Source organism: Lentzea alba (assembly GCF_011067745.1).
Classification (GTDB): Bacteria; Actinomycetota; Actinomycetes; order Mycobacteriales; family Pseudonocardiaceae; genus Lentzea; species Lentzea alba.
Window position 1 is genome coordinate 207624 of sequence record NZ_JAAMPJ010000015.1, and the last position, 57671, is coordinate 265294.

Genomic DNA, 57671 nt, shown 5'->3' on the forward strand with positions numbered 1-57671 from the left:
TGGGGGTCCACGGCGCGGTCAACCGGAAGGAGCTGGCGGCCCGGAACTCCGCGGTGTCCTGGGTCGGGTCGAGCCAGAGCTCGAGGTTGCGGTGCCGCAGCCGCCGGTTCGGGAAGTTGAACGACACCAGCGACGTCGAGCCGGTCACCGAACCCGCTGTGGGGCAGAACGTCGCGTCGCCGCGGAACTCCGCCGCACCCGTGTTGGCCTCCAGGCGCACGCGGTAGTCCCGGTGCCGCAGGAACAGCCCGTTGGTGGCCTGGAAGGAATAACACGACGGTGACGCGAGACCGGACACCACGGTGAAGGTGGCGTCCGACTTGGCCTGCGCCGAACTCCCGGAGGTGACCGCGCCGAGGCGGCCCAGCCGGTCGCTGTGCTGGACGAACCGGCCGGGGAGGTTCACCGACTCCAGCGACTGTGCCCCGGTGGGGATCGTTGCGGTGGGCAGGACGTCCGCGGGCGCCGGAGCGCCGGGAAGGATGACGGCCGAGACGACGAGAGCCGTCACCACAAGAGCACGTGCCGGTCGGTTCATGTCGCCCTCTCTAGATCACGTCGATGACCGCGGTGACCTTGCCCAGCGCCGTGGTTCCGCTGACGACGACCTCACCGGGCCGGTCAGTCGCTCCGCCCGGCAGTGGTTGCCAGCGAACGGGAATGGCGGTGAGGGCGTTGCTCGCGGTGGTGAGCCTGCGGACGGTGGACGGGAGTGCCGGGGTCCTGCCCACGCGTGTGGCGACGTGAACGGTGTCCTCGAGGACGTACTTGGCCCGGCTCGCGTTGAACACGTTGATCGACGCGTGCGGCTCGTAGGTGTCCGGCATGCCAGGCACGGCGCGGAACATCGTCTGCCAGCCGACCGGCTCCCAGACCAGTACGCCGGCGCCCCTGTTGCCGACCACGTCGTTGGCGGCCTGGAAGACCCGCTGGATGGCGTCCGCCTGTCCCTGGATCGTGCGCGGGAATGGCGAGTTGGGCATCGGCGCGCCACCGCCGCCGGACGCCGGGTAGGAGGTCTCGGCGATGTCGATCTCGTAGCCGGGGTACGTCGTCGCGATCTCGTGGAGGTTGGTTTCCAGCGCCTCCGGCGTACCGTGCCACTCCGGGTAGTAGGAGATCGCGAGCACGTCGGGGTTCTGCCCCTTGGCCTTCACCCTGGTCAGGAACTGGTGCCAGAACTCCATGGTCTTCTCGAGCCGCCCGGTGCCGACGATCACGTGGATCTCGACCTTGCTCTTCGGCGACGTGTCGCGGACGGCCTTGATCCCGGACGCGGCCAGCGTGGTGAACCGATCCCACGCCTCTTCGTAGAGCCGTTGCTCGGCCGGGTCGGCCGACTTCCAGTACCGCCACAGCAGGCCACCGCCCGGCTTCGACTGGTAGACGTCGGCCTGGTCGACGAAATACGGCGGGGCCGTCGTGCCGATGAGTGCCGCCTCGTTGCCGTACATGAAGCCGTTGATGATCTCGTTGCCGACGGCGACCTTGTCCGGCCTGGTGCCCTGGCGAATCAGCTGACGCAGGTAGTCCTGGGTGTAGCCGTAGACCGCCTTGGTCAGATCGGCGAACTCCAGCTGTGCCCAGGCGCGCGGTTTCGGCTGCTTGCTCGGGTCCGCCCAGGAGTCCGCGTAGTGGAAGTCGATGCCGAGACCCAGGTTCCGGTTCTTGACCAGTCGCGCGGACTCGAGCGAACGTTGCGGACCCTGGTACGGGATCGCGTTCGGCTGGCCGGTGCTCTCGCTCCTGGGCTCGTTGAAGATCCGCAACCGGGAGAACTGCATGCCGCGGTCCTTGACCACGTCGAGCACGTGTGGTCCGGCACCCTTGTCGGCGGACAGCGGGTTGACCCAGTACTGGTGGTTCCTCCGATCGTCCATCCAGGACAGATCGGCGCCGAGGGTGAGGTCGTCGCGCAGGTAGTTGAAGACCTGCAGCTCACTCACCCCGACCTTCGCGGTGCCGGTGATCGTGAGCCGGACGAAGCGCGTTCCGGGCCGGGTGAACAGGTGTACCGCTCCCCGTGCCGCGGTGCGGTTGTGGGACATGTCGGCGATCTCGTTCCACCGGCTGCCGTCGGGCGAGGCCTCGATGGTGTACCGGTAGGCCACGCCGCGGTCGGCGAAGAGCACCTTGACCTTGCGCAGGTTGTCGTAGGCGCCGCCGAGGTCGACGGTGAGCCGCTGCCTGGCGCTGGGACCGTCCGAGTACCAGGATGTCGCCGGGTTCCCGTCGATCGCTGATCCGGCGGTCGACGAGCCGCTGCTCGCGGTGGCGGAGGCCCAGAACTTGGCGGCGATGTTGCTCTCGATCGGTTTAATGTCGGCGGTGCCGTAGATGGCGTGCGCTGGCGGGGGAACTATCAGCACCCCGGCCGCCATGGTCACGAAGGCGGCGAATGCCGCGGTGACACGCGACCGAAACCGAGCGATCATGTCTCTCTCTCCGAACATGTGCGGGTTGTGAGTTGGCAAGGTGGTCGCGGTTCCCTTCGGGCAGAAGGGAAGGGGACACGAGATCAGCCGTCGTCCGGCGCCAGGTAGTTACCATGGCTCGTTTCAATCCACGGCGCAAGGCTTGACTCTGTTGCAAGACAGGAAGGAAAGCGGTTTCCCAATCGAATGGCGAGCAGTCGGCCGCGTCGAATCGACGTGACGTTCGACGGGCTCATGTCGAACGTCGCGAACCGAAGCGAGACGCTGCACCTGCGCCCCTTGTGTCAGACGAAGGAAAGCGCTTTCCTGGTCGTAGGTCCGTCCGCTGGCCGACAGGAGACCTGACTGTGCATCACCGATCCGTCCGACCTCCGCTGGACCGCGGCCCAGCCGCACCGGCCCGCGCCCGCGCCCGCGCCCGCAAGATTCTGTGCGTGCTGTCGCTGTCCGCGCTGTTCCTGGCATCCGTGCTGTTCGGGACACTCGCCAACACGCCGGCAGTCCTGGCCGAAGACGCGTCGGTACCTGTCACGGTGAGCAACCGCGCCACCGGCAAGTTCATCGATGGTGCCGGACGTACGAGCGAGGGTGCCAACGCGAGCCAGTACGCGGGATCGGGCAGCGACAACCAGCTGTGGCTGATCGAACCGGCGGGAAGCTACGTCCGGATCAAGAACCGGGCCACGGGGCTGTACCTCGACGGCATGGGCCGCACCGCCGGCGGGTCTGTCTGCGGTCAGCGGAGCGACTCCGCTGACAACAGCCAGCAGTGGACGCGGGAAGCTGCCGGAGGCTTTGCCAAGTTCAGGAACCGGGCGACCGGGCTGTACCTCGACGGTGCCGGGCGCACCGACGACGGCGCGGACCTCAAGCAGTACGGCGCCAGCAGCAGCTCCAACCAGCAGTGGTCGGTGTCCGAGACGGGTCACCGGATCGTGCTGAACGGGAACGACATCAAGGCCGGCAACGTCAACGGCCTCACCTTCAAGGGGTTCGGCCTGCTCAGCGCGAACAGCACGAGCGAGCTGCTGATGGACTACAAGTCGCAGCACCCGGACAAGTACGCGGAGATGCTCCAGATCCTGTTCGGTGGACCGAGTCCGGTCCTGACGAACGTGAAGATCGAGATGGGCAACGACCGGAACAACTCCACCGGGCCGGATCCGGCCACCATGCGGTTGGAGAATGAGGCGCCGAACGTCAAGCGGCATCAGGGGTTCCAGCTCGCGGCCGACGCCAGGAAGGTGAACCCCGGCCTCAAGGTGAGCATCCTGCGCTGGAACGCCCCCGCGTGGGCGAACAGCAATGACAAGATCTACACCTGGTACAAGAAGTCGATCATCGAGGCGTACCGCACCTACGGATTCATGGTCGACTACGTCAACCCCGGGCTCAACGAGCGTGCGCCGGACCTGGCCTGGAGCAAGCGGTACGCGAGCCTGGTCAGGGCGGACGCCTCCGGTTTCGCCAACGCCACCGAGCGCGCGCTGTACAACCGCATCCAGGTGGTGATCTCGGACGAGGCCGGGCTGGGCAGCTTCGGCGGGGCGATGGTGAGCGATGCCGGCCTGCGTGACGCCGTCGCGGTTGCCGGATACCACTACAACCCCGACGACGACAGCGTCGGAAACTTCAAGCGCCTGGCTCAGGTGTTCGACAAGGAGGTCTGGAACAGCGAGGCGCAGGCCACCTTCGGCAACTCGGCTTTCCGGCCCAACAACAACATGAAGGAGCCGACTGTCGCGGGGACCGGCATCGGCGGCAGGAACAGCGCGCTGGAGATGGGTAACACGATCATCAAGGGGTTCACCAACTCCAACCGGACGAACTTCATCTACCAGCCGGCCGTAGGCGCCTTCTACGAAGGCGGGCAGTACAGCTTCAAGGAACTGGTCAGCGCGCGCGACCCGTGGTCGGGCTGGATCCACTACGACGCGGGCCTCCACATCCTGCGGCACTTCAGCTGGTTCGCGAAGACCGGCTGGGAGAACCAGGGCAACACCGCAGGGGTCTGGAGAGCCGTGCCCCAGTCGAGCCACACCGGCGCCACGGGCACCAACCCCGTCATCGGGCGCAACGGCACCCCCAGCTACCTGACGCTGGCCGCGCCGGACAAGCGGGACTTCTCGACCGTCCTCATGAACGACAGCGAGTACCCGCAGACCTACCGCGTCAGCACCGTCAACATGGCGTACACCGGTGCGCCCGCACTGGAGATGTGGGAGACGCGCGCGGCCGACCGGGGTCAGGCCTTCAACGCCAACTACATGAAGCATCTTGGCAACGTCACCGCCGGCTCCGACGGTGTGTACACCGTCAAGGTCAAGGCCAACTCGGTTGTCACCGTGACGACACTGGCGCGGCACACGAACCCGGCGTACCAGGCGCCGCTGCCGGTGGAGGGTGCGCGAACCGTGCTGGACACGGACGCCTCCGGTTCGGGCAACCACACCCAGGACGACACCTTGTACGCGGACGACTTCGACTACACCGACAAGCGCGTGCCGGTGATCGGGGCCGGCGGCGCGATCGTGGGAAGCGAGGACTTCGTCGCCTCCCGCGGCGGATCCAAGAGCGCGATTCCGCTGTACGCAAGCGATCGCAACGGCGCTTTCGAGGCTCATCTTCCGGACGGGTCGACCAACTATGTTCTCCGGCAGCAGCTCGACAGGACGATCCACGGGCTTGGCGGCGCGTGGAGCAGCGGCGATCCGGTCACCCGGATCGGAGACAGCCGGTGGTTGAACTACGAGGCCAGCGTCGACGTCTCGTTCGAGAACAACGGTCTGCAGGACGGCGCCAACCACGCCGTCCTCGGGGTCCGGCAGCAGCACGGCGATGTCGGCGCACCATACAAGCTGAAGTTCACCTTCGACGGCGGCTGGCAGCTGATCGTCAACGGCAACGTGGCGGCCAGTGGCAATGTGGTGAGCGGCGTCGGCGGTGTGAGAATTCCGGGTTTCAACACCGCCCACAACGCATGGCACAAGCTCGCCCTCAAGGCCGCCGGCAGTGAGGTCACCGCTTCACTCGACGGCGTCACGCTCACCCGGCACACCGATCCGGCACCCAAGCTCTCCGGCCGCGTCGAGCTCGGCAGCGGCTACTACAACACCAGGTTCGACAACCTCCGAGTGCGCACCCTCGACGGCTTCACGCCGTATTACGCCGAGCTGCTGGACAACCTGGAGACGAACGATCTGGGCGGCGCGCCCGCCACCAAGCTCGTCTACAGTGGACAGTGGGCTCATGAGAGCGGCAAGAGCATGTTCAACTACCAGCGGACGTTGTCCGCGAGCCAGGGATCCGGCGCGACGCTGAGCTACACCTTCACGGGAACCGGGCTCGACATCACCGGACCCAACAACGGTTCGGCGGTGCTCGAGGTGACCGTCGACGGACGCGTCGTCGCCAGCGAGGCCCGCACGGTGGCATCGGCCGAGTTCTACCAGGCCTTCGCCCTGCGCGGGCTCGCGTCCGGGCGGCACGACGTTCAGATCAAGGTGCGCAGCGGAACCCTGGTCGTCGACGCGGTCGCGGTTGTCGGCTAGCACGACCCCAGGTCCGAACCAGTGAAGAGGACGCCGCTCATGGCCGCATACAGGACGATTTTGGCATCAGCAGTGGTCGCGGCGTCGCTGGCCGTCCCTGGGACCGCGCAGGCGGAACCTGCGGCGCGCCTGGTCGCGGACACGGTGCTCGACGCCTCGGCGCTGTACTTCGTCTCCTACGACGGGGTGGTGAACAACAACTCGTTCCAGCAGGACGCGATCCTGACCTACAAGGGTCGTCAGTACGCCACGTGGTACACCGCGAGCCGCAATGCCGTGATCGCGCGGCGGGCGGTGGGCAGCACGCGGTGGGAGGTCGTGACACTGCAGCACCGGCTCAGTGTCAACGACTCGCACAACGTGATCTCGCTGGGAATCTCGCCGCAGGACGACACGATCCACGTCGCGATGGACACGCACAACACGCGCCTGTACTACATGCGTTCCACACCTGGACTTGCGAACGGGACGCAGCCGTGGAACGCGGCCGCGTTCGGCCAGGTGCAGCGCACGCTCGGCGGCGTCGAGCTCGGTGCGATGACCTACCCGCAGTTCGTGGTCACGCCTGAGGGCAGACTTCAGTTCAGCTACCGCACCGGTGGTTCGGGCAACGGAGTCAACGAGCTCGCCGAGTACTCCGGCGGCACGTGGCGCAAGCTGGGCGTCTGGTCGTCCGCGACGGGTTCCTACACCGGTCCCAACGGGGTCGTGTCGAACACCCGGAACATGTACCTGCACGGCTTGACCTATGACCGAAGTGGACGGTTGCACGCGGCGTTCACCTGGCGAGAAGGCAACACCGGCGTGTTGTGCAATCGCGGAGGCCTGACCAACCACGACACCGGCTACGTCTACAGCGACGACCGCGGGCGGACGTGGCGCAATGGCGCCGGCGCGGTGGTGGGCACGACGGGTGGCACTTGGGTGGGCGTGAACTCGCCGGGCCTGATCGCCGATCCGCTCGATCCCAACCACGGCCTGATGAACCAGGAGAGCCAGGCCGTCGACTCGGCGGGCACGCCGCACGCGGTGATCAGCTATGTACCCGGACGCTTCACCCAGTGCGTCACGGCCTACGCCAGGCAGCGCGCACAGTACGGTCGCACATTCCACCTCGTCCGGGGTGCGGATGGTAGGTGGGCCAAGAGAGAAGTGCCGGTTCCGCCGGCGCACACCCAGCGCTCCAAGATCGTCTTTGATCGAGCGGACAACGCCTACCTGGTCATGCCGCGCGGCAAGATCGTTTCAGCGACCAAGGCCAGTGGCTGGGCGGACTGGAAGCTCGTGTTCGACGCGGCGTCGTTGAAGGCGTTCGGAGAGGTGAACGTCGACACTTCCCGCGTTGTGTCCGAAGGGATTCTGTCTGTGCAGTACCAGCAGGTCTCGAGCGGAACGACGCCGTCGGCGATACGCGTGGCGGACTTCCTGCTGGGATGAGCGGCTGAAAGCCAGCCGGTCACGCCACCGCGTCGGCGATCAGGACGGCGCTTTGTCGAGCCCTTCTCGGCCGCGTCCAGCAGCTGGTGCTCCGCCCGCCGGCGCGGTCGAGGGCCGCCTCGGCGAGATCGGCGCCGGCGGTGTCACCGGCGAGAGGACCGCGATGACGGTCGCGGTGGCACGTCGTCCAGTTGTTCGAGGATGCGGTTGGAGAGCCGCGCGAAGGTGGCGAGTTCGTCCGGCTTGAGGGCATCGATGACCAGGCGGCGGACCGTGGCCACATGGTGCGGTGCGGCGGCCTCGATCCTTTCACGGCCTGCCGGTGTGATGGCGACGAAGGCGCGGCGTCCGTCCTCGGCGCATTCCTCCCGGGCCACCAGGCCGCGCTTGATCATCCTGGCGATCTGGTGGGACAGGCGGCTCTGCTCCCACTCGATGGTGCCGGCGAGGTCCTGGAATTGTCGCCGGCCGTCGGGGGTGTCGGTGAGGGCGACGAGGATCTCGAAGTCGGCGCCGGACAGTTTGTGCGCCTGCAGGTCGCGCTCCAGCATGGGCCAGAACTTCTGCTGCAGACGGACGAAGGCGCGCCAAGCATGCTGCTCGGCGGGGCTCAGCCACGCGGGTGTGTCGTTCATGTGCAACGAGCCTACCTGGACGCTTGACATGTCATCTACCCGTACCTAATGTACATGACACATCATGTGACACGTCATGTAGTTCGGGCGTGCATATAGATGACATGTCATGTGGCGGCGATGTGCCGCCGCTGACCGAACAAGAAGGAGAAGGTCGTGGCGGAGCAGAAAGTGATCGCGGTGGTTGGCGCAACCGGCGCTCAGGGTGGCGGGCTGGCCAGGGCGATCCTTGCCGACGCCGGTGGTGAGTTCGCGGTACGTGCGCTGACCCGCCGCCCCAACTCGGACGCCGCGCGTGAGCTCACGGCCCTGGGTGCCGAGGTGGTGAAGGCCGACATCGGCGACCTGCGGAGCATGACGGAGGCGTTCGACGGAGCGCATGGGGCGTTCCTGGTGACCAACTTCTGGGAGCACATGTCACCCGAGCGGGAGAAGCAGGAGGCGGCAACCATGGCCCAGGCCGCCAAGGCCGCCGGTGTCGCCCATGTCATCTGGTCGACGCTCGAGGACACCCGCGACTACATCCCGCTCGACGACGAGCGCATGCCGACGCTGATGGGTAGCTACAAGGTGCCGCACTTCGATGCCAAGGCCGAAGCCAACCAGTTCTTCACCGATGCCGGGGTGCCGAGCACTTTCCTGCAGACGACCTTCTACTGGGAGAACCTGCTTGGCCCGATGGCGCCGCGACGGGGAGACGACGGAGTGCTCGTGCTGGCCATGCCGATGGCCGACAGTCCGCTCGCCGGCATCGCCGTGGAAGACATCGGCAAGACCGCCTATGGCATCTTCCGCCGCGGCGGTGACCTCGTGGGCCGCACGGTGCCCATCGCCGGCGAGCACCTGACCGGCAAGCAGATGGCCGAGCAGCTCAGCGCGGCCCTGGGTGAAGCGGTGGTGTACGCGCCAGTGCCCTTCGACGTGATGCGGGCACAGCCGTTCCCCGCCGCGGCCGAGACGGGGAACATGTTCCAGTTCTACGCGGAAGTGCCGCAGTTCAACGAGGTCCGCGACATCGACGCCGTTCGCGACCTGAACCCGCAACTGCAGACGTTCCAGCAGTGGCTGAACGCGCACAAGCACGCCTTCGCCGGCGCCTGACGGGCGACCCGGCGGATCCCGTACCGCCCATCTGATCCCCAGGTCCCCCGGCATTCCCGCGAAATGCGCTTTCGTCTCGTCGGGACGAATCACGAGAACGTCGGGGCCCTGTCTGCCCTTCCTGATTGGTCAACTCATGAACATCGTTTTGTGGATTCTGGCCGGCCTGCTCGCCGCGCTCTTCCTGGGCGCCGGCGGCGCGAAGCTGGCCCAGTCGAAGGAGAAGCTCGTCGCCTCGCCGAACATGGCGTGGGCCGAGGACTTCTCTCCGGGCATGCTCAAGCTCATCGGCGGCCTGGAGGTGCTGGCCGCGGTCGGGTTGATCCTGCCTGCCATGCTGGACGTCGTTCCCGTGCTGGTGCCGCTGGCCGCCGTCGGCCTCGTGCTGGTGATGGTCGGGGCGGCGATAGTCCACGCCACGCGCAAGGAGTCCAGCGCGATCGTGACGAACCTCGTGTTGATCGTGGTGGCCGGCACGGTGGCGTGGGGCCGCTTCGGCCCGTACTCCTTCGCCTGATCGCCAGCAGCGTCTGTGCAGGGGAGGGCCACTATGCCCGCCAGCACCCTCGAGGACGTCCTCGTCAACCGCTCCGTATCGCCGGGTCTATCACAGGCCAAGATCACACCCCACACCTCGCGAGGTTCGATATGAGCGATGGAACACGAACATCCGACAACGACGGCGGGACAGGTAGCGGTCTCTCCCGACGCGGCTTCCTCGGCCGGGCAGCGGTGGCGTCCGCCAGCGTGACCGTGCTCGGGCAGGCTGGACCGCAACGGCGGCAACCGGCCAGGACGGGCAAGGAGAGAACCTGGTCGACGTGACGCTGGTGGTCAATGGCGGAACGGAACGCCTTCGCGTGGATCCACGGGTCACGCTGCTCGACGCGCTTCGGGAACGGTTGGGCATGACCGGCTCCAAGAAGGGCTGCGACCACGGTCAGTGCGGCGCGTGCACGGTGCACGTGGACGGAGAGCGGGTGCTGTCCTGCCTGACCCTGGTGGCGGCGACGAATCGCCGCCGGGTGACCACTGTGGAAGGGCTCGCCCAGGGCGACAAGCTGCACCCGGTGCAGCAGGCGTTCATCGACTGCGACGCCTTCCAGTGTGGGTTCTGCACCTCTGGCCAGCTCATGTCCGCGGTCGCGGTGCTCCGTGAGGGTGGACTGACCTCGGACGAGGACATCCGCGAGCGGATGTCCGGCAACCTCTGCCGGTGCGGGGCCTACACGAACATAGCCGACGCCATCAAGACCGTGCGGGCCGAACGGAGGACGAGCTGATGCGTCCCTTCGATTTCGCCCAGGTCAACACCGTCCACGACGCGATCGGCCACACCGGCGACGGCTCCGCCTACCTGGCCGGTGGCACCACGCTGGTCGACCTGATGAAGCTGGAGGTGCTCACCCCGAGCCATGTCCTGGACATCAACCGCCTTCTCCTGCGCGACGTTCGCCTGGACGGCCGCGGCCTGCACATCGGCGCGTTGGCACGGATGAGCGCGGTGGCCACCGACCGCCGGGTGGTGACCGAGTACCCGGTCCTCGCGCGTGCACTGCTCGCCAGCGCGTCCGGGCAGCTGCGCAACATGGCCAGCATCGGCGGGAACCTCCTGCAACGCACCCGCTGCGGCTACTTCCGGGACATCACGACACCCTGCAACAAGCGTCAGCCGGGCAGCGGCTGCTCAGCACTGCACGGCGAGAACCGCACCCACGCGGTGCTCGGCACGTCCGACCAGTGCGTGGCCACCCACGCCAGTGATCTCGCGGTCGCCCTGGTCGCGCTCGACGCCGTGGTGGAGCTCGCCGGCCGGACCGGCCAGCGCAGCGTCCCGCTCGCTGACTTCTACCGTGAACCGGGGACCACGCCACAGGTGGAGAACGACCTGCGGCCTGGAGAGCTGATCACTGGAGTCATCGTGCCCCGGACAGCCGGGTGAACTCCCGGTGATCGCCAAGCCGAATGCCGACATCAGCGCGGTCGACGGTGATCTCGCGCTTCCGGTCGAACAGGCGGCGCGCGCCCCTGGCCCTGGCGCCGAACGCGCGGGGCGCCCAGGTGGACGGCCTGCTGCGACTGGCCTCGCCCGGTACGCGGGTACAACCGGCTGGCTCCGGGTGAACTGGAGGCCCACCGGCAGGCCGAACCGGTCTTCGCCGCCGCGCTCGCCCGCCGCGGCGGACTGGCCGCTCCCGACCTGACCACCGCCGTGCACGCGGCGATGATCAACGCCGCGTTGCGGGCGGCCGTGGAGCACCACGCGTTCCACGCCGACCCCGCCGGCGACGAGACGACGGATGGCGTGGAGGCGGCGGTCAGCGAGGCCTTGCTCATCGCCGCTCGCGGGTTTTCGCGTTGAGGTCGGCTGTCGCGAACAACGCGACGCCACGGATCGAGGCGTCGAGCAGCTGAACCGGGTGGACAACGGTGATCCCCTCGTCGAGGAACCGCCGGATCTGCAGCAGGCAGCCCGCGTTGGCCGTCGCCACGACGTCAGGTCCGGTCGCCTGGAGGTTCTCCGCCTTTCGCCTGCCGAGTTCTTCCGCGGTGTCCGGCTGGACGAGGTTGTAGATCCCGGCGGAACCGCAGCACAACTCCGCCTCCGCGATGTCGTGGACGGACAGGCCGGGAATGCTTCTCAGCACTTCTCTCGGTTGGCTTCGTACTCCCTGCGCGTTGGCCAGGTGGCAGGCGTCGTGGTAGGCGACCCGGAGGTCGAGCGGTGCGCGCGCGGTCCTGGCGGGCAGTTCGGCGAGCAATTCGGTGATGTCGCGAACCTTGGCGCTGAAGGCCTTTGCCCGCTCGGCGAAGTCGGGGGATCCAGACAGGATGTCGCCGTACTCCTTGAGCGCCGATCCGCATCCCGCCACGTTGGCGACCACGACGTCGAGCCGGTAACGCTCGAACATCTCGATCGTCGCCTTGGCGCGTTCGGCTCCGTCCTCCTCGTGGCCCGCGTGGGACGACAGCGCGCCGCAGCACTGGTTGTCCCGCGGCACGTACACGTCACAGCCTTCCGCGGCGAGAACACGGACCGTGGCCGCGTTGACGTCACCGAAGAACACCCGGTTCGCACAGCCCGCGAGCAACCCGACTCGCAGTCGCACCTCGCCGCGGCCGGGAGTCATCTCCGGCACCGAGGAGAACAAGGCCTGCAGCCCCACCGGTGGCAGCAATGCTTCCAACGCCCGCAACCGTGACGGCAGGCGCTCCACCACCCCCAGGCGGTGGAGCAACGTCCTGAGACCGGAACGGGTGTAGAGCAAGCCGGCGAGCGCGGCCAGGCGCAACCGGTTCGGGTACGGGAAGAGCGCGAAGATCAGCCGGCGGAAGAGCCGGTCGGCGAACCCGCGCGGCACCTCCCGTTCCACCTGCGGTCGAACCGACTCGATGAGCTTGTCGTAGCGGACACCGGACGGGCAGGCGGGCACGCACGCCAGGCAGCCGAGGCAGGAGTCGATGTGACCGCCGAAAGCCTCGTCGACACTGATCTCGCCGCGCGCGGCCAGATCCATCAGGTAGATGCGGCCACGCGGTGACTCGGTCTCCTGCCCGCTCACCACGTAGGTGGGACAGGTCGGCAGGCAGAATCCACAGTGGACGCAGTCGGCGAGCGGTTCGGAGTTCACGACAGGCCCTTCTCGTCGTCCAGCCAGCCGTCGAACCGGCCGGCGCCGAAACGGCAGGTGGGGTCGAACCGGTGTTTGACCGCCCGCATGACCCTGATCGCGGAGGGCGGCGGACCCCACGCGCTCGACGTGTGCAAGCCGTCGCGGCGCAGGACCGTCACGTTCGCGTGGTGGTCGTCGTGCAGTGCGGCCAGAAGGTGGCTGTGCGCACGTGCGGCACCGCCGTGCACGCGCACGGTGTGCACTCCGGCCGGTACCGAACTGGAGATCGTCACACCGAGACCGAGGTCGTCGGCGAACGCCCGGATCTTGCCCAGCGCGGCCGGACCTGCCGCGGGCAGGGCGCCGAATCGCACCACCGTGTCGCCGGGCTCGCCGACGGCTGTCGCCGCGACCGCCGACCACTCCTCGCACGCCTCGTCGTCCGTGAGCACCGTGGCGCCGTCGGCGGACACCTCGCGAACGCGGTCGGCGACACCGTCAGGGGTGCCCTCCAACCTCACCAGCAGCCGGTCGTCCGGTCCCGCGCACCACTCGAGTGCGGCGGCCTCGACCCCGGACGTGACGAGGTGGGTGGCGACCTGGAATCCGTGTTCCGCCGACGCCGGTACGCGCACGGTCGTCACGGCGCGCGGCGCGGGATGCAGCCGTAGTACCACCTCGGCCACGACACCAAGCGTGCCAAGCGAACCGTGGAACAGCTTCGCGAGGTCGTAGCCTGCCACGTTCTTGATCACGTGGCCGCCGGAGCGGGCCGTGGTGCCGTCGGCGAGCACCACGGTCGTGCCGATGACGAGGTCCCGAAGGCTGCCGTGGCTCGTGCGCAACGGTCCCGCGTCGGCGGTGGCCAGCAGCCCGCCGACCGTGGCGTCCTGCGCCGCGCGGGCCGGGTCGAGTGCCACCCGCTGACCGTGTTCCCGCACGACCTGCTGCACGATCGCGAGCGGGGTGCCGGCGCGCACGGCGATCGTCATGTCGGCGGGGCTGTACCTGATCACCCCGGTGAGACCGGTGGTGTCGACCGTCGCGTCGGCGGGCCGGGCGGGCGCGCCCCAGCCTTCCGCCGTGCCGTTGCCGGTGATCAGCAGCCTCGGGTGGGTTGCCGCGGTCTCGGCGATGGCGGCGCCGAGTTCGTCCACTGTGGATGGACAGAGTGCGGTCATGCGATCACGTCCGCTCGATCAGGCCGGCCGCCTCCAGCGGATGCGGGCGGTGGACACCGGGCTTCTCCCCGCACAGCCGCGGCGTGGGCAGCACCTTGCCGGGGTTGCAGATGCCGTCCGTGTCGTAGGCGGCCCGTAGCAGCGCCATGGTCGCGAGGTCGTCCTCGCTGAACTGACGCGGCATAGAGCACGCCTTGTCGGTGCCGATGCCGTGCTCCCCGGACAGCGATCCGCCGAGATCGACGCACAGTTCGGCGATCGCGCGGGACAGTTCCTCGGCGCGTTCCAGCTCGCCGGCCGCCTCGCTGTAGAGGACCAGGGGGTGCAGGTTCCCGTCTCCCGCGTGGAAGACGTTCGAGACGCGCAGTCCCGCCGCGGCGGCGAGTTCGCCGATTCGCGTCAGCGCTGTGGCGAGCAGGGTTCGCGGCACGACGCCGTCCTGCACGATGTAGTCCGGGCTGATCCTGCCGACGGCGGCGAACGCGGCTTTGCGCCCCTTCCACACCAACGCGCGCTCGTGCTCGTCGCCGGCCACACGGATGTTGGTCGTGCCGTGGTTCTGGCACAGCTGTCGCACCTCGGCGAACTGGATGTCGACCTCGGCCTGGGGTCCGTCGAGTTCGACGATCAGCGCGGCGGCCGTGTCCCGCGAGTAGCCCGCGTCGAGCGCGGCCTGCACCGCCTCGATGGCCACCGCGTCCATCATCTCCGCCGCGGCCGGCACGATCCCGGCCGCGATGATCGAGGTCACGGCGTCCCCAGCCTGTTCGACCGAGGGGAAGTCGGCGACGAGGGTTCTCACCGCCGCGGGCTTCGGCAGCAGCTTGACGGTGATCCGGGTGGCGATCCCGAGCGTGCCCTCCGACCCGATGAACGCGCCGAGCAGGTCGTAGCCGCCGAGGTGGGGGCTGTCCGCGCCGAGCACCGCGGTCGTGCCGTCCGGCAGCACCACGTCCGCGGACAGCACGTGGTGGACCGTGAAGCCGTACTTCAGGCAGTGCGCGCCACCGGAGTTCTCCGCGATGTTGCCGCCGATCGTGCACACCTGCTGGCTGGACGGGTCGGGCGCGAAGTACAGCCCGTGCGGTGCCGCGGCACGGCTGATGTCCAGGTTGGTGACGCCGGGCTCGACGACCGCGCGGCGGTTCACCGGATCGACCTCGATGATCGACCTCAAGCGCTGCAACGAGATCACGACCCCGTTCGCGACCGGCAACGCTCCGCCGGACAGCCCGGTGCCGGCGCCCCTGGCGACGAACGGGATCCGCTCCCTCGCGCAGATCCGCACGGCGTCGGCCACCGCGGCGGCGGTGCGCGGCAGCAGCACCAGGGCCGGTACGACGCGGAACCCCGTCAGGCCGTCGCATTCGTAGGCGCGCAGCTCGACCGGGTCGGCCAGCACGGCGTCGGCGCCCAGTGCCGCCACGAACTCGGCGCGCACGTCTCCCGTCACGACGGCCTCCCGCGGTCCAGGCAGGGGTGCTTCGGGTGGAACTCCCAGCCTGGGATCAGGGTGCGCATCGCGGCGGCGTCGTCCCTGGCCCCGAGACCGTGCTCGCGGTAGAGCTCGTGGGCGGCGGCGACCGCGTCCTCGTCGAGCTCGACGCCGAGCCCGGGACGGCGGGGAACCTCGATGTGGCCGCCGGTGATCCGCAACGGCTCGGTGGTGACGGCCTGGCCGTCCTGCCAGATCCAGTGGGTGTCGATCGCGGTGATCCGGCCGGGCGCGGCGGCGGCGACGTGGGTGAACATCGCGAGCGAAACGTCGAGGTGGTTGTTGGAGTGCGAGCCCCAGGTCAGTCCCCAGCCGGCGCAGAGCTGGGCGACGCGCACCGAGCCGGACATCGTCCAGAAGTGCGGGTCGGCCAGCGGGATGTCCACCGCGCCCGCCTGGATCGCGTGCCCGAGCTGGCGCCAGTCGGTGGCGATCATGTTGGTGGCGGTGGGCAGTCCGGTGGCGCGGCGGAACTCGGCCATGACCTCGCGGCCCGAGTAACCGTCCTCGGCGCCGCACGGGTCCTCGGCGTAGGCGAGGACGTCGCGCAAGGACCGTCCGATTCGGATCGCCTCGGTCAGCGACCACGCGCCGTTGGGGTCGAGGGTGACCCTGGCGTCCGGGAACCGCTGCTTGATCGCCCGGACGGCGGCGGCCTCCTCGTCGGCCGGCAGCACCCCGCCCTTGAGCTTGAAGTCGGCGAACCCGTACCGCTCGTGCGCGGCCTCGGCGAGCCGGGTCACCGCTTCGGGAGTCAGCGCGGGCTCGTCGCGCAGCCGCGTCCAGTCGTCGCCTTCGCCTGCCCGGTAGGGGAGTCCTGACCGCTCCCGGTCGCCGACGTAGAAGAGATAGCCGAGCACCGGCACCTCGGAGCGGACGCGACCGTCGCCGAGCAGTTCGGCGACGGGCACCTCGAGGTGCTGCCCGAGCAGGTCGAGCAGCGCGGACTCCAGCGCGGTCAGCACATGCACCGTGGTGCGCAGGTCGAACGTCTGAGCGCCGCGGCCGCCTGCGTCGCGGTCGGCGAAACGGTGCCGCACCGCGCGAAGGGTGGACCGGTAGGCGCCGACCGAGGTGCCGGCGACGAGTTCGCGGGACTCGTCGAGCGTCGCCCGGATCTCCTCGCCGCCAGGCACCTCGCCGACACCGGTGCGGCCCTCGGAGTCGGTCAGCACCACCAGGTTGCGGGTGAAGAAAGGCGCGTGGGCCCCGGACAGGTTGAGCAGCATGCTGTCCCGTCCCGCGACCGGCACCACCCGCAGGGTCGCGACGACCGGTGTGCTCACGCCAGGTCTCCAGCCCGCTTGACGATCTCGGCCAGCAGTTCCTGCTCGGTGTCGTCGAGGTCGGTCAGCGGGGGACGGACCGGACCGGCCGGGTGTCCGGTGACCCGCAGCCCCGCCTTGACGATGCTCACCGCGTAGCCGGCCTTGCGGTCGCGGATCTCGGTGTACGGCAGTACGACCTCGGCGAGGAGCCGCCGCACGGTCGTCCGGTCGCCCGCACGCGCCGCCGCGTAGAACGCCAGCGCGAACTCAGGCAGGAAGTTGAAGATCGCCGAGCTGTAGGTGGTGACGCCCAGTTCCAGGTACGGCAGGGCGAACGTCTCCGCGGTGGGCAGACCGCCGATGTACACCAGCCGGTCGCCGAGCCGCGCGTGCAGCCGGGTGATGGTCTCCAGGTCGCCGACGCCGTCCTTGAACCCGACGAGGTTCTGGCAGTCGTCGGCGAGCGCGGCGACGGTCGCGGGGGAGTACACCGCGTTGGCGCGGCTGTAGAGCACGACACCGAGCGAGGTCGAGGCGCACACCGCGCGGACGTGCGCGGCCAACCCGTCTTGTGACGCCTCGGTGAGGTAGGGCGGGAACAGCAGGATGCCGTCGGCGCCCGCGGCCTCGGCGTCCCCGGTCAGCTCGACCGCCTGCGCCGTGCCGTGGCCGGCCGGGGCGAGGATCGGCGTGCCCGCCGGTGCGCTGTCCACCGCGGCACGGACGACACGAGCGACCTCGGGCGCGGTGAGCGAGAAGAACTCGCCGGTTCCGCCCGCGGCGAAGAGGCCTGCCACGTCGTACTCGCTCAGCCGGGCGATGTGCTCGCGGTAGGCGGTCTCGTCGAAGGCCAGGTCCCGTGTGAAGTGGGTGACGGGGAAGGACAGCAGCCCGGCGCCGAGTCTTCCAGCGAGCTCGGTGGGGGTGAGAGCGGGCATCAGCGGCCTTCCTCGTGCGGGTGGCGGACGCGAACCACCTCGAACAGATCAACGGTGGGGAGATCGATGACGAGCGTTCCTTCTACTTGGCGCACGGGTAGGTCGCGCCCGGCCACCAGCGCGGTGGCCTGTTCGTGCCCGGTGGCTCCGTGGATCAGGAGCCTTCCTCCGGTGATCGGCACATGCGGGCCGAACGATCGCCGACGGGCGCCGGTCTGGTTCAGCAGGTGTGCCACGTAGCCGTCGTCGTCACGCCCGAGGATCAGTTCGACCTGTTCTGGCAGCTCCGCGCTCACCCGCACACCGGCGAGCGGTTCGAGGACGCGCAGGAGGTGATCCCGCACCTCGGTTTTCGCGAACTCGCGGTAGGTGCGGCCGATCGTCCACGTGATCATCGACGACGTGCCGGAGCCGTGTTTCGCCGAAGCGACCGCGGGATCGCCAGTGGCGGTGTGGCCGTAGGACAGCTCGGGCGGCCCCCACGGTGCCTGGGCGAGAATCGTGCCAGCCTTGGTCGTACCGGGTTTCCACACACAACGCGCACCGGTGCCGTAGATAGGGACGATCGAGCCGTCGAAGGCGTTCTCGTCGATGCGCGGCTGGTCGTCCAGCGTGGCGTAGGTGGACCACAGCTCCTTGCCGGACATCTCGGCGCCGATCCGGCGCAGCGCGGGAGACGCGGCCAGTTCGGCACCTCCGTCCGCGGTGAACCCGCTGTCGCCGGTGGAGAGGAGGCTTCCGCCGCGCGCCACGAACTCGTCGATCACCTGCGCCGCGCCGGGACCGAGGGAACCGACGCCGGGCAGCACGACGAGCTGATAGTGCTCCAGCGGCGTGGACGTCAGGCCGCCGAGCGGGAGCACGTCGAACGGCAGGTGTTTCTGTTGCAGCGCCTGGTAGACGCCGCGGAACTCCTCGACCGTTTTGAGGAACGTGGAGTAGCCGCCGCGTCCGAACGACGGTCGCACCAGGCCGATCGTGGCCGCGGGACGCAGTGCCGCGTAGAGGGTGTGGTGGTCGCGGTGGAACCGCGTCACGTGGAGGGCCTGGGAGACGCTTGTCATCGGGAGCCTTCCCGGGGCGCCGAGGATGTAGGTGGAGGGGTTGCCGCCCCGCGCGATCGCCTGCAGCAGGTGCTGGGCCACGTGCTCCGGCTGCTCCGCGGCCATGCGGTAGGTCGAGTCCACGTGCGCAGGCACGTTCACGATCAGCGGTGTTGCCGCGTGCCCGGAGACGTGCGCGCTGACCGCCTCGGCCGTCCCGTGCGGCCACAGCTCCTTGCCCGCCATGTGCCGGAACGCGTTGTTGCCTTCCTGGTACCCGACCGAGCCGCCTTTGTTGAGCACCAGCGCGAGGTCGCGGTCACGCGCCGCGAGGTGGTCGGTGTACCTGCGCCCCAGCTCGGCCTTCGTGGTTTCGGTGTACCGCCGCCACAGCCCGAACGTCGGCGACTCCTGGCTGTCCGGCAGCTCCCGGCCGCCGCTGAGCTCGGCGAACCGCTTGACGCAGCACGCGCAGTGGCAGACGCCGTGCACGACCTCGCTGTAGTCGCGCTCGTTGAAGTTGAACCAGTTGAAGAAGAACCCGTCGACCGGGTAGCGGTCCAGGATCTCGTCGAAGATCTCGAACGCGCGCTCCTGGTAGTACTCGGCGGACAGACAGGTGCTGTGGAGGGCGTTGTAGATCTGCGGTTTGCCGGTGGCGGAGACGAACAGCCAGTCACGGTGCTCGGCGGCGATCCCGGCGGTGATCTTGGAGAGGTCGAGGCGTGCGAGCACGCGGACGCCCCGCCGGTTGGCGGCGGTCACCGCGTCGCCCAGCAGGTCGCCGGACGGCCGGTCGGCGAGGAACGGATTCCGCGCGTGGTAGGGAAGATCCGTCGGGTAGAACGCGGAGATCCCGCCGGCGTTGACCAGCCACGTGTCGGCGCCGTGGTCCTCGACGACGTCGAGCGCCGCCTCGACGTCCATGGTGGCGTCGATCTCCTGGAGGTTGGTCTGGAAGACGGTGAACGGGTGCTGCCACCTGCTGGGCATGGGGACGGATCTCCTTCAGGCGTGGACGTGCGCCGGTGGCGTCTCGCGCAGCCGGTGCCGTTCGGCGCGGCGTTTCGCCTGCTCGACGGGATCGGGAACCGGGGCGGCGAGCAGCAGTTTGCGGGTGTAGGCGTGTTCGGGCTCGGACGTCACGGTGGCCGCCGGGCCGGTTTCGACGATGTCGCCGCGGTACACCACGGCGACGCGATGACTCACGTGCCGCACCACCGCGAGGTCGTGTGAGACGAAGAGGTACGCCACACCGGTTCGGCGCTGGATGTCGACGAGCAGGTCCAGCACGAGAGCCTGGGTCGACAGGTCCAGCGCGGAGACCGGCTCGTCGCAGACGATGAGTTTCGGTCGCGGCGCGAGGGCTCGCGCGATCGCGACGCGTTGCCGCTGACCGCCGCTGAACTCGCGGGGAAGGCGTTGCGCCGCGTCACCCGGCAGCCCGACCTGGTCGAGCAGCGCCTGGACGCGGGCGTGGGCGTCCTTGCCGTTGATCCCCTGCACCACCAGCGGTTCGCTCAGGATGTCGCCGATGGTCAGCGACGGGTTGAGCGAGGTGTACGGGTCCTGGAAGACCACCTGGAGGTCACGGGCGAGCGCCCGGCGCTGCTTGGCCGGGGCGTGCGTGATGTCCTGGCCGCCGAACCTGATCGTGCCGCCGCTCGGCGTGGTGAGCCCGAGCACGGCCCGTCCGATCGTGGTCTTGCCGGAGCCCGACTCGCCGACCACGCCGAGGGTCTCGCCCTCGGCGATGGTCAGGCTGACCCCGTGCAGCACCTCGACCGGCCGTGCGCGGAAACCTCGCCGCGGATAGGCGACGCGGAGTTCGTCGACTTCGAGGAGGGACGCTGTCATCACTGCTCCCTTCCCGCCGTGGCGGCGACCGGAGGATCGGTGCGGACGGTCGATCCGTCCAGAATGGACTCCAGCAGTGTGCGCGTGTACGGATGCGCCGGCCCGCGGAAGACGTTCAGCGTGGTGTCGGTCTCGACGACCGCGCCCTGGCGCATGACCACGACGCGGTCGCAGATGTCCGCGACGACGCCGAAGTTGTGCGTCACGAGCAGCACCGCCATGCCGGACTCGCGCTGCAGGTCGCGCAGCAGGTCCAGGATCTCGGCCTGGACGGTCACGTCGAGCGCCGTGGTCGGCTCGTCGGCGATCAGCAGTTCCGGTTCGCTCGCCACCGCGCCGGCGATCAGCACGCGCTGTGCCATGCCACCGGAGATCTCGTGGGGATAGCAGCCGAAGGTGCGTTCCGGGTCCTGGATGCCGACCCGTGCCAGCAACGCGAGCACACGTTCTTTCGCTTCACGGCGCGAGATGCCACACGAGGCTTGGACGCCCTCGACGAGCTGGGCGCCCACGGTGAACGAGGGATCGAGGTTGGACATCGGCTCCTGCGGAACGTAGGCGATCGAGTGCCCGCGTACGCGGCGCAGCTCGCGTTCGCCCAGCCCGAGCAGCTCGCGTCCGTGCAGCCGGATCGAGCCCTTCGTGACGACGGCCTCCGCGGGCAGCAGACCGAGCACCGCGAACGCCGTCTGGGTCTTGCCGGAGCCGGATTCCCCGGCCACGCCGACGGTTTCGCTCGCGGCGACGGTGAGGGACACGCCGCTCACCACCTCGCGAAGCTCTCCTGACGGTGTGGGGTAGGCGATCGCGAGGTCGCGCACCGTCAGCAGGTCGCCGGTGGACTCGCCCGCCTCGGGCTCCTGCCGCGGCCCGGCGGCGATCTTCACCGGCTTGGGGCGGGATCCCTCCAGCGCGTCGCGCAACGCGTTGCCCAGCAGCACCAGGGAAGCGGTGATGAAGCCGAGCAGCAAGGCGGGCCAGGCGAACTGCCAGGGATCGACGTAGAGGTTGCGGAAACCGTCCGAGATCATGGAGCCGAAGCTCGGTACGGTGCTCGATCCCACGCCGAGGAACGCCAGCCCGGCCTGCACGCCGATGGCCGAGCCCATGAGGAACGCGGTGGCGATGATGATGGGCCCGCGCACGACGACCAGCACGTGGCGGCGGAGGATGCGCCGCACCGGCAACCCCGACACCCGTGCGGCGTCGACGTACAGCTCGTTGCGAACGCCGACGACCAGGTTGCGCACGAGACGGTAGATGGAGGGGGAGAGCAGCACGCCGAAGATAGCCATCGTCACGCGGACGTCGCCCTTGGTCACCGGCATCAGCACGATGAGCAGCAAGATGCCGGGGAAGGTCATGACAAGACTGAAGACCCACTCGGTGATACCGCGGATCCGGCGGCTGAAGTAGCCGCCCACGAGTCCGAACGTGACGCCGACCAGGAGCGCCACGGTGGTCGCGACCACGGCGGACACCGCGCTGGTGCGGATCGAGTACAGCAGCCGTGCCCAGATGTCCCGCCCGCTGTGGTCGCCGCCCAGCGGGTAGCCGGGCGTGCCGGCGCCGGCGTTGACCGCGTCCAGCGATGAGTCGTTGGCCCCGTGGCCGGACAGCAGAGGCGCGAACACTCCCAGCACCACGATGACGAGCAGCAGCCCACCCGTGATCAGTGCCTGCGGGTCCTTCAGCAGCCGGCGGGCGGCCGACCGGCGTGGTGCGACCGGCTTCTGTTCCGCGGTCAGGGTTTCGACGCTCAATGGATCCTCGCTTTGGGATTGAGCCAGCCGTTCACCAGGTCGGCCACGAGGTTGAGGCTCACGACCATCAGGACGCTGAACACGGTGACGCCCATGATGATCGGGACGTCGCCCTGGATGGACGCGTTGAACGCGTACGAGCCGAACCCGGGCAGGGCGAAGACGTTCTCGATGATGAGCGCGGCCCCGAACATCTGCAGGAACTCCAGGGACAGCACCGTGAGCGCCGGTCCGGCGGCGTTGCGCAACGCGTGGCGGTAGACGATGGAGCGCGTCGGGATGCCGCGGGAACGCAGTGTGCGCACGTAGTCCTTGCGAAGTTCGTCGATCATGCTGCCGCGGATCTGCGCCGTCATGTTCGCGATGCCGCTGACGACCAGCACGATCACCGGGATGGCGATGGTCGCCGCCCACCTTCCCGGGTCCTCGGCGAGAGGCGTGTATCCCGTGGCGGGCAGGAGCTGCAGGTTGATCGCCAGCGCGAACACGAGCCCGATGGCGATCAGCAGTCCGGGCACCAGGTGGCCGACCAGCGACAGGCCCTGCGCGACCCGGTCGGCGACTCCGCCGCGCGCGGCGGACAGCACACCGAGCGCCACACTGACCACGACGCTGATCACCAGAGCGATCAGGATGATCGACAACGTGACACCGAGCCGGCCGGTCACCGCGTGCACGACGTCCTCACTGGTGAAGTAGGACGTGCCGAAGTCGCCGCGCACCGTGTGCCCGAGCCAGTCGAGGTACTGCACGAGCACCGGGCGGTCGAGTCCCATCCGTTCCTTCGTCGGACCGATGAGCGCCGGCGTGGCGGCCGGGCCGAGGACGGCCGCCACCACGCGGTCGAACGACGTGCTCAGCAGCAGAAAGGTGATCAGCGTGACCAGCACGGCGAGCACCAGGCCCGTCGCGAGACGGCGCGCGATGTAGGCGACCACGGCGTCAGTCCGCTCGTTCGTTGCGCAGGAGCCGCAGGGCGGAATGGTCGTGGTCGCCGAGTCCCGCCCGCACCGCCCTGTCCAGCAGGACGTGCACCAGGTTCATACCCGGCAACGACACGCCGAGCTGATCCGCTGCCTCCGCCGCGAGCCTCAGATCCTTGTGGTGCAACCGGATGCGGAACCCCGGATCGAACTGACCCTTGATCATCCGGTGCCCGTGCACCTCGAGTACCCGCGACGACGCGAATCCGCCCATCAGCGCACTGTGTACGGCCAGCGGGTCCACGCCGGAGGCTTCGGCCAGGTGCAGCGCTTCGGCGACCGCCTCGATCGTCAGGCCGACCACGATCTGGTTCGCGATCTTCGCCACCTGTCCGGCACCGACCGGCCCGATGTGCGACGTCCGCGAGCCCAGCACGTCGAAGATCGGCCTGGCCTTCTCGACCGCTTCCGGAGCACCACCGACCATGATCGAGAGCGTGCCGTCGCGCGCGCCGATCTCACCGCCGGACACAGGTGCGTCGAGGTACGCGCCGCCGGCGCCGGCTACCTGCGTTGCGATCTTCCGTTCCGCGGCGGGGGAGATCGAGCTCATGTCGATGACGAGCGTGCCTGGCCGCAACGAGCTGAGCACGCCGTCGTCACCGCACACGGCTTCCTCGACGTCCGGGGTGTCCGGCAGCATCAGGACGACGATCTCGCAGTCGCGGGTGGCCTCCGCCGCTGACGCCGCATAGCGCACGGTCGTCCCGAGATCAGCACGGGCGGCCGGGGTGTCGCGGTGGACGGTCAGCCGATGCCCGGCCGCCACGAGGTTGGCGGCCATCGGGCGACCCATCACACCTGCGCCGATGAATCCGATGTCCACTTCAGACACTCCTCTCGGCGTTGTTCATGTTGTCCAGCACGAGTTTCGCCACCGTCTCCGGCACGGCGGCCGGTGCGAGGTGGCCGACCGACGGGAGGATCTCCAGCCGGGCGCGCGGGATCGCATGCGCGATGGCGCGTTGTTCGTGCGGCGGTGTGGCCGGGTCCTCCGCGCCGCCGATGACGAGGGTGGGAGCGGTGATCGCGGCCAGGTCGTTCCGGACGTCCGCGTCGGCGAGCACGTCGCACCCCATCGCGTAGCCCTCGGAGGGGGTCGACCGCAGCATGTCCGCGTACGCCCGCACCACCTCTGGTCGCAGGACCCGGAAGTCCGGTGCGAACCACCGTTCCATCACGGCGGGCACGATCGGCTCGAGGCCGTGCTCGCGGACGGTCGCCGCGCGCTCCACCCAGCCCTGCCGGTCCAGCACGGCGGCACAGCACATCGCGGTCAGGGAAAGGACCCGGTCCGGCGCCCTGCGCGCGGCACGAAGGGCGATCATGCCGCCGATCGAGATCCCGGCGAGGTGGGCGCTGTGCACGCCGAGCCGGTCCTGCACCCCGAAAACGTCGTCGACGAGGTCGTCGAGCAGCGCGGTCGCCGGCGCCGCCGCGGCCGTACCGTGCCCGCGCTGGTCGAAGCGCACCACCTCGAACGACCCGTTCAGCAGCGGGAGGACCTCGTCCCACAACGCGGTCGTGGTGCCCAGCGAGTTCAGCAGTACCAGCGTGCCCGTGTCACTTGCCGGCATCGAACGTCCTGATCGTGGAGAGCGGGTTCGCGCCGGTGCCCAGGAAGGTGACCTTCCCCCTGGTCACCCAGTTGCTGCTGCTGGTGAACAGCGGAGCGAACCAGGCGTTGTCGACCACATAGGTGTTGATCTGCCGGTAGATCTCACCGGCCTGGTCGGCGTCCGTCGTGGCCGCAGCCTTGTCGATCAATGCGTTCAGCTCGGGGGTCTGGAACTTGAACGGGTTCGTCGACCCGGCGGGAGCCAGCTTGGAGTTGACCGTCCGCGGCGCCGGCACGGTGCCGGCGATGTTGAAGTACACCGGGTACTCACCGGTCTGCGTCCCGTCCTGCGGCGGCACCGGCTTCCAGTTCGCCGTGATGCCGATGTCGGCGAGCGCCTGCGTGATCGTCGGTTGCACCATCTGGGACATCACGTTGGCCGGAATGGTGAGGCTGAAGCCGTTCGCGTAACCGGCCTCTGCCATGAGGCGGCGGGCGGCTGCCGGGTCGTAGGGATACTTGTCGTTGAGTTCCGGGATGTACGCCGGTGACTTCGGGTTGAACATCTGGGTCGTGGGCTGACCGAGCCCACCGATGATCTTGTCGACGATCTTCTTGCGGTCGAAGGCCATGTTGATCGCGCGCCGCACCCGGACGTCGGCCAGCGCGGGCGCCAGCTTCCCTCCGCGGTCGGCGAGGACGAACTCGCCGACCGCGGTCCCGTCGACGCGCTTGAGCGTCAGCCCGGCCTTCTGGGCAGCCTGCGCCTGGTTCGCGTCGACGGAGCCGGCGTCCACCTCGCCGGACAGCAGCGCATTGAACAGGGCCGTGCGATCAGGGATCACCCGGACCGTGACCGTCTTGGCCGGGTACGCGGCGGCGTTCCAGTAGTCCACGCGGCGTTGCAGCACGTACTTCGAGCCGTTGACCGTGGCCTGGCGATCGAGCGTGTACGGCCCGGAACCGACCGGGTCGAGCGCCGTGTTCGGGGAAGTGAGCGTCGCGGGATCGCCGATGACCCCGTTGCCCTGAGCCAGGGAACCGAGCAGGTTGGGGTCGGGGCGGGAAAGATTCAGCACCACCGTGCCGTCGTCGGGCGCCTCGACCGACTGAAGGGAGCCGAGGTTGCTCTGCAGCGGACCCGGCGTGGTCTTCGTGCGGTCGATGGTCGTCTTCACGGCCGCCGCGGTCACCGGGGCTCCCGAGCTGAACTTCATCCCCGAACGCAACTTCAGGGTCAGCTTGCGGGCGTCGTCGGAGTACTGCCAGCTCTCTGCGGCGTTGGGCCGCAGGACGGCGTCGTTGTCGCTGTAGAGCAGCGTGTCGTAGATCGCCGACCAGATGTACATCTGCTGGCCCTCGAGCAGCTGCACCGGGTCGAACGAGTTGGGCGGGGCCTGCACTCCGAGCGTGAGCGTGGCGGAACCCGGTGGGGTCGACGCGGGGGCGCCGCAGGAGGTGAGTGGTAACAGGGCAGCGACGACCACAGCTGTGACGGTCCAACGCGCCTTGCGCGAACGAACATGCATTTTGACTCACACCTTTGTGATGAACGCGATGGATTCGGCGCTGCCGCGATCCGATCTGGGCTGTTGTGCTCCTGGGGTGACTCGTGCCGGCGGTGTGCTGGTTCAGGTGCGCCGGATGTGCGTGTAGATGTCGCGCTGTGTCAGCAGGTTCATCAGGGGCTCGCCGGCGCGGTAACGCCGGGCGTTCTCGACGATGATGTCGATCGAGCGCTGTGTGCGGTCCGGCAGAGCCGGGGTCATGTGCGGGGTGATCAGGACGTTCGGCGCGTCCCAGAGGGCCGACTCCGCCGGCAGCGGCTCGGGATCGGCGACGTCGAGTCCCGCGCCCGCGATCTCCCCGGCGTGCAGGGCTTTCACGAGCGCGTCCTGGTCGATCACCGGGCCACGCGCCATGTTGATGACGAACGCGGTGTTCTTCATCCTGGCGAACTCGGCGGTCGAGAACAGGTGATGGGTCGCGTCGGTCAGCTGGGTCGCGAGCATGACGACGTCTGCCTCGTCGAGCAGCCGGTCCAGGCTGTCGCCGCGGTCGGCGGAAAGCATGACGTCGACGTCTCCGGACGCTTCTCCCTCGCTGCGCCGGTAGACGATCACGCGCATCCCGAACGCCTTGCCAAGGCGCGCCATTTCCTTTGCCGTGTGGCCGAAACCCACGATGCCGAGCGTCTTGCCCCACAACGACAGCTTCTTCTCGTAGCCGGGAGCCGGTCGCCACAGGTGCGCGTCCTGCGTCTCGATGAGCCCTCGCGCGTCGAACGTGAGCGCGAGCGCGAAGTAGAACCCGTGCTGTGCCAGCGCGGGAGCGGACCGGCCCGCGGATCCGGTGACGAGCATGCCCCGTTCGAACACCTCGGGCCGCGCGGACCTGGTGAGTCCGGAGTGGTCGCAGTGCACCCACCGCAGCTTCGGCGCGCGGACGTGACGGTCGTCGAGGTCGCCCGCGATCACGGCGACGTCCACGTGTTCAAGCGCTGCCGCGATGCCGTCGGAGTCCCACAACTGGACATGCACGAACTCCGCCGGTGCGAACGCCTCCCGCAGCTGCTCGACCTGATCCTCGTCGAACATGACCGTCGTCAGGACGCTGTGGATCTCGCGAGCCGGGTGGTCGCCACTCATGAACCCAAACTCCTTCGGGCGGAAGGGGAATTCTGAATTCGCAACTCGTTGAGAGCAAGGCCACACTCGCATGGTTGCGGAAATGCTGTCAAGCGATTGTTTCGGTCTGTTTTCGTGCACATTTTCGGTCAGCTTTGAAAAGCGTTACCCCGTTTCTCGGAGTCTCGCCAAGTGTGGTGCGATCGTGTTCGGTTCAGGTCGGGTTGCGGTCGGCGAACCGCTTCCACCTGGTGCGGAGCTCGTGCGCGGCCGACTTGGGCTTGCGGTCGCGCGTGAAGACGCCTTTCCTGTTTCCGTCAACCCGGTGAATCCCGGGACCGGTGGCGAAGTCCGCGAAATTCCAGACGTGCTCACCGGTGACCGCGTCGATCCGGTCGAACACACGGTGGTACATCGCCAGAAACGACTGCTGGTAGTCCTCGGTCCACGGAACGTCCCACACCGACCGCACTCCGGTCATGGCGTCGGCGCCGTACTCGGACATGATCAGCGGCTTGTCGAACTGCTCGGCCCAGCCGCGCAGCTCCGCCTCCAGCTTCTGCTCCGCGCTCGCGAGATCGCCGTTGTCCAGGTACCACCCGTAGTAGCGGTTGAGGCTCAGGACGTCGAACAGGTCGGCGATCTTGTCGTTCCGATAGGTCGCGAACATCACGACGCTGTACGTGACCGGCCTGGTCGGGTCGAGCGACCGGGCGAGCGAGACGAGCGGTTCGAAGTACTTGCGCGCTCCGTCCTCGTGCGATGCCGGTTCGTTGGCCAGGCACCACATGACGACGCTGGGGTGGTTCTTGTCGCGCGCCACCAGTTCCCGGATGTGCTGGGCATGCGCTGCCTGGGTCTCGTCGCCGAACGTCTCCGGCGAGAACGTCGGCTTGGCGCCGACACCCGTGAGCCCGCCCGTCACGGCCAGGTTGAGGCCCACGGCCGCGGTCTCGTCGACCACGACGATGCCGTGCCGGTCCGCGAACTCGAGCACCTCCTCCGCGTAGGGGTAGTGGGAGGTGCGGAACGAGTTGGCGCCGATCCAGTCCAGCAGCTGGAAGTCGTGCACGAGATAGGCGTCGTCGTGCCCCTTGCCCCGGACCGGCGAGTCCTCGTGCTTGCCGAAACCGGTGAAGTAGAACGGTTTTCCGTTGATCAGGAACTCGGTGCCGCGCACTTTGACGGTGCGGATGCCGATGTCGAGCGGGTAGCTGTCGAGCAGGTCGTCCCCTTCAAGGAGCTCGGCCTCCAGCCGGTAGAGGTAGGCGGCGCCGGGTTGCCAGAGGACGGCGTTCTCGACGCGCAGCCGGCCGTCCGCGCCGTCGCCGGTGGCCACCACGGCACCGGTCTCGTCACGCAGTCGTACGTGGACCGCGGCGTCCGCCGACGTTTCGACGCTGTAGTCCACCGTGCCTGTGGCACCGTCCACATCGGTCACGACGGTGATGTCGGTGATCCGGGTTTCCGGCACGCTGTACAGCCACACCGACCGGGCGAGGCCCGCGTAGTTGTAGAAGTCGTGCAGGTACTTCTGGCTCCGGCGGCCGTCCTGGGTCATCGTGACTGTGCCGGGCGGGATGGTGACGTTCGTGAGCTCGTTGCTCACTCCGATCGTCAGCCGGAACTCCTCGCCCGCCACGACGTGCTCGGTGATGTCGGCGTCGAACGGGGTGTAGCCGCCCTGGTGCTCGGCCACCAGTCTGTCCCCGGCGTAGACCTTGCCGGCGTGCGTGGCCGCGTCCACCCGCACCACGACGCGTCCTCCCGCCCAGCCTCGAGGTATGCGCACCGTGCGCTGGTACCAGACCCAGCCGACGTGGTCGCGGATCTCGGGATCGACGAACAGGTCGTTGTAGCTCGACGGCACCGCGGCCTCAGTGGCGCCGTGGAGCACAGAGCGCCACGGTTCGGGCACAGCCGGTGTGTCGACGGCAAATCGCCAGAGTCCGTCCAGGTTGACGAGCTCACGGGTGGCGGTGTTGCGTGGTTTGAGCATGATCCCCTTCTCAGCTCAGGGAGTTGCGCTTGGCGATGGCTCCCAGGAATCGCGCACTGTCCTTGACCGTGCGCCGCTGGGTCGCCCTGTCGACGGCGATGAGGCCGAACTTCGGCCGATAGCCGAACATCCACTCGTAGTTGTCCAAAGCCGACCAGTAGAAGTAGCCGCGCACGTCGATGCCGTCGGCGAGGCACCGTGCCAGGCCCTCGGTCGCCTCGCGGACGAACTCCACCCGCCGGGTGTCGTCGGTGGTCGCGACGCCGTTCTCAGTGACGATCAGCGGTAGCCCCGCGGTGGCGGCGCGCCGCAGCACGTTCTCCAGTGCCCGCGGGTAGAACTCGTATCCCATCTGGGTCAGCTCGACGCCTTCCCTCGTGGCCGGTGCGTGGCCGGGGCCGACCAGCGCCCTGGTGTAGTTCTGCACACCGAGGAAGTCGTCGTCCGTGATCGACGGCAGGAAGTCGTCGAAGTTCTCCGACCACTGCTCGAGCGCGGCCTCCTCGGCGCCGGGTGCCGGCTGGTAATCCTGCAGGGCGAGGGTGACTCCGACCTTTGTGGACGGACTGACCTCCCTGATCGCCTCGCGTGCCTGCACGTGCGCCCGCTTCGCGATCTCGGGACCTGCCTCGCCGACGGCGAACAGGAACACCTTCGGCAGATCGGCGCCCACCAGCGCTCCCGCGATGTCCGCGCCGACCGGTACCTGCTCGGCCGAGAAGTTCTCCGCCGGAAGGTTCTTGATCATCCTGCGGGTCAGGCAGGCGATGTTCGCCTCGTTGATCGTCACGACGTACGGGATGAGAGAACCCAGTTCGGCCATCACCACGCGGCAGTAGGCGGCGAACCGGTCGGGAGTCTCCTCGCTCTCCCAGCCGCCGAGTTCCGGCAGCCACTTGGGACTGGTGAAGTGGTGCAGCGTCACCATCGGCGTCACGCCGAGCTCGTGGCAGGCGTTGAGCACGTCGCGGTAGTGCTCGATCGCCGCCCTCGACACGATGCCGGGCTCCGGTTCGACCCGTGACCACTCGATGGAGAAGCGGTAGCTGGTGAAGCCGAGGTCCCTCAGCAGCGCGATGTCCTCGCGGTAGAGCCGGTAATGGTCGCAGGCGTCCCCGCTCGGCTCGGCGAACCGGGAGCCCGGCGTGTGCTCCAGCGCCCAGAAGTCGCTCGCGACGTTGTTGCCCTCCACCTGGTGACCGGCCGTAGCCGTGCCCCAGAGGAAGTCGTCGGGGAACACCATCGCTCGACTCCTTTGCAAACGCGCGTTACCAACGCGCGTTAGTAGACGCTCTGCGCGGTTCGGGTAGCAAGAGATTGCTGTATAACGACTGGATAACGGCGGTGATCGCGAGGTGTCTCTCTGTAACTAACGCGCGTTATACCCTCCATGTCGTGCCGTCTGGCACGACCAGTGAGCGGCGAGAGGCCCATGACGCGATCCAGCAGACGCAGCACCAGCGAGGACGTCGCTCGTGCGGCCGGAGTCTCACGTACCACCGTGAGCTTCGTTCTCAACAACAGACCAGGTCAGTCCATCCCCGAGGAGACCAGGCAGCGCGTGCTGGAGGCGGCCAGGCGGTTGGACTACCGCCCGCACGCGTCGGCGCGCACTCTCGCGGCCGGGCGTAGCGAGCTGGTCCTGTTGTCCATCCCCGACACCCGCCTCGGTCCCGGCACCAGCCGGTTCGTCGAGGAGCTCACGACCGCGCTGACCGAGCACGGCCTCACCCTGGTCACGCACCTGGCGGGAGCCCACGGCCGACTGCTGCCCGACGTGTGCGCGACTGTCAACGCCTCCGCGGTCGTGGGGTTGAGCCCGTTCGACACCGAGACGACCGAGGCCCTGTACCGGGCGGGCGCCGAGGTGGTGCTGCCGCTACCTGACTCGCGGGGCGACCTCGGCGACGCGATGGAGTCGGTCGGCCGGCTGCAGGCGGAGTACCTGATCAGCCAGGGCTGTCGCGTGCTCGGTTACGCGATGCCGGTCCAACCCGGACTGCGTGAGATGACCGAGGGACGCCTCGCCGGTGTTGCCGGCGCGTGTGCGACGGCCGGACTCGCGCCGCCGGTGGTCGAGGAGGTCGGCCTGGAGATCGCCGATGCGAGCCGGGCGGTCGTACGGTGGCGTTCGAGCGGTGTGACGGGAGTGTGCGCCTACAACGACGAGTTCGCGATCGCCGTGCTGGCGGGCTTGCGCGACCAGGGGCTTGGTGCGCCAGGGGACATGGCCGTCATCGGCGTCGACGACATCCCCACGGCGAGGCTCGCGGCCCCGCCACTCACCACGATCCGCTTCGACGTCCACGAGGCGGGCCGCCGGCGCGCCGAGGCCATCGTGGCCGCCCTGGCAGGCCGGCAACACGAGCAGTCCCCCGACGCGGGCGGGCCTCAGCTCGTGCCACGTAGTTCGGCCTGACATCAGATGTGCCCCGATCGCCGCATCCACGAGAAGGCGAGCCATCTGACCGGGATGCGCGACCAGAAGGCGAAGAGCCGGTAGACCCCCGCCGCCACGAACCGGGCGAGCACGCCCATCTGTTTGCGGCCGTCGGCGGCGGGAAGCCTTGGTTTCATGCTTGTCCGCCAAGGCGTGCGAAGCATCGGCGCGAGGCGGTATCCGGCGTACCGCGTTCGCGGTACGTCGCGGAGGTCAGCGTCCGCGTAGCCAGGCTTCAGGGATGGCCAACCGCGTGGCTCACCGGCCTTTCTTGACCTTGGTCATGATGATGACGCCACCGGCGAGGGTGAGTGCTCCGCCTGCCATGTAGAGCAGGTCGTAGTTCTGCGTCCCGCTGCCGGCGCCGATCGCCAGCAGCCCGCCGGCCGCGAGCGGCGCGAGGGCGTGCGGGATCTGCTGCGCGTAGTTCATGATCCCGAGGTAGCGTCCGGCTTCCTCGCGGCTGGGCAGCACGTCAAGCATGATCGCCTGGTCGACGGCGGCGAACACTCCGAGCCCGAGGTTGGTGAGAGCCGAGCCCACGAACAGCAGCACCAGACCGCTCGTGCTCACCATCAGCACCGCACCGAGTGCGAACACCGCTCCACCGAACAGGACGAACACCCGGCGCCGGCGCAGCCGGTCCGACAACATGCCGCTGCAGAGCGCGCCCGGCCCGGTGGCGACGACGCCGATGCCGCCCAGCCCCGCCACGAGACCACCGATGGCCGTGACGTCGACCTTTTGATGCTGCGCGATGAAGAAAGTCATGTAGGTCGAGTTGAAGGTCAGCCCGAAGAAGAAGACGAACCTGCCCACCCCGTTCCACGCGAAGTCGGGGTGCCGACGCGGGTTGAACAGGAACTTTCCGAGCAGGTTGGCTACCGTCAGGCGATCCGAGGATGGCTCGGACGTGCTGGTGTCGCCTTCCGCGGCCCAGATCCACAGCGGAATGATCAGGATCGGTTCGACGAACGTGGGCAGCAGGAACAACAGACGTGGGCTTGCATCCCGGACGGTGAGTTCACGGTCCACATGAGACTGGCGAAGCTGTGGGTGGCATTCGACGGCCGTTCGACACCTCCCGACGAACGTCTGTTGTAAAAGTCTTGTGCGGCAAAGACCATCGCGCGGTGACCATTCCTCGCGCAGTTCTCGCCATCGTGTTCCTGAGTGCGTCGACGATCAGCTCACCGGCGTCTGCGGACACCGGCGTCACCGCCTACTACGTCAGTGCGACCGGCGACGATTCCAATGCCGGCACGAGCCCACGCAAAGCATGGCGTTCACTGGAGAAGGTGAACGCCACCACCTTCAAACCCGGCGAGAGGATCCTCCTGCGCTCCGGGGACAGCTGGACGGGGCGGCTCTGGCCGAAGGGATCGGGCGCGGCGGGCAGACCCGTTGTGGTGAACCGCTTCGGCATGGGGCACAAGCCGCGGATCGTCGGCGGGGGACAGGTCGGCGAGGCGGTGCGCCTGTTCAACCAGGAACACTGGGAGATCCGCAACCTGGACGTGTCGAACGCGGCACCGGCCGGTTCGGTTCCCGGCGTCCATCTCGCCGACTTCCGCGGCATTGCCGTGCTCGGCGACAACGGCCGCACGCTCAACCACTTCCTGATCGACTCGGTCGACGTCCACGACGTCACCGGTGACATCAGGTGGATCGGCGGGAACCCGGCGAACAACACGCCGGGCGTGACCTGGGGTACCGGGTGGGACCGGTCGAAGAACACCGGCGGGATCGTCTTCCGCACCACGGTTCCCGACATCGCCGCTCCCGGCGCCGCTCCCACCGTGCTGAACGACATCACCGTGCAGAACTCAACGGTGAAGAACACGTCGTTCGCCAACATCGCCGTGAAGCAGTACACCGGCGACGCTCCCGGTGCCGTCCGGACAGGGTGGGGTGAGCGCAGGACGGCGGACGACACGCGGTTCCGCCCGCACACCAACGTCACGATTCGTGGCAACTACCTGAGCCAGGGCGGCACCGGGTACGGTGGCAACGGCGTGTACCTGACCAACGTCCGCGGCGCGCTCGTCGAGCGCAATGTCGTGAAGCAGGTGGCCGTGTCCGGCATCGAAACCTATGCCGCGGACCAGGTGACCGTGCAGTACAACGAGATTTCCGGCACCCGGCACGCACAGGGGAGTGCGGACGCGAACGGTCTGGATCCCGACATCGCCACCACGAACCAGCTCTTCCAGTACAACTACCTGCACGAAAACGGAGACGGCATCCTGTTGTGCGCGTGCCGTGACAGCGTGAACTTCGGTAGCGCGGTGGTGCGCTACAACGTGGTGACCGGTAGCAAGAGGTGGAACCTGCACGTGGCCCAGTCGACCGGCTCGTACGCGCAGGTTTACCACAACACCTTCTACAGCAACGAAGCCCCGAACATGGTGTCCGGGTACGCGAACGGCCGCGTCGAGATCCGCAACAACCTGTTCGCCTCCGGAGTCGCGGCGTCGTTCGTGCAAGGCGCGAACCTCAGGTATGAGCAGAACGGCTACTCGACCGGACTCGTACCGTCCGCTGGGGATCTCACAGCCGTGACCGGTGAACCCAGGTTCCGCGACCCGGCGGTCTCAGGGCCGTACGGAGACGAGCGCACCGGGCCTCGCCTGAAGACCGCTCGCGGGTTCGCGCTCAACCGGGACTCCCTGTTCGCCGATGCCGCCACGCTCGTGATCGATCGCGGCGGGAGGGACTATCTGGGCGCTCCCGTCGCCACCCCTGCGAACCTCGGCGCCTTCGACCGCTGAGGATTCTTGCCGCCTTGGTTGGTCGGCCGCTGGCGTCCGGATCAGATCATCGCGGCGGTGAGCACCGGAACGTAGAAGCCGATACCGGCCAGGTTGGGATGGGTGCCGGTGCCGCCGGTTCCCGGGTAGCCGTTCACGGTGCCGTTGAAGGTGTAGGCCACGCGGTGGCTGTCGATACGGGTGTCGAGCGTGGTGTCGCCGAAGACGTCCGCGACCGTTACGCCCAGCCCGTCGCAGATCTGCAGAGTCACCTCGCGGATGGCGAGCTGGGTGTTCCAGTCGCGGGAGCCAAGCTTGTGGACGGAGACGTACACGATCCGCGCGGTCGGCCATTTTGCCCGCATGGCGCGGACCGTGGACTCGAACGCGCTCGCGAAGGCGGCTCTGTCGAACGTGTCCGGGTAGGCGTCGTTGGTGCCGCCGTCGAACACCACGTAGTCGGGTGACTGTCCGGAAGCGTTGCGCACCTGGTTGAGGATCTGGTTGCCACCGGGGTTGATCGTCGCGCCGTTCACGGCGTACTTGGTCAGGTTCATGGCCTCGCGCTCGGCCGTGAGGTTGACGGAGCCGCGCGGGTAGGTGTGGCCCGCGACGATGCTGTCGCCGAACGCGTACATCGTCTTGCCCTTCAGCCTGCCGTTCGCCGCGTTCGCCGGTGCGGTGAGACGGAAGTTGTCGATGGACTGCACGTCGGTGCCGTAGTAGTTGCAGGCAACCAGTTTGACGAGGTTCCTGCCGGTGATGTTCGCCGTGCCGGAGGCCATGACCCTCGCGGCGGTCTCCTTGGTGGAGATCAGGTACTGCACCCGCTGCAGCGTGAAGTCCAGGTGCAGGTTCACCGCGTACCACTTGGAGCGGTCGTAGGAGAGCTTGGCCCATGCCGGGTTGAGCGAGTCCGGGGCGGACGTCGAGTCGGACACTGGTCCGGTCACGCCGTAGCGGAGTTCGTTGGCGGTGCCGGCGAGCGAGAACACCAGATTGCCCTGGCTGTCCCGCAGTTCGACACCGGTCTTGTTCCCGCTGGTGGCGACCTCGGTCTTCCAGTCGAAGGCAAGGTCGAGGGTTCGTTCCTGCGCGACGGTCGCGTCGAACGTCTTGACCGAGGTCGTGTAGTTGCCCATCCCACTGGTGACCTTCAGGAGCCCGTTGCTCACCGAGGCTCCGGTGGGGAAGCCGAAGTTCGCCGGGGACGTCTGCGTGCTGAAGGTCTCGTCGATGAGCACGCTGGCCGCGTTCGCCCCAGGGGCGCCAACGGCTAACGTCGCCGCCACGAGGGCGGCGACGGCTACGGGCCGGAGAAACCGGCTGGTCGGCCGACGGTCGGAATGCATGGTGGTTTCCCTGCCCATCTCGCTCGCTACTCGGTTCGACCCGCCGGTGGCGACTGAAACTGTCCAGTTCGGACGTTATGGGTGTCGCCCAGACGGCGCCGGGGAAAGCGCTTTCCGTCGGCAAACGTAGGGTGAGCCAAAGAAATCGTCAAGCGTTCGACCAGCCCTCCGATGGCGGCCTGACGTCAGAGGTGCCCCGATCGCGGCCGCGATGAACCGGGCAGGTCAAGCTCTCATCTGACCGTGAACTGGAAGTTCTGAGAGCACACAGGCACGGCGATCGTCGCCACACTCCGATTCGGCGTCTGCCACGCATCAACTCAAGATGCTCCCGAAACGAGGTGAAGGAACTCCTGCCGACCAAACTTGAGTTCGAGACCGCGTCGCGACGGCTGCTGGGCGAATCCGGGGTGTGTCCGGCGATCACGTCAAGGCGGTCCAGATACCTTTGACCTCGGTGTAGGCCTCAATGGCGTCCCAGCCCATCTCGCGGCCGATACCGGAGCTCTTGCGTCCTCCCCAAGGCGCGGCCGGGTCCTGGACGGGCAGTGAGTTGATGTAGACCGCTCCAGCCTGCAATCGCTGGGCGAGGCGGTTGGCTCGGCCAATGTCACGGGCCCACGCGCTGGCCGCGAGACCATACGGTGTTTCGTTGGCACGGTTCACGACGTCGTCCTCGTCCTCATAGGACAGGATCGACAGGACGGGGCCGAAGATCTCCTCTTTGGCGATCGTCATGGAGTCGGCGACGTCGGTGAACACCGTCGGCCGCAGGAAGAAGCCGGTCGCCAGTGCCCCGTCCGTGGCGCGGACGCCGCCGGTGAGCAGCGACGCGCCTTGGTCGACGCCAAGCTGGGTGTAGCGGGTGACCCGGTCGAGGTGTTCGGCGGAGATGACGGGGCCGAGTTGGGTGGCCGGATCAATGCCGTCGCCGAGCACCATCCCGGAGGCGGCGGCAGCGATCTTGGTGGCGAACTCGTCGAGGCGGCTCGAGTGCACGTACATCCGCGCGTACTGGGTGCAGATCTGGCCTGAGTTGAACAGAGAGCCGATCAGGTTGCCTTCGACCGCGGCGTCGATGTCGGCGTCGGAGGTGACGATGCTGGGGCGCTTTACCTCCCAGCTCGAGGGAAACGAGGGTAAGCCGGTCGGCACTGGTGCGCAGGATCTCCTTTCCGACCTCCGTAGAGCCGGTGAAGGAGACCTTGGCGATCCCTGGGTGACGGACCAGTTCCTCGCCGGTGGTCCCATTCCCGGTGAGTACGTTGATCACGCCGCAGGGGAATCCTGCCTCGATGGCCAGTTCGGCCAGGCGCAGGGTGGACAACGGCGCCTGCTCCGCGGGTTTGATCACGACGGTGTTGCCGGTGGCCAGTGCCGGAGCGAGTTTCCAGGTCAGGATCATCAGCGGTGCGTTCCACGGGGTGATCAGCGCGCACACCCCGAGCGGTTCGCGGCGGGTCTGATGGGCGAACCCAGGCACCGACACCGGTGAGGTCACGCCGGTGATCTTCGTGGTCCAGCCGGCGTAGTAGCGCAGGATGTCGATCACGTTGGGCAGCACGAACTGCTGGTTGAGCACGACAGGCGTGCCGTTGTCACGAGTTTCGATCTCGGCGAGCTCGACGGCGTTCCGCTCGACCAGGTCCGCCAGTCGCCAGAGCAGGACCGCGCGCTGGTTGGGCAGCATGGCCGCTCGGTCGCCGGACGCGAAGGCCCGGCCGGCGGCGGCCACAGCGGCCGCCACGTCGGCCGGCCCGGCGAGAGCCAGTTCGCCGATCACCTCGCCGGTCGCGGGGTTGACGGTTTCGAACCGTTCGCCGCCGGCGGGGTCGGCCCACTCGCCGTCGATGAGCAACTGTCCTTTGTGGAACACGGTGTTCCTCACTTTCCCAGTACCAGGTCGGCCGCCCGCTCGGCGATCATGATGGTGGGGGCGTTGGTGTTGCCCGAAGGGATACTCGGCAACAGTAGGAACAGACCTCGTGCCGAGGCTGGTCGTTGTGAGTCCCAGTTCGACGAGGAGACGACGGATCAGCGCTGCTTTGTCGAGGTCATCCACGGGCCGCCTCCTGCGTGCCGGAGTAGTGCCGCATGAGCACACCGGCGACGACGGAGGCCGTGTGGACGGTCAGCGTGGCCATTGCAAGGTCGGCGACCAAGACCACGCGGTGGTTGGTGGCCATGCCCAAACCTTGCCGGACTGCCGCCGGTAGAAACAGATGGCGGCGAGCGTTGATGCGATACGTGCCGTTCGGGGAAACCGACACAATCGCGCAGTCCGGTTCGACCATAACGTCATGGTGGTCACCGGTGTGCCATCCGAGTGCGTCGACCAGCCACCGGTCGCCTATGCGACCCGAGTGATCGACCCGAGAGATCGCCAGCTGTAGATCTGTTTCCTTAGAGAGCTTGGGGAATGTCGGAAACCTCTGTGGCTGCGGTGTCACTTTTGGGCGTACAGCTGGTGGCGCGAATAGGGGGACAACGCTTTCCCTCACAACAGCAACGCCGGGTCGGCCTGCTGGGATTCCAGCCGTCGCAGTGGTAACTGCCCTATCGTGAACACTAGTTCGGAGATCATGTAAGACCTTTCAATTGATGAAAGGCTCGAGATCCCGCCGCGGAAACAGAAGAGATCCACGTAGAGTAGTCAACATGTGACTCTACGTGGATCTCTGCGGCTGAAATCTCAGCCAATTTGGTGTCCGAGGGGGGACGCTTGCGCAGTTCGCGTGTTCATGCGCTATTGGATAGCTCGAACCTAGTATAGAGGGCCAGTCGACGCGATTCAATCTTCGCGACTAAGTTCTATTGACTGGGTGCCAAGAACTTAGCGGTGAACTGTTGGATCGCACGCTGATCCGGAATCAGACCGATCTATGGTTTGCACGAGTACGGGTGGAACTACAGCGAGGACCGCACTTACCGACCACTCGCCGCCGAAGCACCCCTGTGGGCACGGCCCTAGCCTCTTGAACCCGATCAGATTGAACGCTCCGGCGTAAATCGGTAAGATCGTCTCAGCGGAGTCATCCGACGAGTATCGCCATGCGGTTTAACCTGCATGGTCGGGGTTTTCGGTACGTACAACTGCGCAGACCACATTTAAACGACGATCAAGCCTGCAGCGTGCCTTCGCCGCGCTGCTGGTGGCGGCGGAAGGGGCTACTGCCCGACCGCTCGCAGCCGCATGTCTGATTCTGACTGGCACCTGCGCGACGTTGCCGGCAGAAGAGGCTCGAACACGCTTACCCGGAGCGGATCACTGTGGCGCCGCGGTTAAGTGCGCTCAGGCTTTCTCTGTCATCGGAGCGAAGTCGACGAAATCGAGGCCGGCGCTGACGGCTTCGACCGTGTCTGCTTCCGTGCGGCGCTGTTGAACGGAGGACTCTGCCCCGAACCGGTGGGTGACGGCCGCCTCGTCGTCGGAACCACCGAACGCGTGGTCGGTGACGACTACTACCTTGGTTACGAGCGCGCCTACGTGCGCGAGCTCAGCAGACCGCGGGCGGCGAGGTTCTCCATCAGCGCGGTGATGCCGAACGTCCAGTCTTCTGCGTCCTCGGCTGTGTTCACGACGTTCGTCAAGGCGCCCAATCGGGGTGAAGAGATGCGAACGACGTCCCCGATCTTGTGGGTGAACCCTTCGCCGGGCTGGTCCCGGTCCTCGGTTGGAGCGAACATCGTGCCGGTGAACAGCACGAAGCCGTCGGGATAGCGGTGGTGTGCGCCGTAGGCGTGGGACACGAGGTCCTCGAGCTCCCGGCTGATCTCGTGGACCGGATTGACGTCGTGCAGCTCGAAGCCGTCGGGGCCGGTGATGTCCAAGGCGATCTCGGTGGCTTTGGCATCCGCCAGCGTGAACCCGTCGTCGAACAGCCGGAGAAACGGTCCGATGGCGCAGGAAGCGTTGTTGTCCTTCGCCTCGGTGAGCAGGAGAGCACTGCGGCCCTCGAAGTCGCGCAGGTTGACGTCGTTGCCGAGCGTCGCGCCGACCGGGTTTCCGCGCGAGTTCACCACGAGGACGAGCTCGGGCTCGGGGTTGTTCCAGGCTGAGCGGGCGAGAACGCCGACGTCGGCTCCCAGCCCCACCGCCGAGAGCACCGGGGCCTTGGTGAAGATCTCAGGGTCCGGGCCGATACCGACCTCGAGGTACTGCGACCACAGGCCCTCGGCCTGAAGAACCCTCTTCACCTCCGCGGCTTCTGCGGACCCCGGCTTCAGGTCGGAGATGTGGCCCTGGACGATCGCGCCCACCTTCTGGCGAACTTCCTCGGCCCGCGTGGGATCCCCGTCGGCGCGCTCTTCGATGACCCGTTCGAGCATGCTGCGGACGAAGGTCACGCCGGCGGCCTTGAGCACTTGCAGGTCGACCGGTGCGAGAAACCGGGGAACGGCATCGGTCGGGTTCGTTGTAGCGGTCAGAACCTCCGCGAGCGGCCACGACATGCCGCCTGGGTGATTCCTGACGATCTCCAGCGCGTCCGGCCGCTCGAGCAGTGACGACACGGTCGATGCCAGCGGCGAGAGGTCGACGACCTCTTCGCCGCGGATCGCAACGACCGAAGGGCCGCCAGCAGACGGGTCGAACACCCTCGCGACAAGTGTGGCGTCCGCCGCGTCTTGGGGAAGAACGGTGGCGGCGTTGAGTGAGATCCCCATCGAAATCCTTCCTGCTCGCACCGCAGATTAGCTCGAAATCCCGACGAGCTTCCTCTGGCCCGGTTCGGCTTCGAGTGACAGCCCTGCCCCCGTAGGCTGTGAGTATGGCCTTGCCCGGCAGGAGTGGAACCGGATCAACTACGAGCCCGCGCTGATGGCGGCTGACCGTCTTCCTGGCATCTTCTACGATTGCTTTTCGTTGCGTCCCAGGCGCAGGCCCTGACCGACTAAGGCGTGTCCTGCGGATCTTCACCTGAGGTGGAGGTCGATGCAGGCGGGAATGATCTCGGCGTGGTGATAGGCAACTGTTTCGCGAACCTGGCTGCTCGTCGGCTGGCCAGAGGAAGCCGCCGACTCCTGCGTACCGCGCGCGATCTGCGGATCAGGACTTGGCGCCGTGCCGTCGCCGGCGGAGCGTAGCGATCTCGACCGGATCACCACCGCGACCCGGTGCAAGCGGCGGCGAGGAACAGCAGGCGTAGTTCTTTCGGGTGGCAGTAGTGCCGATGACCAGGAACGCCGGCGCGACGAGGAGAGCGACGGACTGGGAACGCTGGTGGCGAAGCCGATGATGCCCACGCTGTGCCGCGTTCAGATGCCCCATGCGGTGGCTCGGAGAAGTTCCGAGCCACCGGGGTCTTTCCGGTGCGGATCGTGAAGATCAGGAAATGATCACGGAGCTGGTGAAGTTGTGCGCCGTGCGGTTGGCCCAGACCTCGATCAGCGGCCGGTCCCTGCCGGTCTCGCGCACGTCCTGGTCAGCGGTGAACCGGTACTGGCGGCCCGTCAGGAGAGCCGTGCCGCCGCAGGTCCGGCCGGCGTGGACGTAGACGTGGAAGCCCTGGTTGGCGAAGGCGAAGGTCCGGGTCTCGATCGACCTCACCGGGCGGAAGTCGGGGAAGGCGAAGCATGCGAACGACCCGCCGAGGCCGGTCTGCGGGTCTCGCGGGAAGTCGAGCTTGACGCTGCCCGCATTGGCGGGCAGCCCCTCGTTGACGAGCACGATCCGCCAGCGGGATGCTGCGGATGCCGCGCCGTTGCCGACGAGGACGAGACCGAGAACCGCGAGTACGGTCAGCGCGGCACTGATGCCGGCGCGGAGCGCGCGGCTTCGACGACCGTGTGACATGGAAACCCTCTCCGAAGAAGAACCTTGACTTCGTCAGCTCGCGCTGACGTGAGGCAAGTGGACGATGACCGTCCACTTTGGTTGATACCTGCCATTGGTTGCGTTGAGGTGAACAGGAACCTAAGGAGAACTCAGGTTCCTGACGTTGGTGAGCGCCTGCATGAGAGCGCTCACAAAGCTCACGGTGCCACGCCGCACGACGGACGACAAGTCCGAAATGGACTTGAGAAGTTCGCCTGTTGAGATGCCTGTTGAGACGGCGTCTGTCGGCGCCGGGCGGTCATCGGCGGTGCAGGCCGGTGTCCGCTGAGTGGAACGTTCACCCACGTGATCACGAGGTGGGCGGTGTACTCCGCGTCGTCGCGGCACGCCGTTCCTCGGAGGGATCATGGGCTTCACCTTCACCAAGGTCGTCGTCGGCGACCTCGACGCGCAGTGCGGGTTCTACGTCGCTGTGCTGGGTCTGAGTGCCGTGCATCGGATGGCGAACGGTGAGGGTGCGGAGAAGCACGAGCAGGTCGTCCTGCGTGGCGATGGCGAGGGGCCGTCGTTGGTGCTGGTCGCCTACTCCTCTCGCGAGGTGCCTGTGCCGGGTGAGGCGGTGCTCGGGTTCGAGGTCGCCGACGTGGATGTCACGGTGCATGCCGCCGTGGAGGCGGGCGGGTCCGTGCGGGTCGCTCCGAAGTCGGCGGGTGGCAGGCGGGTGGCCGTGGTTCTGGACCCGGAGGGGCATGCCGTCGAGTTGTTGCAGAAGCCGTGACCGCAACGGAAAAAAGAGCCACAGGAGAGGACATCGATGTTCGAGCTGTCGGGCCATGCGGCCCTGGTCACCGGGGCCGGTCAGAACGCGGGAGCGGGTATCGCGCGTGCGTTGGCGGCGCAGGGTGCGGCGGTGGCGGTCAACGACCTGGTGGCCGAGCGCGCCGAGGCGGTCGCGAAGGAGATCGTTGCGGCCGGTGGACGGGCGGTGCCGGTGCCTTTCGACGTCACCGATCGCGAGGCGGTGGTCACGGCGGTCTCGAAGGTGAAGAGCGAGTTCGGGGCGCACGTCGATGTTCTGGTGCACAACGCGGGCATCGCTGCTGATTTCGGGCAGGGGCACTTCCGGACGTTGGACCCGAGCCGGTGGCGGGGCCCTGTGGAGATCAACTTGTTCGGCGCGATGAACTGCGTCTCCGCGGTGGTCGACGACATGTGTGAGGCCGGGTGGGGGCGCATTGTGCAGATCTCCTCCGGTGCCGCGCGTGTCGGGTCCGACCAGGGGTTGTCGCTCTACGGGGCGGCCAAGAGCGGGGTGGAGGGTTTCATCCGGCACCTGTCGCAGGAGCTGGCGCCTTCCGGGGTCACAGCCAACACGCTCGCACTGGGGTTGCAGAGCAACGTCGCCGGCGCGGCCACCGAGATGTTCGCGAAGAAGATTCCTCTGCGGCGATTGGGCACGCCCGAGGATGTCGGTGCCGCGGTGGTCTACCTGGCCTCGGTGGAAGCGTCGTGGCTGACCGGGCAGATCCTCAACCTCAACGGGGGCAGCGTCACCTCCTGATCCACCCCGTACGGTGGGGCTGATCGTGAGGAGTGCCCATGTCGCCCAGCAGGACCGGCCCGGCCGGGAAGATCGGCGCCGACCAGGCGGTGTCCCGTGTGGTCGACGGGATCAAGCGGATGATCGTCTCCGGGGATCTGCTGCCGGGGCAGCAGATCCGCCAGGAGCAGATGGCGGCCGTGCTCGGCGTGAGCCGGTTGCCGGTGCGGGAAGGCCTGCGGCAGCTGGCTTCCGACGGGCTGGTGGTGCACGAGCACAACGTCGGGTTCGCCGTCGCGCGTTTGAGCCGCGCGGAGTTCGACCAGGTGTACCTGATGCGGCGGTTGCTGGAGACCGAGGTCATCCGCAGCCTCGCCCAGCCGACCGCTGAGCAGCTGGCACACGTGGGAGCCCTGGCGGAGGCGGTCGAGCAGGCGGCGGCGGATCTCGACCTGCCGCGCATGCGCACCCTCAACAGCGAGTTTCACCAGGCGATCTTCGGCCTGAGCCCGCTGAACCTGGTCGTGGCCGAGATCAGCCGGATCTGGACATGGGCGCTGCCCTATCACGCCGTCTACCTGTACGACGAGGCCGGACGGGCGCGAGTGCTGGCCGAGCACCGCGAGATGGTCGCGGCGCTCGCCGCGGGTGACTTCGAGCAGCTGGTGGAACTCATGGACGCGCACCGTTCCGGCTCGGAGGCCCAGCTCGACGTGATGCTGCGGTCGGGTGCGGAGCTGCGGCCGTCAGCCGGGTGACGCGTCCACTGACCGGAACATCGAACGCAGGACTGGATCTGATTTCCTAGCGTGGCCTGGACCCCGAGAGAGGAGTCCGGGTGACATCGACGATCGACCTGGTCGCGCACCGCCACAGCACTGCCGAGCACGAACTGCGCGACGAGGTGCGGCAGTTCCTCGGCGACCAGCGCGCGGCCGGCGCGTTCCGGCCCCGCTGCGACGCCTGGATGACCGCGGCCGACCCGGCGTTCAGCAGGCTGCTGGGCAGCCGCGGCTGGGTCGGCATGACGTTGCCGGGTCGCTACGGCGGCCACGACCGCACCCCGCTGGAGCGATTCGTCGTGGTCGAGGAACTGCTGGCGGCGGGCGCGCCGGTGGCGGCGCACTGGATCGCCGACCGTCAGATGGCCCCGTCGATCCTGCGCAACGGCACCGAGGCGCAGCGGCAGCGGTACCTGCCCGGGATCGTCAAGGGTGAGTGCTTCTTCGCCATCGGGATGAGCGAACCGGACGCCGGCTCCGATCTCGCCGCCGTGCGCACCCGAGCAGTCGAGACCCCACGGGGCTGGGAGATCACCGGCACCAAGCTGTGGACGACCGGAGCGCATTTCGCGCACGCCATCGTGGTGCTCGCTCGCACCGATGGCACACCGGGAGACCGGCACACCGGCCTGTCGCAGTTCGTGGTGGACCTGCCGCACCAGGCCGTGGAGATCAGGCCGATCGTGACGATCGACGGCGAGCACCACTTCAACGAGGTCGTCTTCGACCGCGCCGTCGTGCCCGCAGACGCTCTGCTCGGCGACCGTGGTGCCGGCTGGCGGCAGGTGATCGCGGAACTCGGCCACGAGCGTTCGGGACCCGAGCGGTTCCTGAGCACCTTCCCGCTGCTGGAGGCGTGGGCGGCGCAGACGAGCGACGATCCGGTGGCGGCCAGGGAGGTCGGGCGGCTCACGGCCCGGGCCTGGACGTTGCGGCAGCTCTCGCTCGCGGTCGCGGCCGACCTGGCGGCCGGTCGTTCGCCGGAGGTGGCGGCCGCACTGGTGAAGGACCTCGGGTCCCGGTTCGAAGGAGACGTCGTGGAGACCGTGCGGCGTGTCGCCGGCGCCGAACCCCGGCGCGGGGCCGACGGGCTGGCGGGGCTGCTCGCCGACGGGGTCCTGCACTCCCCGGCGTTCACCTTGCGCGGGGGCACCAACGAGGTTCTGCGGTCCGTGGTGGCCCGTGGTCTGGGGGTTCGGTGAGCGACGAGCTGCACGAGGAGATCCGCGCCGCTGTCGGCGCCATCCTGAAGGGCCGCGACAGCCAGGACGATTTCGACCGCTCCCTGTGGAAAGACTTGTGCGATACCGGTTTCCACCTCTTGGGTGTCCCTGAGGAGATCGGCGGCAGCGGTGGCGGGCTCCGCGACCTCGCGGTCGTGGTCGACCTGCTGGCGTTCCACGGCGCCCGCGTGCCCGTGGCGGAGTCGGCGTTCCTGGCGGGGTGGCTGCTGGCTCGCGCTGGACTGTCCATTCCGGACGGTGTGGTGGTCGCGTCGATCGACCAGGCCCGTGTGCACCGGCGCGACGGACTGCGGCTGTCCGGCCGGGTGCGGACACCGTGGGGGCGGCATGCCGGTCACGTGGTGACCACCGCCCACGACGGGAACGTCGTGGTTTCCCCGGTGAGTGCCGTCGAGCGTCAGGAGAATCTCGCCGGCGAACCCCGTGACGTCGTCGTCCTCGACAACGTCGAGGTCACCGCCGTCGCACCCGTTGGTGTGGAACCGGACGAGATCTTGCACCGAGGGGCGCTCGTCCGGGCTGTGCAGCTGGCGGGTGCGGCGCGAGCCGTGCTGGCGTCGGCACGGCGGCACGTCGCCCAACGAGAGCAGTTCGGACGCCCGTTGGCCCGTTTCCAGGCAGTGCAACAACACCTGGCGGCGCTCGCGGCAGAGGTCACTGCCATGCGGGTGAGCGCCGACGCGGCTGTGCTCGCGGTCGAGGCATCCGATCGTGGAGCCGCTATCGCTGTCGCCGCGGCGAAGGCCACCACCTCCGCGGGCGCGCACGTCGTCGCCGGCATCGGGCACCAGCTGCACGGCGCCCTCGGTTACTCGGCCGAGCACGCCCTCGGCGCGGCGACCACCAGGTTGTGGTCGTGGCGAGAGGAGTTCGGAAACGAGAGCTACTGGCACGACCGCCTGGCCGCGGCCGAGGGCTCGGTGTGGTCTGTGGTGACGGGCGGTGACCGGTGAGCGGGGGAGCGTTGCGGGGGCTCAAGGTGCTGGACCTGAGCCGGGTGCTCGCCGGGCCGCTGTGCGCGCAGATGCTCGCCGACCACGGCGCGGACGTGATCAAGGTCGAGGCACCGGCGGGGGACGAGACCCGGCGCTGGGGTCCGCCGTTCGTCGACGAGGAGCAGACGACCAGCGCCTACTACCAGGGCCTCAACCGCAACAAGGCCAACGTCGTGCTGGACCTGCGCGTCGACGTCGCGCGTGACGTGCTGCACGATCTCATCGCCGACGCGGACGTCGTCGTGGAGAACTTCAAGGCCGGCACCATGCGCCGCTGGGGACTGGACTACGAGACGAGGCTGGCTGTCGAGTTCCCGCGCCTGGTCTACTGCCGGATCACCGGCTACGGGGTGGACGGTCCGCTGGGCGGTGAGCCCGGCTACGACGCGGTGTTGCAGGCCCACGGAGGCTTGATGAGCGTCAACGGCGAGCCGGATCGCGACCCGCTGCGCGTCGGCGTGCCGATCGTCGACATCACTGCGGCACACCAGGCGTTCGCCGGAGTCCTGCTCGCCCTGACTGAGAGGGAGGTGAGCGGCCGGGGACAGCTGGTCGACATCACGCTGGTGGACGCGGTGGTGTCGCTGATGCACCCGCACTCCGCCGCCTACCTGGCCTCGGGGACGGTGCCGGTGCGCACCGGGGCCGCGCATCCGACCGTCGCGCCTTACCAGGTGTTCCGCACGGCTCACGGCGACAGCCTGTTCGTGGCCGCCGCGAGTGACGCGCACTTCGCCGCGCTCGCGGACGTCCTGGGGCAGCCCGAGCTGGCCGGTGACAGCAGGTTCCTGCGCAACCGGGATCGCGTCGAGCACCGCACGGAGTTGCTGGCCTTGCTGGAACCGTTGTTCTGCGCGAGAAAGGCGGACGAACTGGCCGAGGCGTTGCGAGAGAGGGGAGTGCCGGCGAGCCCCGTGAACGACGTGGCCGCCGCACTGGCCGCGCCCCAGGTCCGGCACCGGGCGATGGTGGTCGCTGACGTCGACTACCAGGGCGTCGGCGTGCCGATCAAGCTCAGCCGTTCGGGCTCGGCGCCGCCCCGCGCGCCTGTCGCCCAGGGTGCGGACACCGAAAGGGTGCTCGCCTCCCGCGGTCACGACCTCGCGGCGTTGCGCGAGAGCGGAGCGCTGGGCTGAGAGCTCACCGCACGGCGGCTCCGGCCAGGACCATCCGCAACGCGTCCCGCAACAGCCCGGTCAGGTCTTCGTGGCAACCGGACGTGATCCAGTGTTCGAAGACGTGCCGGGTGGCGTGCACGACCAGGTAGGCGGGCAGGGTCCGGTGCAGCGGGTGCGCGCCCACCGGCAGGCGCCGGTCGAGGAAGTCGGCGACCACCTCGCACAGTTCCTGGTCGGCCTCCTGCCAGCGCAGGCGGTACTGCGGGGTGGTCACCATCAGCTCGAGGAAGCGCTGGTCGGCCTCGCTGAGCCGCCCGCCGGGCATCGCGGAGGTCCAGGCGGCGACGAGGGCCTCGACCAGGTCTTCGGTGTCGGCGACGTTCTTCAGGCTGTCCGCGACCCACTCGGAGGTGGCGCGGAACAGCGGCCGGACCACATCCTCCTTGACCGGGAAGTGGCGGTGGAAGGTGCGCGGCGAGACACCAGCGGCTTCGGCGATGCGCTCGACCGTCGCCGACGTGTCGCCGTCGGCAACGAAGATCTCTTTGGCCTTGTGCGCGATGGCGACGCGCAGCTCCTCGGCCCGCCGTTCGGTCAGCGTCGGACGTTCACCCCTGGCCATGCTGACCCCTCTTCGTAATCGCCTCACCTGCAACAACGTAATTGGATGCAGGATCGTATGCGGAAATTGGACACGATCCGTTTACACGGCCGAAGGGTGCGGTTACGCTCACGCCTGTCAGTTTCTGACACATCGGCAGATTCTGCAACAGGATCGGGAGGGGCGATGACCCGAGAGCACGAACCGCCCGTGGCGATGATCGACCGGGTGGCGTCGCTGTTGCAGGTCTTCGACGGGCACGACCGGCTCACCCTCGCCCAGATCTCCCGCCGGGCCGGACTGCCTCGCTCCTCGGCGCACCGCATCCTGCAACGCCTGGTCGAGCTCGGCTGGGTGGAGCGCAGGGGTTTCGAGTACGGGCTGGGCATTCGCATGTTCGAGCTGGGCTCACAGGTGGTGCGCCGCGACGGCGTGCACCAGGCCGCCTTGCCGTACATGCACGCCCTGCACCGCTCGACCGGACTGACCGTGCACCTGAGCGCGCTGGTGTCCGGCGACGTGCTGCACCTGGAACGAGTCGGCGGCTGGCCGGAGAAGGGTGAGAGCTGGCGTCTGGGCGCCCGGCAACCCGCCGTGCACTCGGCTGCCGGACTGGCACTGCTCGCCCAGCTCGACGAAGGCGACTGGCCGGTGTCGTCCGGCGACGAGTGGCTGCGGCACGAGGTCGAACGCGTCCGTGATCGCGACGGCGTCGCGATCGACCTGGAGGGCTGCTCCGTCGGCGTCACGGCGGTCGCCGCCCCGGTCGGTCCCTGCGAGGGCGGGTTGTCCGCCGCGCTGTCGCTGTGCGGGCCGGCTGGGTCGATGCCGGTCGGCAGGGCCGTGGCGGCGGTGCGGCGGGCCGCGGCCGACATCTGGTACGCGGCCTCGGGCGTGACTCGGTTGCACGGCAGGCAGATCCGTCGCGTCCACGCCGCCGCGCCCGCCGTCCTCGCCCACGGCTGACCCCACCCTGACCATCACGAGAAACCCGGTGACCCGATGACCGTGATCACCCAGGACCAGCCCACCTACGTCGTCTCGCCCGTCACCGGTGTCGACCGGGCCGCCCTGGCCGCGGCCGTCGAAGTCGCCGAACCGGGTGCGCTCCTCGCTGCCCTGGTGCACCTGACCGGCGACACCACACTGGTCGACGAGTTCAAGGTGAAACTCGACGCACATCGCGCAGGTTGGTCTGGTGGCTACCCGGAGGACGTCGCCGACGAAGTCCGGGCCCGCGCTCGACAGTTGCTGGGTGACTCGCTCGTGCCCAGGATCGAGGTGCCGGACGACGAACTCTTCCGCCGCATCGCCGAGGTGTGCGTCAACGACACCGTCGACGCGGAGTTCGTGCCGCACCTGCGCGAGCAGGCCGGGTTCGAACCCGCACGCCGCGTAGTGCCGACGACCCGCCGCCCACGCCAAGACTTCACCGTCGCCATCATCGGCTCGGGAATGATCGGGCTGAACGCCGCGATCAAGCTCGGCGAGGCGGGGTTCCGCTACCACGTGTTCGAGGAGCGCGACGATCTCGGCGGCACCTGGTCGCGCAACACCTACCCCGGTGCCGCGGTCGACACTCCCAGCCACTTCTACTCGTACTCCTTCGAGCTGAACCCGTCGTGGTCGAAGTACTACCCGACCGGCCCGGAGTACCTGGAGTACCTGCGGGGTGTGGCCCGCAAGTACGACTTGCAGCGCCACATCTCCTTCTCCACCAAGGTTCTCGGCTGCGTGTGGGACGAGCGGGATCAGTCGTGGACGCTGACCGTGCGCGGCCAGGACGGTGCGGTCCGCTCCCACCGGGCCAACGCCGTGGTCACCGCCACTGGTGTCCTCAACACCGCCTCGATCCCCGAAGTCCCAGGCGCACAGACCTTTCGGGGCGAGATGATGCACACCGCGCAGTGGCGGCCCGAGGTTGACCTGACCGGCAAGAAGGTCGTCGTTCTCGGCGCGGGCTGCACCTCGGTGCAGGTCGTGGCGAGCATCGTCGACCGAGTCGAGGCGCTGCACGTCGTGGCGCGCCAGCCCCATTGGGTCATCCCGGAAAGCGCCGTCTACTCCGATGTGCCGGAAGGCATGACGTGGGCGCTGGCGAACATTCCGTACTTCCACCAGTGGTTCCGGCTCAAGTCTTACTGGTGGGCGGCGGACAAGAACTGGGCTGTCGCGCGGATCGACGAGGAGTGGTACGCCACGCACGTCTCGGCGTCCCCGGCCAACGACGCGGTGATGCAGGTGTGCCTCGACCATCTGGACCGCTCGTTCGCCGACCGCCCGGATCTCAAGGAGAAGCTGACACCGGACTTCCCGCCGTTCGCCAAGCGGATCGTCAAGGATCCCGGCTTCTTCGAGGCGGTCAAGCGTGACCACGTGACCGTTCACAGGGCATCGTTCCGCGAGATTCTGCCCGACGGCGTCGTCACGACCGAGGGCGACTTCATCGAGGCCGATGTCATCATCTGGGCCACCGGCTTCAAGCTGGAGTACCTGAGTTTCCTCGAGGTCGTCGGCCGGGATGGGCTCAAGCTCGCCGACGCGTGGGCCGACCAGGATCCCCGCGCCTACCTAGGTATCACGATCCCGGGCTTTCCCAACTTCTTCGTCACCGCCGGTCCCAACGCGGCGCCCAACCACGGCGGCGGGCACAACATCACCAGCGAGGAGCACGTCCACTACGTCGTGGAGTGCCTGCAGTACCTGGTGGAGAACGATTTGACCGCGATGGAGCCCACTCGCGAGGCGACCGACGACTACAACCGCCGGGTGGACGAGGCGCTGGACAAGACGGTGTGGCAGCACGGCGGCAGCGCCAACGGCTACTACCGCAACAAGAACGGGCGCGCCTGGGTCACCTGCCCGTGGCGGCTGGTCGACTACTGGACCATGCTGCGCGCCCCGGTGCCCGAGGACCACGTGTTCACCCCGACGCTCGAAGGAGATCTGCTGTGACCCGCGCACTCCCTGACGGATTTCTCTGGGGAGCCGCCACCTCGGCCCACCAGACCGAGGGCAACAACGTCAACAACGACTGGTGGAAGCTCGAACAGGACACGGCGGCGTACATCCAGGCCAGCGGTGACGCGGTGGACAGCTACCACCGGTACGAGGAGGACATGCGCCTGTTGGCCGACGCGGGCTTCAACGCCTACCGGTTCAGCATCGAGTGGGCGCGGATCGAACCCGCGCCGGGGCAGTTCTCCCGCGCCGAACTCGCGCACTACCGGCGGATGATCGACACCGCGCTGCGGCTGGGGCTCACTCCGGTGGTGACGCTGCACCACTTCACCCACCCCAGGTGGCTGGGTGCTCATGAAGCCTGGCTGCGGGACGACGCCGCCGACCTGTTCACCCGGTACGTCGGCGAAGCCGCGTCCATCCTGGACGGCGTCGAATGGGTGTGCACGATCAACGAACCGAACGTGCTCGCCGTCAACCACGGCGCGCTCGCCGAGGTCGCCGCCGGCAGGCCTTACCCGTTCGGGATGCTGCCCGACACCAAGATCGGTGAGCGCCTGATCGAGGCACACCTGGCGGTGGCACCTCTGCTGCGCGAGGCGACCGGTGCGAAGGTCGGCTGGACCGTTGCCAACCAGGCGCTCGTACCTGCCGCCGGTGCCGAGGCGAAGCACGCCGAGGTGCAACGGATCTGGGAGGACATGTACCTCGAACCGGCACGTGAGGACGATTTCGTCGGTGTCCAGTCCTACACCAGCCAGCTCGTCGACCAGAACGGGATCGTGCCGCACCCCGAGCACCCGGACAACACCCTCATGGGGTGGGCCTACCGCCCGGACGCGCTCGAGATCGCGATCCGGCACACCCGTGAGGTCGTCGGGGAGGTCCCGATCGTGGTGACGGAGAACGGCATCGCCACGCCGGACGACGAACGCCGCATCGCTTACACGACAAGTGCTTTGCAAGGAGTGCTGAACGCCGTCGACGATGGCGTGGACGTCCGCGGCTACCTGCACTGGAGTCTGCTCGACAACGCCGAATGGGGACGGTGGGAGCCGACGTTCGGCCTCGTCGCCGTCGACCGCGAGACCTTCGAACGGCGCCCCAAGCCGAGCCTCGCGTGGCTGGGATCGGTCGCCCGCGCGAACGCGCTGTGAGCTGTGCCCGGCAGGTCACCGGCCGATGAAGACCGGTGGCCGCCGTTGCAGACTCGCGGCGATGCCCTCGGCACAGTCGTGCGTCTGCCACAGCCGGGCCTGCTCCGCCAGTTCGTGATCCAGCGCCGCCCTTACCCGCGCGGGCAGGTCCGCGCGCAGCGTGGCCCGGATCGACCGCACCGCGAGCGGTGCCGCGGCGGCGATCTCCTGAGCCCACTCCACTGCCGCTTCCCGCGCCTCACCTGGTTCGGCCAGCCGGTCGGCCAGTCCGATGCGGACCGCGTCCTCGCCGCAGACCCTGCGGCCGGTCAGCAGCAGATCGGCCGCCATCTGCCGGCCCACCAGGTCCGGCAGCGTCACGCTCAGGCCGAAGCCGTGGTGGAAGCCGAGCAACGCGAAGTTGGCGGTGAACCGCGACGACGGTTCGGCGACCCGGAAGTCCGCCGCGCAGGCCAGGCCGAGCCCGCCACCCACCGCAGCACCCTGCACGGCGGCGATGATCGGCGTCCGCACCTCGAACAACTGGGCGGCTCGGTGGTACAGGCGTTCGGACACGGCCACCCGGTCCTGGTCGAAGCCCCCGCCGTCGCCGAAGTCCGCGCCCGCGCAGAAGTGCTTGCCCTGCGAGGCGAGAACGATCGCCCGGCAGTCCGGATCGTCGTCCAAGGCGAGAGCCGCGTCCAGGAGCTCGCCGACCAGCGGCTCGTCGAAGTAGTTGGCGGGCGGGCGGCGCATCTCCAGCAGCGCAACGCCTTCCCGCACCGAGACCGACAGTTCGGAACCAGTTGTCACACGCCAAACCTGCCGCACATCAGCGGGTGTGTGAGCCCGTTGTTCCGCTGACTGGGAGGAGTGCCATCGCTGTGGCGACCGCCACGCCATCATCGCGTTCCCGCGACCGAACAGGAGAACCGTTGAGCACCAACGGGAACAACCCAACCGCCGACACGGCAGCGATCATCACCCTGCTCAACCGGTTCGGCCGCATGGCCGACGAGGGAACGCTGGCCGACATCGGCGAGCTGTGCACCGACGACGTCGAGTGGTGGATGCCCGAGGCGACGTGGCGATGCCGCGATGAGGTCCTGAAAGGACTCGGCTCGATGCGCGAACTCGGCTACGCCGGCCCGGAGTCCCGCAACCGGCACGTCATCACCAACCACGAGGTCCACGTCGACGGCGACCGTGCCGCGGCGCACGCCTACTTCCAGCTGGTGTCCGGCGATCTGCCCGCAAGCATCCTCGCCGTCGGTTCCTACACCGACGAACTGCGGCGTTCCACCGATGGCCGCTGGTTGTTCGCCCGGCGTCAGATCAGCACCTGACCGTCCACTCACCGGAACAACCCGGCCCTGTCGCAGCCCCGGCCTCCTAGCCTCGGCCGCCCGCCGCTCGAGGAGATCCGATGCCCGTCCCGCACGACCCGCGCATTCGCAAAGCGCTCGACCGAGCCCTGGAACTGGGGGAGACCGGCATCGCCGTCGCCGCCTACCACCGGGGTGAACTGGTCGTCGACGCCGTTGCGGGGCTCGCCGACGCTGAAAACGGCACACCGGCCGACCACCGCACGCTGTTCCCGGTGTTCTCCGTGACCAAGGGAGTCACCGCGCTCGCCGCCCACCTCCAGGCAGAGCGCGGGCTGCTCGACCTTAAAACCCCGGTCGCGACCTACTGGCCGGAGTTCGGTGTGAACGGCAAGCACACCATCACTGTCGAGCAGGCGCTGTCGCACCGGGCGGGCATTCCACAGATGCCCGCGGGCGTCACGCCGGAGCTGATGGCCGACTGGGACTGGATGACCGAGCGGATCGCCGCGTTCACCCCGGTGTTCCCGCCCGGCAAGGCCAACGCGTACCACGTGCTGGTGTGGGGCTGGGTCATCGGTGAAGTCGTGCGCCGCACCGATCCGTCCCGACGACCGTTCGACGCCTTCGTGCGCGAGGAGATCTGCGCGCCTCTTGGCGTCAATGACTTCCACCTCGGCGTGCCGGACGACGACCTGCCACGCGTGGCCACTTTGTACGGCGGCAACGAGTTCTCCATCGTCGACGAGCACGGAATCAGCCCGCGTGCCGTTTTCCCCGGCTCGGACGCGCACAACCTGCGGGTCGTGCAACAGGCCGTCGATCCCGGCGCGGGCGCCATCGCCACGGCGTCGTCGGTGGCCCGCATCTTCGCGCTGCTCGCCGAAGGCGGCGAGTTGGACGGCGTGCGGCTGCTGTCCCGCGACCGCGTCGCCTCCCTCACCCGCCCCCGTGAAGGCGCGCACGACCCGGACCAGGTGCTGCCCATCCCGGTGTGGTTCGGTGCCGCCGGCTACTGGCTCGGCGGCGAGTACGGCGCGTCGGACCCGCTGGTGGGCGATCACCGCGAGATCGTCTACAGCCCCGGTGCCGGTGGTTCGCTGGCCTGGGCCGACCTGCGTGACCGGATCGCCGTGGCGATCTGCCACAACAACATGGACGCCTCGGCGGTTCTCGAGCCGGAGCGGACGTTCGCCCCGATCGTCCGTGCGATTCGCGAGATCGTCGCGGAGAGCACGCGATGACCGCCGCCAAGGATCTCTTCGGCGGCGGGGTCGCGGTGATCACCGGTGCCGGCGCGGGCATCGGTGCGGGGCTGGCCCGTTACGCAGCTTCAGAACTGGGCATGACCGTGGTCCTGGCCGACGTCGATGCAGCAGCCGTGGCGGCGTTGCGGGCGGAACTGGAGGAAGGCGGCGCCCGTGCGGTGGACGTGGTCTGCGATGTGCGCGATCCGCAGGCCGTCGAACGCCTGGCCGAGCGCACGGTGACCGAGCTCGGGCCGGTCCGGCTGCTGGTGAACAACGCGGGCGTGGAGCAGTTCGGCTACCTGTGGGACACCCCGGTGGGCAACTGGGAGCGCCTGGTCTCGGTCAACGTCAACGGCGTCTTCCACGGCATCCGCGCTTTCCTGCCCCGCATGCTCGCCGAGCCTGGCCGGTCGTGGGTGTGGAACCTGTCCTCGGTCGGCGGCGTGACGGCTGCGCCACTGCAAGCCGCCTACATCATGAGCAAGCACGCCGTGCTCGCGATCACCGAGTGCCTGCACCAGGAAGTCGAACTGGCCGGGCACGGCGGCCACGTTCACGTGCAGGCGGTGCTGCCGGGCGCGGTCGCGTCGAACATCTTCGAGTCCGCGGGCGGGGTCGAGGACGGTGACACCGCAGCGGCCGAAGGGCAGCGAGCGGCGATGCTCGGGATCAAGGCGCTGGCGATGGACCCGCTCGAGGCCGCTCGCATCTTCTTCGACCAGGCGGCAGCAGGCGAGTTCTACCTGACCTCGCAGTCGTTCGTGCACGACGCCATGGCCGCCCGTGCCGACACCCTGGCCCACCGTCGCCCACCGGTCCTGCCGGTGGGCGAGTTCGCCGTCGAGTGAGGGAGTCAGCCGTGCTCGCATTCCCGTTGGATCCGGACGCCGCCGCAATCGCCGCTGCCGTGATCGACGCTCCGTCCATGCGTGAGCGGGGCATTGAGGCCGTGCGCGCGGCGTTGGAGGCGGCACTCCACCCGCCTGCCCTGCCGGTGATGGTGGCTACCGAGGATCACGTAATTCCCGGACCACAAGGGGACATCCCGCTGCGCGTGCATCGCCCCACCACGGACGACCGCGCGCCCGTGATCGTGTACTTCCACGGCGGCGGCATGTGCATGGGCTCCAACCACTCGTTCGAGCCGCTCGCGCGCCATCTCGCGCACCACAGTGGCGCGGTGGTGGTGGCGGTGGAGTACCGCCTCGCACCGGAAGCGCCGCCGCCCGCGCAGTTCGACGACGCCTGGGCCGCCACCACGTGGGTTGCCGAACACGCCGAGCAGTTGCGTGTCGACCCGGCACGGCTGGCCGTCGTCGGAGACAGCGCGGGAGGCACTCTGGCCGCGGCGGTGGCGCTGGCCGCCCGCGACCGCGGCGAACCGGCGCTCGCCTGCCAGGTCCTGATCTACCCCGGGGTGGACCGCGACCTGGCCGCAGCCTCGATCACCCGCTACGCCGGCGCTCCGATCCTCGGCCGGGATGACGTGCTCTACCTCAACGAACTGGCTGACGCCGGCCAGGGCCTGCCAGACAGTCCGTACCGGATCCCCGCCTACGCAGCCGATCTGTCCGGCCTGCCTCCGGCGATCGTGGTGACCGCGGAGTGCGACCCGATCCGCGACTGGGGCGAGCGCTACGCCGAGCGTCTGCGCGACGCACGGGTGCAGACGACCGTCACCCGCTATCCCGGGTTGTTCCACGGCTTCGCGCTCCAGTCCGACTACCTGGCACGCGGCCGGCTCGCTGTCGCCGAGACCGGCGCGCTGCTGCGAGCGAAGTTCGCCCACCCGCTCCCGTTCTGACCGAACTCATCTTGGAGAACCCGTGACCGAAGCCGATCTGCTCGCCACTGCGCGCGAGATCGCCCCGCGTGAGCTGTCCCGCGGCTACACCTGGGCCGAGTGCCCGCGCTGGCACGAAGGTGCGTTGTGGTTCAGCGACATGTACGCCCATCGGCTCGTCCGCCTCGACGCCGCCGGTGAGCCGGAGACCATCCTCGACCTGTCCGGCCGCACCTCGGTCAACGGCGCCGAAGTGATCCCCGGCGGTTTCGGCTGGCTCCCGGACGGCCGGCTGATCGTCACCTCGATGCACGAGCGGCTGGTCCTGGCGTACGACGGCGAGAACGTCACCGTGCACGCCGACCTCCGTGACCTGGTCACCGGACCGATCAACGACATGGTCGTCGACGCCGACGGCCGCGCCTACGTCACCCAGCTGGGCTTCGAGCTGTTCGCGGGGGAGCAGCCGCGCGACTCGGCACTGCTCGTGGTCGAACCGGACGGGTCCGCCCGAGCGTTGACCGAGCTGGGTGGTTTCGCCGGCGCCAACGGCATCGCCGTCAGCTCCGACGGCACGCGTGTGGTGACCGCCGAGGCCTTCGCCAACCGCATCACCGTGCTTGACCGCGACACCGAGGGGAGCTTGAGCGGCCGCCGCGTGTTCGCCACCACCTCCACGCTGCCCGACGGCATTTGCCTGGACGACGAGGGCGGTGTGTGGGCGGGCATGCCGATGGTGCCCGGTGTCGCCCGAGTCGTCGAGGGCGGAGCCGTGACGGACGTGGTGCGTTTCGACCCGCAGCAGGCGCTGCCCCCGGCGTGCGTGCTGGGAGGCGAGGACCGGCGCACCTTGTTCGTCTGCGCGGGCCTGGACGTCATGGACTGGGAGGAGTCCCGCCGCCTGCGCCGCGGGTCGATCTGGGCCGCCGACGTCTCGGTCGGCGGCGGCGCCAACCGTCCCTGATCGCCCCGGCAGAGGAGAACACCCGTGGAAACCCTTTCCTTCAACGACCGCACTGTGATCGTGACCGGGGCCGGGCGCGGCATCGGGCGTGCCCACGCACTGCTGCTCGCGTCCCGTGGTGCGTCTGTCGTCGTCGCCGACCTCGGTGCGAAGGTCGACGGCGCCGGTG

The 57671-nt window shown here is 68.4% G+C and carries 51 protein-coding genes and 2 pseudogenes (2 of these 53 cut by a window edge); 25 read left to right on the forward strand and 28 right to left on the reverse strand.

What is annotated here, in order from left to right:
- Positions 1-538, reverse strand: the beginning of a protein-coding gene (locus G7043_RS40835) for a family 43 glycosylhydrolase (protein WP_207312395.1). The gene continues 872 nt to the left of window position 1, outside the view; the window shows 538 of its 1410 coding nt (coding positions 1-538); it begins with the start codon at positions 536-538; its stop codon lies beyond the left edge, outside the window.
- A gap of 10 nt (positions 539-548) precedes the next feature.
- Positions 549-2435 (reverse strand): glycosyl hydrolase 53 family protein, encoded by a 1887-nt coding sequence (locus G7043_RS40840; protein WP_166054065.1) that lies wholly within the window; start codon positions 2433-2435, stop codon positions 549-551.
- A gap of 347 nt (positions 2436-2782) precedes the next feature.
- On the opposite strand from G7043_RS40840, the gene G7043_RS40845 reads away from it, so the two are divergent.
- Both G7043_RS40845 and G7043_RS40850 read left to right on the forward strand, forming a co-directional pair.
- Positions 2783-5986 carry an RICIN domain-containing protein gene (locus tag G7043_RS40845; protein WP_166054066.1) on the forward strand — a complete coding sequence of 1068 codons (3204 nt, stop codon included), beginning with the start codon at positions 2783-2785 and terminating at the stop codon, positions 5984-5986.
- A gap of 39 nt (positions 5987-6025) precedes the next feature.
- Positions 6026-7423: a BNR repeat-containing protein gene (locus G7043_RS40850; protein WP_166054067.1), complete on the forward strand. Its 1398-nt coding sequence runs from the start codon at positions 6026-6028 to the stop codon at positions 7421-7423.
- Between the two features lie 143 nt (positions 7424-7566).
- Here G7043_RS40850 and G7043_RS40855 read toward each other — a convergent pair whose 3' ends face one another.
- Positions 7567-8058 carry a MarR family winged helix-turn-helix transcriptional regulator gene (locus G7043_RS40855; RefSeq protein ID WP_166054068.1) on the reverse strand — a complete coding sequence of 164 codons (492 nt, stop codon included), beginning with the start codon at positions 8056-8058 and terminating at the stop codon, positions 7567-7569.
- A gap of 156 nt (positions 8059-8214) precedes the next feature.
- Between G7043_RS40855 and G7043_RS40860 the strand changes: the two genes are divergently transcribed.
- The 6 genes and pseudogenes from G7043_RS40860 (at position 8215) to G7043_RS40885 (ending at position 11521) form a co-directional block, all read left to right on the forward strand.
- Entirely contained in the window at positions 8215-9159 is a 945-nt protein-coding gene (locus G7043_RS40860) for an NmrA/HSCARG family protein (RefSeq protein WP_166054069.1), read from the forward strand.
- Between the two features lie 136 nt (positions 9160-9295).
- Positions 9296-9676 (forward strand): DoxX family protein, encoded by a 381-nt coding sequence (locus G7043_RS40865; RefSeq protein ID WP_166054070.1) that lies wholly within the window; start codon positions 9296-9298, stop codon positions 9674-9676.
- A 131-nt stretch (positions 9677-9807) separates the two neighbouring features.
- Positions 9808-9984, forward strand: a complete 177-nt coding sequence (locus tag G7043_RS50465) for a twin-arginine translocation signal domain-containing protein (protein ID WP_166054071.1) — start codon at positions 9808-9810, stop codon at positions 9982-9984.
- On the forward strand, positions 9972-10442 hold the full coding sequence (locus tag G7043_RS40875) for a (2Fe-2S)-binding protein (protein WP_166054178.1): 471 nt from the start codon (positions 9972-9974) through the stop codon (positions 10440-10442). The genes G7043_RS50465 and G7043_RS40875 overlap by 13 nt, the downstream gene beginning before the upstream one ends.
- Positions 10442-11089 (forward strand): annotated as a pseudogene (locus tag G7043_RS40880) (FAD binding domain-containing protein); the annotation flags it as partial. The gene G7043_RS40875 and the pseudogene G7043_RS40880, both read left to right, overlap by 1 nt.
- 294 nt (positions 11090-11383) lie before the next feature.
- Complete coding sequence (locus tag G7043_RS40885) at positions 11384-11521, forward strand: hypothetical protein (protein ID WP_207312396.1); 138 nt, start codon at positions 11384-11386, stop codon at positions 11519-11521.
- Here G7043_RS40885 and G7043_RS40890 read toward each other — a convergent pair.
- From G7043_RS40890 to G7043_RS40960, 15 genes are all read right to left on the reverse strand, one after another.
- A complete protein-coding gene (locus tag G7043_RS40890; RefSeq protein WP_313888329.1) occupies positions 11493-12791 on the reverse strand; it encodes a (Fe-S)-binding protein in 1299 nt (432 codons plus the stop codon). The genes G7043_RS40885 and G7043_RS40890 overlap by 29 nt on opposite strands.
- Complete coding sequence (locus tag G7043_RS40895; protein ID WP_166054075.1) at positions 12788-13954, reverse strand: FAD-binding oxidoreductase; 1167 nt, start codon at positions 13952-13954, stop codon at positions 12788-12790. Before G7043_RS40895 ends, G7043_RS40890 begins: the two co-directional genes overlap by 4 nt.
- Before the next feature lie 4 nt (positions 13955-13958).
- Entirely contained in the window at positions 13959-15407 is a 1449-nt protein-coding gene (locus G7043_RS40900; protein WP_166054076.1) for an FAD-linked oxidase C-terminal domain-containing protein, read from the reverse strand.
- Complete coding sequence (locus tag G7043_RS40905) at positions 15404-16735, reverse strand: enolase C-terminal domain-like protein (protein ID WP_313888330.1); 1332 nt, start codon at positions 16733-16735, stop codon at positions 15404-15406. The genes G7043_RS40900 and G7043_RS40905 overlap by 4 nt, the downstream gene beginning before the upstream one ends.
- Positions 16732-17655 (reverse strand): 5-dehydro-4-deoxyglucarate dehydratase, encoded by a 924-nt coding sequence (gene kdgD / locus G7043_RS40910; protein ID WP_166054077.1) that lies wholly within the window; start codon positions 17653-17655, stop codon positions 16732-16734. Before kdgD ends, G7043_RS40905 begins: the two co-directional genes overlap by 4 nt.
- A complete protein-coding gene (locus G7043_RS40915) occupies positions 17655-19691 on the reverse strand; it encodes an alpha-amylase family protein (protein WP_166054078.1) in 2037 nt (678 codons plus the stop codon). Before G7043_RS40915 ends, kdgD begins: the two co-directional genes overlap by 1 nt.
- A gap of 15 nt (positions 19692-19706) precedes the next feature.
- The gene (locus tag G7043_RS40920) at positions 19707-20555 is read right to left on the reverse strand and encodes an ATP-binding cassette domain-containing protein (protein ID WP_166054079.1); all 849 of its coding nucleotides are present in this window, start codon (positions 20553-20555) and stop codon (positions 19707-19709) included.
- Complete coding sequence (locus G7043_RS40925) at positions 20555-22318, reverse strand: dipeptide/oligopeptide/nickel ABC transporter permease/ATP-binding protein (protein WP_207312397.1); 1764 nt, start codon at positions 22316-22318, stop codon at positions 20555-20557. Before G7043_RS40925 ends, G7043_RS40920 begins: the two co-directional genes overlap by 1 nt.
- Positions 22315-23256 (reverse strand): ABC transporter permease, encoded by a 942-nt coding sequence (locus tag G7043_RS40930; RefSeq protein ID WP_166054080.1) that lies wholly within the window; start codon positions 23254-23256, stop codon positions 22315-22317. The genes G7043_RS40925 and G7043_RS40930 overlap by 4 nt, the downstream gene beginning before the upstream one ends.
- A 4-nt stretch (positions 23257-23260) precedes the next feature.
- Entirely contained in the window at positions 23261-24127 is an 867-nt protein-coding gene (locus G7043_RS50190) for an NAD(P)-dependent oxidoreductase (protein WP_166054081.1), read from the reverse strand.
- A gap of 1 nt (position 24128) precedes the next feature.
- Entirely contained in the window at positions 24129-24878 is a 750-nt protein-coding gene (locus G7043_RS40940) for an alpha/beta fold hydrolase (RefSeq protein WP_166054082.1), read from the reverse strand.
- Positions 24865-26388: an ABC transporter substrate-binding protein gene (locus tag G7043_RS40945; protein ID WP_166054083.1), complete on the reverse strand. Its 1524-nt coding sequence runs from the start codon at positions 26386-26388 to the stop codon at positions 24865-24867. Before G7043_RS40945 ends, G7043_RS40940 begins: the two co-directional genes overlap by 14 nt.
- Before the next feature lie 102 nt (positions 26389-26490).
- The gene (locus G7043_RS40950; protein ID WP_166054084.1) at positions 26491-27507 is read right to left on the reverse strand and encodes a D-2-hydroxyacid dehydrogenase; all 1017 of its coding nucleotides are present in this window, start codon (positions 27505-27507) and stop codon (positions 26491-26493) included.
- A gap of 193 nt (positions 27508-27700) precedes the next feature.
- Positions 27701-29485 (reverse strand): beta-glucuronidase, encoded by a 1785-nt coding sequence (uidA, locus tag G7043_RS40955; protein ID WP_166054085.1) that lies wholly within the window; start codon positions 29483-29485, stop codon positions 27701-27703.
- A gap of 10 nt (positions 29486-29495) precedes the next feature.
- Positions 29496-30728 carry a glycoside hydrolase family 1 protein gene (locus tag G7043_RS40960; protein WP_166054086.1) on the reverse strand — a complete coding sequence of 411 codons (1233 nt, stop codon included), beginning with the start codon at positions 30726-30728 and terminating at the stop codon, positions 29496-29498.
- Between the two features lie 189 nt (positions 30729-30917).
- Here G7043_RS40960 and G7043_RS40965 point away from each other — a divergent pair, with 189 nt between their 5' ends.
- Positions 30918-31904, forward strand: coding sequence for a LacI family DNA-binding transcriptional regulator (locus G7043_RS40965; protein WP_166054087.1), 987 nt, complete (start codon positions 30918-30920; stop codon positions 31902-31904).
- A gap of 2 nt (positions 31905-31906) precedes the next feature.
- On the opposite strand, the gene G7043_RS40970 is transcribed toward G7043_RS40965, so the two are convergent.
- Both G7043_RS40970 and G7043_RS40975 read right to left on the reverse strand, forming a co-directional pair.
- Complete coding sequence (locus G7043_RS40970) at positions 31907-32062, reverse strand: hypothetical protein (RefSeq protein ID WP_166054088.1); 156 nt, start codon at positions 32060-32062, stop codon at positions 31907-31909.
- Between the two features lie 121 nt (positions 32063-32183).
- Positions 32184-32960 (reverse strand): MFS transporter, encoded by a 777-nt coding sequence (locus G7043_RS40975; protein ID WP_166054089.1) that lies wholly within the window; start codon positions 32958-32960, stop codon positions 32184-32186.
- Between the two features lie 98 nt (positions 32961-33058).
- Here G7043_RS40975 and G7043_RS40980 point away from each other — a divergent pair, with 98 nt between their 5' ends.
- Entirely contained in the window at positions 33059-34696 is a 1638-nt protein-coding gene (locus G7043_RS40980; RefSeq protein ID WP_313888331.1) for a right-handed parallel beta-helix repeat-containing protein, read from the forward strand.
- Between the two features lie 41 nt (positions 34697-34737).
- On the opposite strand, the gene G7043_RS40985 is transcribed toward G7043_RS40980, so the two are convergent.
- The 6 genes and pseudogenes from G7043_RS40985 to G7043_RS41000 form a co-directional block, all read right to left on the reverse strand.
- Positions 34738-36027, reverse strand: a complete 1290-nt coding sequence (locus tag G7043_RS40985) for an SGNH/GDSL hydrolase family protein (protein ID WP_166054090.1) — start codon at positions 36025-36027, stop codon at positions 34738-34740.
- Positions 36028-36450: 423 nt separating this feature from the next.
- Complete coding sequence (locus G7043_RS50195; protein WP_313888332.1) at positions 36451-37278, reverse strand: aldehyde dehydrogenase family protein; 828 nt, start codon at positions 37276-37278, stop codon at positions 36451-36453.
- A pseudogene (locus tag G7043_RS50200) lies at positions 37193-38131 on the reverse strand (aldehyde dehydrogenase family protein); the annotation flags it as partial. The pseudogene G7043_RS50200 and the gene G7043_RS50195, both read right to left, overlap by 86 nt.
- Positions 38082-38213, reverse strand: coding sequence for a hypothetical protein (locus G7043_RS49680; protein ID WP_278186008.1), 132 nt, complete (start codon positions 38211-38213; stop codon positions 38082-38084). The pseudogene G7043_RS50200 and the gene G7043_RS49680, both read right to left, overlap by 50 nt.
- A gap of 1297 nt (positions 38214-39510) precedes the next feature.
- A complete protein-coding gene (locus tag G7043_RS40995; RefSeq protein WP_166054091.1) occupies positions 39511-40692 on the reverse strand; it encodes a fumarylacetoacetate hydrolase family protein in 1182 nt (393 codons plus the stop codon).
- Positions 40693-41353: 661 nt separating this feature from the next.
- Positions 41354-41821, reverse strand: coding sequence for a hypothetical protein (locus tag G7043_RS41000; protein ID WP_166054092.1), 468 nt, complete (start codon positions 41819-41821; stop codon positions 41354-41356).
- Between the two features lie 388 nt (positions 41822-42209).
- Here G7043_RS41000 and G7043_RS41005 point away from each other — a divergent pair, with 388 nt between their 5' ends.
- The 6 genes from G7043_RS41005 (at position 42210) to G7043_RS41030 (ending at position 47500) form a co-directional block, all read left to right on the forward strand.
- Positions 42210-42581, forward strand: coding sequence for a VOC family protein (locus G7043_RS41005; protein ID WP_207312400.1), 372 nt, complete (start codon positions 42210-42212; stop codon positions 42579-42581).
- Positions 42582-42617: 36 nt separating this feature from the next.
- Positions 42618-43364 carry an SDR family NAD(P)-dependent oxidoreductase gene (locus G7043_RS41010; protein WP_166054093.1) on the forward strand — a complete coding sequence of 249 codons (747 nt, stop codon included), beginning with the start codon at positions 42618-42620 and terminating at the stop codon, positions 43362-43364.
- Between the two features lie 38 nt (positions 43365-43402).
- Complete coding sequence (locus G7043_RS41015) at positions 43403-44101, forward strand: GntR family transcriptional regulator (protein WP_166054094.1); 699 nt, start codon at positions 43403-43405, stop codon at positions 44099-44101.
- Positions 44102-44181: 80 nt separating this feature from the next.
- Positions 44182-45327: an acyl-CoA dehydrogenase family protein gene (locus G7043_RS41020; RefSeq protein WP_166054095.1), complete on the forward strand. Its 1146-nt coding sequence runs from the start codon at positions 44182-44184 to the stop codon at positions 45325-45327.
- On the forward strand, positions 45324-46322 hold the full coding sequence (locus tag G7043_RS41025; RefSeq protein WP_166054096.1) for an acyl-CoA dehydrogenase family protein: 999 nt from the start codon (positions 45324-45326) through the stop codon (positions 46320-46322). Before G7043_RS41020 ends, G7043_RS41025 begins: the two co-directional genes overlap by 4 nt.
- Positions 46319-47500, forward strand: a complete 1182-nt coding sequence (locus tag G7043_RS41030; RefSeq protein ID WP_166054097.1) for a CaiB/BaiF CoA transferase family protein — start codon at positions 46319-46321, stop codon at positions 47498-47500. Before G7043_RS41025 ends, G7043_RS41030 begins: the two co-directional genes overlap by 4 nt.
- 4 nt (positions 47501-47504) lie before the next feature.
- Here G7043_RS41030 and G7043_RS41035 read toward each other — a convergent pair whose 3' ends face one another.
- Positions 47505-48104, reverse strand: a complete 600-nt coding sequence (locus G7043_RS41035) for a TetR/AcrR family transcriptional regulator (protein ID WP_166054098.1) — start codon at positions 48102-48104, stop codon at positions 47505-47507.
- A 165-nt stretch (positions 48105-48269) separates the two neighbouring features.
- Between G7043_RS41035 and G7043_RS41040 the strand changes: the two genes are divergently transcribed.
- The 3 genes from G7043_RS41040 to G7043_RS41050 are packed head-to-tail and all read left to right on the forward strand — an operon-like array spanning position 48270 to position 52201.
- A complete protein-coding gene (locus tag G7043_RS41040; protein WP_166054099.1) occupies positions 48270-49049 on the forward strand; it encodes an IclR family transcriptional regulator in 780 nt (259 codons plus the stop codon).
- A gap of 36 nt (positions 49050-49085) precedes the next feature.
- Positions 49086-51038, forward strand: a complete 1953-nt coding sequence (locus tag G7043_RS41045; RefSeq protein WP_166054100.1) for a flavin-containing monooxygenase — start codon at positions 49086-49088, stop codon at positions 51036-51038.
- Entirely contained in the window at positions 51035-52201 is a 1167-nt protein-coding gene (locus tag G7043_RS41050) for a glycoside hydrolase family 1 protein (protein WP_166054101.1), read from the forward strand. The genes G7043_RS41045 and G7043_RS41050 overlap by 4 nt, the downstream gene beginning before the upstream one ends.
- A 15-nt stretch (positions 52202-52216) precedes the next feature.
- On the opposite strand, the gene G7043_RS41055 is transcribed toward G7043_RS41050, so the two are convergent.
- Positions 52217-52993 (reverse strand): enoyl-CoA hydratase/isomerase family protein, encoded by a 777-nt coding sequence (locus G7043_RS41055; RefSeq protein ID WP_313888333.1) that lies wholly within the window; start codon positions 52991-52993, stop codon positions 52217-52219.
- Between the two features lie 122 nt (positions 52994-53115).
- Between G7043_RS41055 and G7043_RS41060 the strand changes: the two genes are divergently transcribed.
- The 6 genes from G7043_RS41060 to G7043_RS41085 all read left to right on the forward strand — a co-directional run.
- A complete protein-coding gene (locus G7043_RS41060; protein ID WP_242643218.1) occupies positions 53116-53526 on the forward strand; it encodes a nuclear transport factor 2 family protein in 411 nt (136 codons plus the stop codon).
- Between the two features lie 80 nt (positions 53527-53606).
- Positions 53607-54749 carry a serine hydrolase domain-containing protein gene (locus G7043_RS41065; protein ID WP_166054103.1) on the forward strand — a complete coding sequence of 381 codons (1143 nt, stop codon included), beginning with the start codon at positions 53607-53609 and terminating at the stop codon, positions 54747-54749.
- On the forward strand, positions 54746-55603 hold the full coding sequence (locus G7043_RS41070; RefSeq protein WP_166054104.1) for an SDR family NAD(P)-dependent oxidoreductase: 858 nt from the start codon (positions 54746-54748) through the stop codon (positions 55601-55603). Before G7043_RS41065 ends, G7043_RS41070 begins: the two co-directional genes overlap by 4 nt.
- 11 nt (positions 55604-55614) lie before the next feature.
- Positions 55615-56559: an alpha/beta hydrolase gene (locus G7043_RS41075; protein ID WP_313888334.1), complete on the forward strand. Its 945-nt coding sequence runs from the start codon at positions 55615-55617 to the stop codon at positions 56557-56559.
- 22 nt (positions 56560-56581) lie between these two features.
- A complete protein-coding gene (locus G7043_RS41080) occupies positions 56582-57502 on the forward strand; it encodes an SMP-30/gluconolactonase/LRE family protein (protein ID WP_166054105.1) in 921 nt (306 codons plus the stop codon).
- A 24-nt stretch (positions 57503-57526) separates the two neighbouring features.
- Positions 57527-57671, forward strand: partial view of an SDR family NAD(P)-dependent oxidoreductase gene (locus G7043_RS41085; protein ID WP_166054106.1) — the 5' portion only. The gene runs 755 nt beyond the window's last position; 145 of the gene's 900 nt are visible here — the first part of the coding sequence; its start codon is at positions 57527-57529; its stop codon lies off the right edge, out of view.

Bases quoted from the DNA above. Each gene is read 5' to 3' on its own strand.
- G7043_RS40840 (WP_166054065.1), bottom strand. From the start codon at position 2,435: ATGATCGCTCGGTTTCGGTCGCGTGTCACCGCGGCATTCGCCGCCTTC.
- G7043_RS40850 (WP_166054067.1), top strand. From the start codon at position 6,026: ATGGCCGCATACAGGACGATTTTGGCATCAGCAGTGGTCGCGGCGTCG.
- G7043_RS40855 (WP_166054068.1), bottom strand. From the start codon at position 8,058: ATGAACGACACACCCGCGTGGCTGAGCCCCGCCGAGCAGCATGCTTGG.
- G7043_RS40865 (WP_166054070.1), top strand. From the start codon at position 9,296: ATGAACATCGTTTTGTGGATTCTGGCCGGCCTGCTCGCCGCGCTCTTC.
- G7043_RS50465 (WP_166054071.1), top strand. From the start codon at position 9,808: ATGAGCGATGGAACACGAACATCCGACAACGACGGCGGGACAGGTAGC.
- G7043_RS40885 (WP_207312396.1), top strand. From the start codon at position 11,384: ATGATCAACGCCGCGTTGCGGGCGGCCGTGGAGCACCACGCGTTCCAC.
- G7043_RS40895 (WP_166054075.1), bottom strand. From the start codon at position 13,954: ATGACCGCACTCTGTCCATCCACAGTGGACGAACTCGGCGCCGCCATC.
- kdgD (WP_166054077.1), bottom strand. From the start codon at position 17,655: ATGCCCGCTCTCACCCCCACCGAGCTCGCTGGAAGACTCGGCGCCGGG.
- G7043_RS40915 (WP_166054078.1), bottom strand. From the start codon at position 19,691: ATGCCCAGCAGGTGGCAGCACCCGTTCACCGTCTTCCAGACCAACCTC.
- G7043_RS40920 (WP_166054079.1), bottom strand. From the start codon at position 20,555: ATGACAGCGTCCCTCCTCGAAGTCGACGAACTCCGCGTCGCCTATCCG.
- G7043_RS40940 (WP_166054082.1), bottom strand. From the start codon at position 24,878: ATGCCGGCAAGTGACACGGGCACGCTGGTACTGCTGAACTCGCTGGGC.
- G7043_RS40945 (WP_166054083.1), bottom strand. From the start codon at position 26,388: ATGCATGTTCGTTCGCGCAAGGCGCGTTGGACCGTCACAGCTGTGGTC.
- G7043_RS40950 (WP_166054084.1), bottom strand. From the start codon at position 27,507: ATGAGTGGCGACCACCCGGCTCGCGAGATCCACAGCGTCCTGACGACG.
- uidA (WP_166054085.1), bottom strand. From the start codon at position 29,485: ATGCTCAAACCACGCAACACCGCCACCCGTGAGCTCGTCAACCTGGAC.
- G7043_RS40960 (WP_166054086.1), bottom strand. From the start codon at position 30,728: ATGGTGTTCCCCGACGACTTCCTCTGGGGCACGGCTACGGCCGGTCAC.
- G7043_RS40965 (WP_166054087.1), top strand. From the start codon at position 30,918: ATGACGCGATCCAGCAGACGCAGCACCAGCGAGGACGTCGCTCGTGCG.
- G7043_RS40970 (WP_166054088.1), bottom strand. From the start codon at position 32,062: ATGAAACCAAGGCTTCCCGCCGCCGACGGCCGCAAACAGATGGGCGTG.
- G7043_RS40985 (WP_166054090.1), bottom strand. From the start codon at position 36,027: ATGCATTCCGACCGTCGGCCGACCAGCCGGTTTCTCCGGCCCGTAGCC.
- G7043_RS50195 (WP_313888332.1), bottom strand. From the start codon at position 37,278: ATGGGACCACCGGCGAGGAACTGGTCCGTCACCCAGGGATCGCCAAGG.
- G7043_RS49680 (WP_278186008.1), bottom strand. From the start codon at position 38,213: ATGGCCACCAACCACCGCGTGGTCTTGGTCGCCGACCTTGCAATGGCC.
- G7043_RS40995 (WP_166054091.1), bottom strand. From the start codon at position 40,692: ATGGGGATCTCACTCAACGCCGCCACCGTTCTTCCCCAAGACGCGGCG.
- G7043_RS41000 (WP_166054092.1), bottom strand. From the start codon at position 41,821: ATGTCACACGGTCGTCGAAGCCGCGCGCTCCGCGCCGGCATCAGTGCC.
- G7043_RS41005 (WP_207312400.1), top strand. From the start codon at position 42,210: ATGGGCTTCACCTTCACCAAGGTCGTCGTCGGCGACCTCGACGCGCAG.
- G7043_RS41010 (WP_166054093.1), top strand. From the start codon at position 42,618: ATGTTCGAGCTGTCGGGCCATGCGGCCCTGGTCACCGGGGCCGGTCAG.
- G7043_RS41015 (WP_166054094.1), top strand. From the start codon at position 43,403: ATGTCGCCCAGCAGGACCGGCCCGGCCGGGAAGATCGGCGCCGACCAG.
- G7043_RS41035 (WP_166054098.1), bottom strand. From the start codon at position 48,104: ATGGCCAGGGGTGAACGTCCGACGCTGACCGAACGGCGGGCCGAGGAG.
- G7043_RS41040 (WP_166054099.1), top strand. From the start codon at position 48,270: ATGACCCGAGAGCACGAACCGCCCGTGGCGATGATCGACCGGGTGGCG.
- G7043_RS41045 (WP_166054100.1), top strand. From the start codon at position 49,086: ATGACCGTGATCACCCAGGACCAGCCCACCTACGTCGTCTCGCCCGTC.
- G7043_RS41065 (WP_166054103.1), top strand. From the start codon at position 53,607: ATGCCCGTCCCGCACGACCCGCGCATTCGCAAAGCGCTCGACCGAGCC.
- G7043_RS41070 (WP_166054104.1), top strand. From the start codon at position 54,746: ATGACCGCCGCCAAGGATCTCTTCGGCGGCGGGGTCGCGGTGATCACC.